At 36.0% G+C, this 57,671-nt stretch carries 44 protein-coding genes and 1 pseudogene (2 of these 45 only partly in view); 14 read left to right on the top strand and 31 right to left on the bottom strand.

Going from position 1 to position 57,671, the window contains the following annotated elements:
• From B0A67_RS08440 to B0A67_RS08380, 13 genes and pseudogenes are all read right to left on the bottom strand, one after another.
• Nucleotides 1-812: the 5' portion of a nicotinate phosphoribosyltransferase gene (locus B0A67_RS08440; protein WP_072956891.1), read on the bottom strand. The gene continues 658 nt to the left of window position 1, outside the view; the window shows 812 of its 1,470 coding nt (coding positions 1-812); the start codon lies at nt 810-812; the stop codon falls past the left edge of the window.
• 130 nt (nt 813-942) lie between these two features.
• The gene (locus B0A67_RS08435; protein ID WP_123887368.1) at nt 943-1,236 is read right to left on the bottom strand and encodes a hypothetical protein; all 294 of its coding nucleotides are present in this window, start codon (nt 1,234-1,236) and stop codon (nt 943-945) included.
• Between the two features lie 10 nt (nt 1,237-1,246).
• A complete protein-coding gene (locus B0A67_RS08430; RefSeq protein ID WP_072956897.1) occupies nt 1,247-1,978 on the bottom strand; it encodes a metallophosphoesterase family protein in 732 nt (243 codons plus the stop codon).
• Nucleotides 1,975-2,524 (bottom strand): annotated as a pseudogene (locus B0A67_RS08425) (RNA 2'-phosphotransferase). The gene B0A67_RS08430 and the pseudogene B0A67_RS08425 overlap by 4 nt, the downstream one beginning before the upstream one ends.
• The gene (locus B0A67_RS08420; RefSeq protein WP_072956900.1) at nt 2,521-2,700 is read right to left on the bottom strand and encodes a hypothetical protein; all 180 of its coding nucleotides are present in this window, start codon (nt 2,698-2,700) and stop codon (nt 2,521-2,523) included. Before B0A67_RS08420 ends, B0A67_RS08425 begins: the two are co-directional and overlap by 4 nt.
• A 114-nt stretch (nt 2,701-2,814) precedes the next feature.
• Nucleotides 2,815-3,333: an O-acetyl-ADP-ribose deacetylase gene (locus tag B0A67_RS08415; RefSeq protein ID WP_072956904.1), complete on the bottom strand. Its 519-nt coding sequence runs from the start codon at nt 3,331-3,333 to the stop codon at nt 2,815-2,817.
• Between the two features lie 8 nt (nt 3,334-3,341).
• Nucleotides 3,342-3,869 (bottom strand): NADAR family protein, encoded by a 528-nt coding sequence (locus B0A67_RS08410; RefSeq protein ID WP_072956908.1) that lies wholly within the window; start codon nt 3,867-3,869, stop codon nt 3,342-3,344.
• A 9-nt stretch (nt 3,870-3,878) separates the two neighbouring features.
• Entirely contained in the window at nt 3,879-4,961 is a 1,083-nt protein-coding gene (locus B0A67_RS08405) for an adenylosuccinate synthetase (protein ID WP_072956911.1), read from the bottom strand.
• A 142-nt stretch (nt 4,962-5,103) separates the two neighbouring features.
• Nucleotides 5,104-5,964, bottom strand: a complete 861-nt coding sequence (locus tag B0A67_RS08400) for a hypothetical protein (protein WP_072956914.1) — start codon at nt 5,962-5,964, stop codon at nt 5,104-5,106.
• A 2-nt stretch (nt 5,965-5,966) separates the two neighbouring features.
• Nucleotides 5,967-6,302 (bottom strand): hypothetical protein, encoded by a 336-nt coding sequence (locus tag B0A67_RS08395; protein WP_031455095.1) that lies wholly within the window; start codon nt 6,300-6,302, stop codon nt 5,967-5,969.
• A 178-nt stretch (nt 6,303-6,480) separates the two neighbouring features.
• Nucleotides 6,481-7,314 carry a ribose-phosphate diphosphokinase gene (prs, locus tag B0A67_RS08390; RefSeq protein WP_072956917.1) on the bottom strand — a complete coding sequence of 278 codons (834 nt, stop codon included), beginning with the start codon at nt 7,312-7,314 and terminating at the stop codon, nt 6,481-6,483.
• Nucleotides 7,315-7,388: 74 nt separating this feature from the next.
• On the bottom strand, nt 7,389-8,081 hold the full coding sequence (locus B0A67_RS08385; RefSeq protein ID WP_072956919.1) for an NUDIX hydrolase: 693 nt from the start codon (nt 8,079-8,081) through the stop codon (nt 7,389-7,391).
• 95 nt (nt 8,082-8,176) lie between these two features.
• Entirely contained in the window at nt 8,177-9,082 is a 906-nt protein-coding gene (locus B0A67_RS08380; protein ID WP_072957901.1) for a LysR family transcriptional regulator, read from the bottom strand.
• A gap of 85 nt (nt 9,083-9,167) precedes the next feature.
• On the opposite strand from B0A67_RS08380, the gene B0A67_RS08375 reads away from it, so the two are divergent.
• Both B0A67_RS08375 and B0A67_RS08370 read left to right on the top strand, forming a co-directional pair.
• Nucleotides 9,168-9,932, top strand: a complete 765-nt coding sequence (locus tag B0A67_RS08375; RefSeq protein ID WP_072956923.1) for a type 1 glutamine amidotransferase domain-containing protein — start codon at nt 9,168-9,170, stop codon at nt 9,930-9,932.
• Nucleotides 9,933-10,093: 161 nt separating this feature from the next.
• Nucleotides 10,094-11,251, top strand: coding sequence for an iron-containing alcohol dehydrogenase (locus B0A67_RS08370; RefSeq protein ID WP_072957904.1), 1,158 nt, complete (start codon nt 10,094-10,096; stop codon nt 11,249-11,251).
• 291 nt (nt 11,252-11,542) lie between these two features.
• Here B0A67_RS08370 and B0A67_RS08365 read toward each other — a convergent pair whose 3' ends face one another.
• On the bottom strand, nt 11,543-14,008 hold the full coding sequence (locus B0A67_RS08365; RefSeq protein ID WP_123887366.1) for a toxin-antitoxin system YwqK family antitoxin: 2,466 nt from the start codon (nt 14,006-14,008) through the stop codon (nt 11,543-11,545).
• A 199-nt stretch (nt 14,009-14,207) separates the two neighbouring features.
• Here B0A67_RS08365 and B0A67_RS08355 point away from each other — a divergent pair, with 199 nt between their 5' ends.
• The 5 genes from B0A67_RS08355 to B0A67_RS08335 all read left to right on the top strand — a co-directional run bounded on the left by B0A67_RS08355 (nt 14,208) and on the right by B0A67_RS08335 (nt 22,346).
• Nucleotides 14,208-15,203: an NAD(P)H-dependent glycerol-3-phosphate dehydrogenase gene (locus tag B0A67_RS08355; protein WP_072956930.1), complete on the top strand. Its 996-nt coding sequence runs from the start codon at nt 14,208-14,210 to the stop codon at nt 15,201-15,203.
• A gap of 398 nt (nt 15,204-15,601) precedes the next feature.
• Nucleotides 15,602-18,274 carry a TonB-dependent receptor gene (locus B0A67_RS08350; protein ID WP_072956933.1) on the top strand — a complete coding sequence of 891 codons (2,673 nt, stop codon included), beginning with the start codon at nt 15,602-15,604 and terminating at the stop codon, nt 18,272-18,274.
• Nucleotides 18,275-18,286: 12 nt separating this feature from the next.
• Entirely contained in the window at nt 18,287-19,594 is a 1,308-nt protein-coding gene (locus tag B0A67_RS08345) for a DUF4876 domain-containing protein (protein ID WP_072956936.1), read from the top strand.
• Nucleotides 19,595-19,605: 11 nt separating this feature from the next.
• Nucleotides 19,606-21,204 (top strand): DUF6850 family outer membrane beta-barrel protein, encoded by a 1,599-nt coding sequence (locus B0A67_RS08340; RefSeq protein WP_072956939.1) that lies wholly within the window; start codon nt 19,606-19,608, stop codon nt 21,202-21,204.
• A 2-nt stretch (nt 21,205-21,206) separates the two neighbouring features.
• The gene (locus tag B0A67_RS08335; protein ID WP_072956942.1) at nt 21,207-22,346 is read left to right on the top strand and encodes a cytochrome-c peroxidase; all 1,140 of its coding nucleotides are present in this window, start codon (nt 21,207-21,209) and stop codon (nt 22,344-22,346) included.
• Between the two features lie 183 nt (nt 22,347-22,529).
• Here B0A67_RS08335 and B0A67_RS08330 read toward each other — a convergent pair whose 3' ends face one another.
• The 4 genes from B0A67_RS08330 to B0A67_RS08315 all read right to left on the bottom strand — a co-directional run bounded on the left by B0A67_RS08330 (nt 22,530) and on the right by B0A67_RS08315 (nt 25,091).
• Nucleotides 22,530-22,937, bottom strand: a complete 408-nt coding sequence (locus B0A67_RS08330; protein WP_072956945.1) for a hypothetical protein — start codon at nt 22,935-22,937, stop codon at nt 22,530-22,532.
• Between the two features lie 80 nt (nt 22,938-23,017).
• Nucleotides 23,018-24,037 (bottom strand): phenylalanine--tRNA ligase subunit alpha, encoded by a 1,020-nt coding sequence (pheS, locus tag B0A67_RS08325; RefSeq protein WP_072956948.1) that lies wholly within the window; start codon nt 24,035-24,037, stop codon nt 23,018-23,020.
• 85 nt (nt 24,038-24,122) lie between these two features.
• Nucleotides 24,123-24,572, bottom strand: a complete 450-nt coding sequence (locus tag B0A67_RS08320) for a hypothetical protein (protein WP_207557317.1) — start codon at nt 24,570-24,572, stop codon at nt 24,123-24,125.
• Between the two features lie 162 nt (nt 24,573-24,734).
• On the bottom strand, nt 24,735-25,091 hold the full coding sequence (locus B0A67_RS08315; protein ID WP_072956955.1) for a hypothetical protein: 357 nt from the start codon (nt 25,089-25,091) through the stop codon (nt 24,735-24,737).
• 420 nt (nt 25,092-25,511) lie between these two features.
• Here B0A67_RS08315 and B0A67_RS08310 point away from each other — a divergent pair, with 420 nt between their 5' ends.
• Entirely contained in the window at nt 25,512-26,054 is a 543-nt protein-coding gene (locus B0A67_RS08310) for a CvpA family protein (protein ID WP_072956959.1), read from the top strand.
• 187 nt (nt 26,055-26,241) lie between these two features.
• On the opposite strand, the gene B0A67_RS08300 is transcribed toward B0A67_RS08310, so the two are convergent.
• The 11 genes from B0A67_RS08300 to B0A67_RS08250 all read right to left on the bottom strand — a co-directional run bounded on the left by B0A67_RS08300 (nt 26,242) and on the right by B0A67_RS08250 (nt 49,094).
• The gene (locus B0A67_RS08300; RefSeq protein ID WP_072956965.1) at nt 26,242-28,647 is read right to left on the bottom strand and encodes a glycoside hydrolase family 95 protein; all 2,406 of its coding nucleotides are present in this window, start codon (nt 28,645-28,647) and stop codon (nt 26,242-26,244) included.
• A gap of 334 nt (nt 28,648-28,981) precedes the next feature.
• The gene (locus B0A67_RS08295) at nt 28,982-30,931 is read right to left on the bottom strand and encodes a sialate O-acetylesterase (RefSeq protein ID WP_084074499.1); all 1,950 of its coding nucleotides are present in this window, start codon (nt 30,929-30,931) and stop codon (nt 28,982-28,984) included.
• A gap of 105 nt (nt 30,932-31,036) precedes the next feature.
• On the bottom strand, nt 31,037-32,548 hold the full coding sequence (locus B0A67_RS08290) for a cellulase family glycosylhydrolase (protein ID WP_072956970.1): 1,512 nt from the start codon (nt 32,546-32,548) through the stop codon (nt 31,037-31,039).
• Between the two features lie 319 nt (nt 32,549-32,867).
• The gene (locus tag B0A67_RS08285; RefSeq protein ID WP_072956973.1) at nt 32,868-35,105 is read right to left on the bottom strand and encodes a glycoside hydrolase family 3 C-terminal domain-containing protein; all 2,238 of its coding nucleotides are present in this window, start codon (nt 35,103-35,105) and stop codon (nt 32,868-32,870) included.
• A gap of 110 nt (nt 35,106-35,215) precedes the next feature.
• Nucleotides 35,216-37,222, bottom strand: a complete 2,007-nt coding sequence (locus B0A67_RS08280; RefSeq protein ID WP_072956977.1) for a glycoside hydrolase family 97 protein — start codon at nt 37,220-37,222, stop codon at nt 35,216-35,218.
• Nucleotides 37,223-37,575: 353 nt separating this feature from the next.
• Nucleotides 37,576-39,975 carry a glycoside hydrolase family 31 protein gene (locus B0A67_RS08275; protein ID WP_072956980.1) on the bottom strand — a complete coding sequence of 800 codons (2,400 nt, stop codon included), beginning with the start codon at nt 39,973-39,975 and terminating at the stop codon, nt 37,576-37,578.
• A gap of 231 nt (nt 39,976-40,206) precedes the next feature.
• Entirely contained in the window at nt 40,207-42,690 is a 2,484-nt protein-coding gene (locus B0A67_RS08270) for a glycoside hydrolase family 2 TIM barrel-domain containing protein (protein WP_072957908.1), read from the bottom strand.
• A gap of 76 nt (nt 42,691-42,766) precedes the next feature.
• Nucleotides 42,767-44,137 carry a hypothetical protein gene (locus B0A67_RS08265; protein ID WP_072957911.1) on the bottom strand — a complete coding sequence of 457 codons (1,371 nt, stop codon included), beginning with the start codon at nt 44,135-44,137 and terminating at the stop codon, nt 42,767-42,769.
• 22 nt (nt 44,138-44,159) lie between these two features.
• Complete coding sequence (locus B0A67_RS08260; protein WP_072956983.1) at nt 44,160-45,734, bottom strand: RagB/SusD family nutrient uptake outer membrane protein; 1,575 nt, start codon at nt 45,732-45,734, stop codon at nt 44,160-44,162.
• 11 nt (nt 45,735-45,745) lie between these two features.
• The gene (locus B0A67_RS08255) at nt 45,746-48,877 is read right to left on the bottom strand and encodes a SusC/RagA family TonB-linked outer membrane protein (protein WP_072956986.1); all 3,132 of its coding nucleotides are present in this window, start codon (nt 48,875-48,877) and stop codon (nt 45,746-45,748) included.
• Nucleotides 48,878-48,905: 28 nt separating this feature from the next.
• A complete protein-coding gene (locus tag B0A67_RS08250; protein ID WP_072956990.1) occupies nt 48,906-49,094 on the bottom strand; it encodes a hypothetical protein in 189 nt (62 codons plus the stop codon).
• A gap of 668 nt (nt 49,095-49,762) precedes the next feature.
• On the opposite strand from B0A67_RS08250, the gene B0A67_RS08245 reads away from it, so the two are divergent.
• The 5 genes from B0A67_RS08245 to B0A67_RS08225 all read left to right on the top strand — a co-directional run bounded on the left by B0A67_RS08245 (nt 49,763) and on the right by B0A67_RS08225 (nt 55,168).
• Nucleotides 49,763-50,479, top strand: coding sequence for an NUDIX hydrolase (locus B0A67_RS08245; RefSeq protein WP_072956994.1), 717 nt, complete (start codon nt 49,763-49,765; stop codon nt 50,477-50,479).
• A 22-nt stretch (nt 50,480-50,501) separates the two neighbouring features.
• Nucleotides 50,502-51,224: an NUDIX hydrolase gene (locus B0A67_RS08240; RefSeq protein WP_072956997.1), complete on the top strand. Its 723-nt coding sequence runs from the start codon at nt 50,502-50,504 to the stop codon at nt 51,222-51,224.
• 163 nt (nt 51,225-51,387) lie between these two features.
• Nucleotides 51,388-53,184 (top strand): translation elongation factor 4, encoded by a 1,797-nt coding sequence (gene lepA / locus B0A67_RS08235; protein WP_072957000.1) that lies wholly within the window; start codon nt 51,388-51,390, stop codon nt 53,182-53,184.
• 293 nt (nt 53,185-53,477) lie between these two features.
• Nucleotides 53,478-54,092 (top strand): outer membrane beta-barrel protein, encoded by a 615-nt coding sequence (locus tag B0A67_RS08230; protein ID WP_072957004.1) that lies wholly within the window; start codon nt 53,478-53,480, stop codon nt 54,090-54,092.
• A 116-nt stretch (nt 54,093-54,208) separates the two neighbouring features.
• Nucleotides 54,209-55,168, top strand: coding sequence for a helix-turn-helix transcriptional regulator (locus B0A67_RS08225; protein ID WP_072957007.1), 960 nt, complete (start codon nt 54,209-54,211; stop codon nt 55,166-55,168).
• 71 nt (nt 55,169-55,239) lie between these two features.
• Here B0A67_RS08225 and B0A67_RS08220 read toward each other — a convergent pair whose 3' ends face one another.
• Both B0A67_RS08220 and B0A67_RS08215 read right to left on the bottom strand, forming a co-directional pair.
• Complete coding sequence (locus B0A67_RS08220; protein WP_072957010.1) at nt 55,240-55,719, bottom strand: DinB family protein; 480 nt, start codon at nt 55,717-55,719, stop codon at nt 55,240-55,242.
• 209 nt (nt 55,720-55,928) lie between these two features.
• Nucleotides 55,929-56,861, bottom strand: a complete 933-nt coding sequence (locus B0A67_RS08215) for a 1-phosphofructokinase family hexose kinase (RefSeq protein ID WP_072957012.1) — start codon at nt 56,859-56,861, stop codon at nt 55,929-55,931.
• A gap of 385 nt (nt 56,862-57,246) precedes the next feature.
• Here B0A67_RS08215 and thiL point away from each other — a divergent pair, with 385 nt between their 5' ends.
• Nucleotides 57,247-57,671: the start of a thiamine-phosphate kinase gene (thiL, locus tag B0A67_RS08210; protein ID WP_072957015.1), read on the top strand. The gene runs 622 nt beyond the window's last position; only the first 425 of its 1,047 coding nucleotides appear in the window; its start codon is at nt 57,247-57,249; the stop codon falls past the right edge of the window.

Raw genomic sequence — 57,671 nt, 5'->3', positions numbered from 1 at the left:
ACAATAGAAACAATTCCTTTTGGATATACTTCAGTCACTAATCTTTTAAACGTCTCGCACTCGCCTTCGGTCGTTCCCATACACATTACAGAATGCTCTGTTGCGGCTACTGAACCTGCGATTAATTCCGTATCAGAATTCGCATTGTAATATTCTTCGAAGAAATCAATTACCGGAATTGTATCAGAACCTGTAAAGCTCAACAAATGTCCTGCTGCAGAAGTGATCGCCGCTTCGATTCCGCCCATTCCACGCATAGAGAAATCGTGCGCCTGCCAATCTACAAATTCAGGAACAGATGATGTTTCATCAGCATATTTGTCTAATACTTTTCTGTATTCTTTTGCAATTGTAGCAGAGTTACAAGGCAGCCAAACTACAGCAGAAAGTAAGGTTTCGAAATAATTGGTCAGCCAGAAAAACTCCGGAATCGTATTGTACATTGTAAACATTGGCACTCTCAACGGCACACTTGCTCCTTCCGGCAATGCTTTAAAAACCATCGGGATATAGCCTAAATCGTGTAAATCTTCGATATGTTTAGTACCAACCTGATTTTCACCTAAATAATTATTGATTCTTCGTGCGTATTTTTCAACTACTTCTTCCTTTGATTTTTTAAAGAAAAACTCTTCAAAATCATGAATAATATATTTTTTAATGAAATACTGCAATCCAAAAAACACCACTTCATCAAGACCTTCGATCCTTGATTTTCTTGGCGTCCAGTTAGAATATACCAATGTCGTTTTGTCTGGATATTGTCTTCTGTGATCAACTTTGTAACCGTCTGTTAATAATAATGGGTTCATATATTTTAGTTATTTAAATTCTTGTAATTTTTAGGTTTTACAGAGATTCACAAAGTTATCACAGAGACTCGCCAAGTTTTAATTTTCTTTGTGCTGTTTTGTGTTTTCTTCATCGTCCTGGTGTAATTATTTAAGCTTTCATCAACTGATAAACTTTTTCATAAATCGAATCAAATTCAGCTGCCAGTTTTAAATATTCCACACTCCATCCATTCTGTATCGAAATCTCCTGAAGAGTTCCGGTAGGAAAAAATAATAACTGAAAAAAATCTAATCCTTCTCTATTCTTTTCTTCAAGCAATATAGAATTTAAATTTATTTCGGCAATTAATTCTTCTGGCGAATTATAGTGCGTCCACATTAAATCTGTATCTATTGTGATTTTCGCTTTTAGAATTTCAATGATCTTTTTTATCTCAATCATATTTGACATCTTATTTATTTCTTCCTTTTTCGTTACGATAAAATGTCTGTACAGTATCGCTTTGCCAAAATACTTTAGTTGCAACATCAATACAACTTAATTTTCCGTAAAAACCCGCTCCGGTATCAATATTCCAGACATTACAGCCTTGCATTGGAATTTCAATATTATAATGAAGCGTTGGCGTATGGCCGATGTAAATTTCACTATAAAGTAACAATCGCTTCGGGTATAAAAGAGAATCTTTTTGAATTCTCTTATCCATTGTTAAGGCCATTTCCCAAAGTGTTCTGTCCCAGGAATAATTGCTGGCATAATGTTCTTTTTCCGGACCATGCATCGACGAAAATCCTGCGTGAATAAACAAATTATTCTCTTCATCTACAAAATAATCTTTCATATTGGCAAAAAAGTCAAGATGTTTTCCTTTTTTGAAAGAATCAATTACCTGATAACTTTCTATGGTTGATTTTCCTCCGTGCAGAAACCAAATATCGTTTACAACATCATTCTTCAACCATTCATGGCACCAAACATCATGATTGCCTCTTATAAAAATGCATTCTTGTTTTTGGGATAAATCAATCAGAAAGTCAATTACTTGTGCTGATTCACTCCAGCCATCCACATAATCTCCCAGAAAAACAAGCTTGTCATTTTCTTTAATCTCAACTTTTTCCAATAATTGAATTAATGCTTTTAATCCGCCGTGAATATCTCCAAAAACTAATGTACGTTTCATGATTTAAACTCTATGTATTTCGCCGGAACTTCATCTGTTAACCAAACATTATTTTCAGACAAATAAAATTTAAATCCATCTTTATGCATGGCACCACTTCTTACGGTTAGAATTTGAGGAAGTCCGCGTCTGCTTCCTACTTTTATGGCCGTTTCTTTATCTTTTGAAAGATGTACGTGCTGACGGCTCATTTTTTTCAAACCTTCTTTTTGAATGTTGTCCATAAACTTTCCAACGGTTCCGTGGTACAAATATTCTGAAGGTTCTGTTTCGGCTAAATTCAATTCAACCGAAATCGAATGTCCCTGACTTGCCCTGATTTTCGTTTTATCTTCATTAAAAGCAAAACGTTTTTTATCGTTGTTTTTCTACTACGTAATCTAAAAGAACAGCGTCTAGTTTATTTCCTTTTTGAGAACATTTCAATATTAGTTCTTCTACATCTGCCCAACCGTTTTCGTCTAATTTTAATCCTATTTTTTCCGGCGAATGCCTAAGTACTAAACTTAGAAATTTGCTCACTGTTTTTGCTGTTTTTTCATTCATGATTTCTCTGAAATTCTTAATTTTTTATTCAGTTCTTCATCCTCAAACACAAAAGGTCTTTCAGTAAGAACTATTAATTGATCTAATTGTTGGCTCTGAACAAAATGATATTGCTCTTTCACAAATTCCGAAATATCTTCGATTAGCAGAATGTCTTGTTTTGCAAAAGACTTCATAAAATCGACTCAAGATAAAAGACAATATCTCGCTCCGATGGAGCTTTTTCATAACAGGTCTATTTAGCTATAAATATTACGCCCCTCTGGAGCTTATCACGATCTAACTCTATTTTATAGTTTTTTTTCTAATAAACTTGTATAGATTTCAAAACTTTCTTCGTCAAAACAAACAAATATTATTTTGTCTATCTCCAAAATTTTATCGAAATCTTTAACTGATTCTATCGCAATTGCAGCTGCTTTATCCTTTGGAAATCTATAAATCCCGGTACTAATTCCAGGAAAAGCAATGGTTTTAATATTATTTTCTACCGCTAATTCCAAAACGCGTAAATAACAGCTTTGCAATAATTCTTCTTCATGACTTTTACCATTATTCCAAACCGGTCCAACTGTGTGAATTACATATTTTGAAGGTAAATTACCAGCTGTTGTAATTACAGCATCACCAACTTTACAGCCACCTTGCTTATTTCGAATTTGAACACATTCGTCCAGAATAGCCTTTCCTCCTTTTCTGTGAATAGCACCATCAACTCCTCCTCCGCCTAACAAAGAAGTATTGGCCGCATTGACAATTGCATCCACTTGAATTTCGGTAATATCGGTTTTAATGATTTCTATTTCCATAATTCAAATTATTTCAAGTCATCCCTAACTTCCATCAAAGCAAAACCCAACAAATTCAAGCCTTTCCACTTTACGGGATTGAGAACATCTTTGTGATCACCCGCCATCCCGATTCCCCAGATTGCATCGACGGGACTTGCTTCTACTATTACCCTATCTTTTGTATTAAGTAAAAAGGTTTTTAACTCCGGGTTTTGACTGAATTTATGATAATTTCCTTCTTTTACAATGTCATACCTGGCGGCCAGCCAAAGCGTTTCATTATAATTTTTTACTTCTCTGCCCAACTTTTTGGCTTCGACAGGAGATTTCGCCTGAAGGATTTTCTGCAAAATTGCATCATCTTTAAACAATTCGGCTTTCCTGGCCATCATCCAGTGTTCGGCAGTTTTATAAGTCACTTTATCTACCTCAAAAGAACTCAGCCACCATTGACTAAAACAGGTTTTAGAAATGCTTCCGTCTTTATTGGGCTGGTGTCCCCAGAAAAATAAAAATTTATTTTCCGGAGTTATATTTTCTATAGTATATTTCATTTTTTGTCTTTATTGAAACAAAGAAGTCAGCTGTTTGAAATCTTTAGAATCGGGTGAAAATGATCCGTAGATTTCTTTAAATTTTGTTGTTATTTTTTCAAATTCATAATCCACTTCAATCTGATCCATGCAGGTTACCACCAGATTTCTTTTGGCATTTAAACTATAAGCTGCATCCAACTTTAAACTGTAATTTAAAAGATCATAATCTAAATCACCCGTTCGCAATTCGCCTTGATATTCATTATACACACAGGTTTCTTCTTCATTATTTTTTAATTTTAATTCTCTTTCATTTGCCATCCAGCCGCTTCCATGTCGGGTCGAATAACTTCTGGTCACGTAATAAACCTCAACATCATCTATTTTTAATTTCTGGCAGATTTCAATTGCATTTTTCGAAGTTGTATTGGCGTAGGTTACATTCGGGAAAACACCGTGATCCATATCGAGTAAAATGCCCTGGCTTCCTTCAAAAATAAGATTCTGATACTTTTCCAAAAAGCTGTAATCGCTGATATTCCATTTTATTTGATCAATGATTTCAAGATAATGATCTACTTCTGCATCGATTTCACTTTCATTTAAAAAACCGTAATAATAAGCGATCTTTTCTAGTTTGGCTACAAGCATCTGCTTTGGTGCAATCAAATCTATCGCGAATAATTTGTACTGGCCTTCATTACGTTTCATTGTGGCTCCAACTCCTTTGCCACAAGTTCCGTGATCCAGATTTCTCACATTGTTTCGGTTTTGCCAAACATCAAACGGAGTTGTTATTTTCGCTAAAGGATGAATGTGAATTTCTGTATTTCCACCTTGTTCTTCGAGTTCTTTTCTTTCATTAAATAAAAAAACAGGATGAATCGTGCAATGTTCGCTATAATAAGAAGGCAAACCGCGAAGAGCGCCACTGGCAAAACTGGAATGAACATGTTTTTTATCGCCAATCATCACAGTATGCGCCGCCTGTTGCCCTCCTGAAAACCGAATAACTATAGCTTCAGGATTTTGCTTCGCCAGAAAATCTGTTGTAATTCCTTTTCCTTCATCACCAAATCCTAAACCTATAACTATTTGAGCTGTTTTCATTTTGTAAAATATTTTTTAAGTTCTTTCAACTTAAACTTTAGAAAAAAAACTTTGCGCCTTCGCGACTTTGCGAGCAAATTTCACGCTAGTATTAAAAAAACTTAAAATAATAATCTCGCAAAGACGCAGAGCCGCAAAGTTTTTAAAGCATTTCTATATTATCTAAACCGTCAAGCGGAATTGTTCCTAAACCTGATCCTGAATTTTTATGTTTATCGCAAATAATTTTCTTGATGACATTCGGGATTTCTTTGTGATCTTCGATAGACAAACAATTTTGCCCCAGTAATTCTTTCCAGGCTACATTTGCCCTTACCGCCTGATCAGAATGCAATACGCTAATATGATACACTTCGTAACGTTCTTGCGCTGCTTTTAGCAATTCAAGATGCGTATAGGTTTGTTGTCCCTGACCCATAATTTCTTTTATGGCAGATGCCGGAAGTGTTTCTAAATTAGGTTCGTCACCCACCGTAAACAACAATCCTTTCTGACCTCTTTTTTCGAAAGCATCGGTTTTGGTATGAAAAGCGGCAAAATACCAGGCTAATAAATAACTTTCTCCTGCATTTCCTCCGCCTCCGCCTTCGATATACGTTCTGGTTAGCCACATGTCTAATTCTTCATCACCAGATTCAAATTGTCCCACCTGAAGCGGGTATCTGTCGCATTCGTGATCTCCAATTCCTAAAAATAAAAGTGCCGGATCCGGAACTCCTCCCTGAATAATTCCGCCCATTAATTTAGGCAATCCGTCTTTGATCAATTCATGCGGAATATGCCCCATACTTCCCGTAACATCCAATCCTAAAATAATTGGAACTGTATTAGGATGCACCTCAGAATCTCTTGCTTCTCTAAACGTAATTCCGTTTGGATTCATAGATTCATGCGCCATTCGTAAAGAATTTTGCGTAAAAATCTCACCTGCAGATTTAGATCCGTAACCTGCTGCTGTTGCTCTGCTCAAACGAGCGCCTAAGTCATATCTTGTACCTCCCATAACTAAAATGTTTTACCAAATAAATATTCGAATCTCTTTTTTGTCACTTCAAACTGAATATTTAAATTTCTGATTGTTAATGATAATTCCATATCTTTTTGCACAAATGCCTCCGGTTGAAAGTCGGCAAAAGTTAAACTATTCTTGTCAAGCGGACTAATATCGATAAGGCCCTCCTGCTCTCTTTCGAGTCTTTTTATTTTTAGTTCGATATCTTCAACTCGACGTCTGTAAATTAATTCAGAATCTTCACCAATGGTTTTGGCTCTGTCTTCTCTAATCTGATCATTGTTTCTTTTTAAAGACTCAATAAATCTTGGTTTTAAATCATCGCTCATTGTTTTTGTGGTTTTGTTTCAGGTTTTCTTTGTTTCAGGTTTCAAGTTGCGCATTGAACTTGAAATTTTGAATCTTAAACTTGAAACGGTTAATAGCTTTTTGTTTTTTGTTTCAGGTTTGCTTTGTTTCAGGTTTCACGTTTATTCGGCAACTTGAAACCTGAAACTTGAAACTTATTTAGACTAATTGATCTAATTTGACTACCTCAACCTTTTCGTTGTCAAAATCTTTAAAAGAGTTCGTTGTAAATATTTTATCGAAACAATTTAAAACTTCAAAACCTTTGTTGAAAATTCCGTGGCTTACGGCCAAGTATAATTTTCCGGCATTTTTGTTTTTTAATTCTTCAGCTAAGCCAACGAAAGTTCCGCCGCCATCGCAAATATCATCAACAATCAAACAATCCATTCCGTTTAAATCGTCTTCATATACTTTGAAACCAGATAATCTTCCGGTTTTTACGTCACGGCTTTTGCTGCATTCTACTACATCAATTCCGCCTAAAAATTCAGAAACTTTGTAGATTTTTTTAAGAGCGCCACCATCAGGAGAAATTAATTTTACGTTTTCGCCAATTACTTTTAAAACTTGTTGGATAAAAGTATGATTCGGAATCACTTCGCAATTGTTTACCAATGCCGGAGTAACTTCAGAATGCGCATCAAAAACAAAAACTTTATTCAATTGAAGTCCGTTTATGATATCTGCATACACTTTTACAGATAAAGATTCTCCTTTGATCATCACACGATCTTGTCTTGCCGCCGGGAAATAAGGAATAAACAAATCGATTACTTTAACATCCATTCTGCGCAAAGCATCTACCGTGATACACAATAAACCCAAATCGTTGAAAGAATTTAGTCGGTGTGTTATTGTTACTTTTTGAGTCGTATCAAAATTAGGATCAATTTTAATATGTGGTTCTCCGCCAGAAAATGTGAAACTTTGAAATTTAATTTCTTCCTGATTAAGGATCGGAGCGAATTTTGGGTCTAGGTTAAGTATCATAGTTTTATAGTTTGCGTTAATTATACGCAAATGTAGAATTAAATTTTAAATAAACAATTTATTTTGTGTAAAAATTACGCAAACTTTATTTCGAAGTGAAAGCCTTTTTCAATCAAATCATTGTATTTCAATTGATTAAAGCGAAATAATTTTGCAGGCCTTCCGCTTTTTATCGGCGAAAAATGCTCTGTCTGATCTAAAAAACCATAACTCAGGATTTTTTTTCTAAAGTTGCGTCGGTCAATTTCCTTCTCTAAAATGGTACAATAGAGATTCTCTAAATCGGAGAACAGAAATTCTTCAGGCAGCAAATCGAAACCAATAGGTTCGTAAGTCAGTTTTGATTTTAACCTTGCGATTGCTTTTTTGATAATTAAATTATGGTCAAATGCCAAAGACGGAATCTCATCTATCTTACACCATTGTACTCTTTCAGCATCCGTATCTGCTTTGATTTCTAAATTCGACGCTTCTACTAAGGCGTAATAGGCAACTGATATAACACGGTTTCTGGAATCTCTGTGAATATCATCTCCAAAAGTGTACAATTGCTCCATAAAAGTCAACTGAACATTAGTTTCTTCATGCAATTCCCTAATTACAGCATTGCTCAAAGATTCATCGTTTTTTACTAATCCGCCTGGCAAAGCCCAATATTTATCTGCTGAACCAAACTTTTGTTCGATTAGAAGTACATACAAGTTGTTGTTCTTATAACCAAAAACAATGGCATCGACAGCAACTCTGATATTTTGTAAATTTTCCATAACTTAAAAAAGGATTTGGCACTAATTTTTACGAATTAATATTAAATGATTAGCAAAAAATTAGTGCTAATTCGTAGAATTCGTGGCTAAAAAAATTATAATCTATTCCCTAAAAACATTTTTAACTCTTTGGTAATAGTATCAAAAAAAGAACCTAAATTATTGTTTTTAGCGGTCAATAAATATACGTATTCCTCCGGCACGTGAAAACTATTCCAAAGCAATTGAAGCTTATTTTCTTTGATATATTTTCTCGCATTACAATTCCAGGTTATGGCTACTCCGGAATTTTTTGACATTATTTCGAGCATTTCTGATTCTGACGGAATAATATAATTCGGCACCATTGAAGGTCTTTTTTTATTGAAAGCATGCAGCCAGAATATTTTTATATGCGAAATTCTCGCATCATGACAGTACCATTTTTGTTCGTTCAGCCATTGTTCTGTTTCTGTAAAATGATCTGCTTTTAGTTTCTGACGGAATTCTGCTGCTTCTAAATTCATAGATGCTACCATTACCAATTTTATTTTTCCAACGATTTCCTGAATGGTATCGAACGTATCAAATCTTTTGGTCATGATTGCAAAATCCAGTTTTTTAGCATCTACTAACGCAAAAAGAGCATCGTCATCTGCAAAGCTGAAATCGATAAAGTCAAACTTAGAAATTAAAATGCTTCCCAGACTGTCAAACAAGTCTTTTGAAACACCAACAGACATTAACCTGTTAGAATCCTGCGCCTTAGCCCTAAAACCATTTTCTACATTTTCTAACCGATCGAGCGCATCTATGATTAAATTATTGAGTAACTTAGCATATTCAGTTGCTTCGACACCTTTCGACTTTCGATTAAATAACTTATAACCAACATGTGCTTCCAGCATTGATATCTGCTGGCTGACTGCTGGCTGACTCATAAACAACTCTTTGGCAGCGACCGAAAAATTGCCGTTTTTGTAAACAGATTTAAAGGTTCTGTACCATTCCAGATTTACCATGATATAAATATATTTATAACAAACATAGTTTATTTTATTTTTACAAATATCACTTATGCCGTAAATTTGATGAAAATTTAAAACTATGAAGAAAATAGCATTATTCGCGATTATAGCATTCGGAGCTTCGAACATTTCAGTTATGGCTCAAAAATCAAATAAAAAAAGTATGAAAAAAGTATTATTCGTTGTTACCAGTAACGATAAACTGGGCAATACAGGAGAAAAAACAGGATTTTGGTCAGAAGAGTTGGCTGCACCTTATTATGAGTTACTAGATCAGGGAGTCGAAATTACGATTGCAACTCCGCTTGGAGGTCAGCCACCAATTGACCCAAAAAGTGCTGATCCGGCATCTGCAACCGAAGACACAAAACGTTTTGATGCTGACAAAGTACTACAGGAAAAATTAAAACACACGCATAAACTTTCGACGATCAATCAAAAAGATTACGACGCTGTTTTTTATCCGGGAGGTCACGGACCACTTTGGGATTTAGTAGAGGATAAAAACTCAATTGCTTTGATTGAATCTTTTTATACCCACAAAAAACCGGTAGCTTTTGTTTGTCATGCTCCTGCTGTTTTGAAAAACGTGAAAGTAAACGGTGAATTTTTAGTGAAAGACAAAAAAGTAACCGGATTTACAAATGAAGAAGAAGAAGCGGTTGAATTAACTAAAGTAGTTCCGTTTTTATTGGAAGATGCTTTGACTCAAAATGGTGCTCAATTCTCTAAAGGACCAAACTGGGCGCCTTATGCGGTAGAAGACGGCCTTTTGATTACAGGACAAAACCCGGCATCCTCTAAATTGGTCGCAGGTAAATTATTGGAGAAATTGGGTAAATAAGGTTCTGAGGGTAAGTTACTAAGGCGCTAAGGTTCTAAGGTTAATACCTTTAAAAAAAACTTAGTGCCTTAGCATCTCAAAACCTTAAAAAAACTTAGCGATTTAGTTCCTTAGTGGCTCAAAAACTAAAAAAACTTAGAACCTTAAAAAAACAAAAAAATATGTTAAACTTTGAATTATACAATCCGACGAATTTAATCTTCGGAAAAGGACAAATAGAAAAACTTTCGACTCTGGTACCTAAAGACGCTAAAATCTTATTGGCTTACGGTGGTGGAAGTATCTTTAAAAACGGAATTCACGAACAGGTAATCAATAACCTGAAAGGTTTTGATATTGTAGAATTTGGCGGAATTGAACCAAACCCACATTTTGAAACTTTGATGAAAGCGGTTGAAGTGATCAAAACAGAAAAAATTGATTTTATTCTGGCTGTTGGCGGCGGATCTGTTATTGACGGTGTGAAATTTATTTCGGCAGCGGTTAATTTTGACGGAAACCCAATTGACATTTTGCAAAAACGTTTGTTGATAAAAGAAAATGCAATGCCTTTTGGAACTGTTTTGACTTTACCTGCAACCGGAAGTGAAATGAACTCAGGAGCCGTGGTTACGATTCAATCGACTCAGGAAAAACTGGCTTTTGGCGGAAGCGCAATGTTCCCTAAATTCTCTATTTGTGACCCCACTGTAATTGCTTCTTTACCAAAAAGACAATTGCAAAATGGTGTTGTTGATGCATACACCCACGTAATGGAGCAATACTTAACGTATCCGCACGAAGGGTATCTGCAAGACCGAATTGCTGAGGGAATTTTGCAGACTTTGATTGAAGTTGGTCCTAAAGTCGTAGAAAATCCAACAGATTATGCTTTGGCTTCTAACTTTATGTGGAGCTGCACGATGGCATTAAACGGACTGATTCAAAAAGGTGTTCCTTCTGACTGGGCAACTCACATGATTGGCCATGAGTTAACTGCTTTATACGGAATCGACCATGCGAGAACTTTAGCCATAATAGGCCCAAGTTTGTATAACGTAATGTTCGATACTAAAAAAGAGAAACTGGCACAATACGGAAGAAGGATTTTCAACTTAACGGGTTCTGATGAAGAAGTAGCAAAAGGCGCCATCAACAAAACAGTGGAGTTTTTCCATACTATGGGCATGGATACTAAACTTTCGCAATATGTAGACGATTACAGCAAAACAGCTGATTTTATTGTAAACCGTTTTGATGAAAGAGGCTGGAAAGGTCTAGGCGAAAAACAACTGATTACTTTAGAAAAGGTAAAATCAATTGTTGAGATGAGCTACTAAAAATATAATTCTAAAATTTTTTAAATTCCAAATTCAGATATAATTATTGGGATTTGGAATTAATTTTTTGGAATTAAAAAAAAAGGCGTTCTTGAATTTTTCAGGAACGCCTTTTTACAATACTAAAACAAAACTAACTAACTCAATTTTTGCTAAACTCATTAAATTCTAATTTACAAGTAGTTACAACGTAGCGGTTTTGTTTTTATTGTGTATAATTAAAAATAATTTTTTATTTTTTTTGAGATTCAGACAACAGCTTTCAGGAAAGCGCTTATTTAAAGTCTTCATTCATCTTTTTTCAAGAAGAGCATTCATTGTTTTAACCTCTTGCCTGATATTTTTTATGTCAATATTCTTCTTTTCCTCCACCACTTTTCCGTTGAAAAATGATTTTAGATTATAGGACGCATTGCTGTTTTTTAATAACAAAATTCCAATTTCCGGCTTTTTTGATTCATTAAATCTCAATCCTGTTAGCACATCGGCATTATCGCCTTTACCAAACATCGCTTCTATATTTTTGCTTGTCGAAAAATCCTCTGCTATCGAATTGAAGTTTTCTTCTATGGTTTTAGCACTATTAACTGTTGACGTAAATATTTCATAAAACATGTCTGATTCACGTCGGCCTTCATCATCAGTTTCTTTAACCTCTAAGATTTTAGCTTTGATTATCTGGTTCGATTCATAATACATAATACTTCCCGTTTGTTCCGGCGTTTCATTATTCAACTCGATTGATGCACTTGACATTACTACCTTACCATCAATAAGTAATTGACTCGTATATTTATTACCGGTTTTTTCTCTTGTAATTTTGCCTTTTTGCTTCTTATTAAATTCTGTTATTTCAATACTTTTATTTTTCAATTCAAAATGAAAACGATTAAAATAATGCATGGCAAAAAGATCTACATCAAAACTTTGTAAAACTCCCGTTTTCCAATATTTAGAAATAAACTGGCGGTCTAATTTTATGTATTCTACACCGTCAATTATTTTTCCGTCTTTATAAGTCGATCTGATATCATAATACGGATGCTGGTATTTCTCCAGGTTTTCCAGATAATTATTAGAATATTGATATTTTTTTATACCCTCTTCATAATAATTGACATAGTTAAACTCACGCAGTTCTGCAGAAAAATATCCTGAGTATGGCTGTTCGTTTTTATAAATTCCCTCATAAGAATCCTGAACTTTATCTGCAATCGTAAAAGAGCGATCGATTATTTTGGCCAGTTTTCCGCTGGTAAAACTTTTAGACTTTAGAATGTTATTTTCATCTGTTCGTTCATATTTATTTCTATAAAAAATTTCCTCGGCAATTGCACCTTTTTTATAGATAATCGCTTTTTGAGCTTCTACTAATTTCCCCTCATAAGGCAAATCGTTTTTATATTCAATTTTTCCGGTAATTACTCCGTTGTCATAAAAAACAGTTTCTCCATTTACTACATCATTTACACAAGTGTAGGTTTTAAGAATATTATCGATATGATAATTAAAAACTTTTTGCAGGCCATTTTTCTTAAAGTCGGTAACCTGAATTAACTCATGAGTATCTTCACCCGTTTTTACAACAAATGTTCCATTAAAGGGCTTGTTATTTTTATAGATCCCTTTGGCAACAATACTGTCTTCATCGGTTTTTACGATTGCTTCTCCCTCTTTTAAGCCTTTTATATAATTCGAATTAATGATCAGACTTCCGGAAAAATTTTCATTAAAATTCCCTTCAAATGGTTCTCCGTCTTTATAGGTTCGTTTTTTCATTACTGTACCATTTTTATCATAAACAATCTCATCGCCCACTATTTTACCATTGAGATATTTAGTGAATTTCTGAATTTTACCATTGGGATAATATTTAATTTCTTCTCCTGATTTCTGCCCGTCTTTATAAGTTGTTTTCGATTTGATGGCAACTGCAAATTGATTCTGAACATAATATTCATATACAATACCATTTGAAATGTTTCGACTATATTGCTCAAAATCAGTTTGCCCGATTGTTTGCAGCACTTTTCCCGCTACATCATAATTTATCTGTTTAAAACGATTCATGCGGTCATATTCAATATCGTACCAGGTTTCCTGCGCCAATTGTTTAGAGTTGATCCAGAATATCTTGCTCTTAATCAGTTTTTTTATCTCCCTTTTTGCAGTTCCGGACTGGTAATCCTCAACCATTACGGGTGTCGTCCCGACTAAACTTTCTTTTTCCTCATTTGCTTCTCTTTCTGAATCATTGCTTCTGTAATCTTGCCAGTTTCTCACTTCTTGAAAATCTCCTTCAACAGGTTTTCCCTGACTGTATTTTCCTTTTATTAAAATGGTACCGTCCTGATGATAGACGATGTGCTCTCCGTCTTTTTTACCCTTTTTATACTGAATCGTTTTAAGTTTTTTTCCATTTGGATAATAATACGTTAAAATAGCAGCAGACGAATTATTATAAAACTGATAAGCAGATAAATCAAAACCATTTTCATCGTACCAAACGATATCTCCAACATAACTATTTTCATCCTTTTGCAAAGAATAACCCTGAAACTGAGGCGTTTTATTGATGTAAAAATCTTCGATTAAAACCAGATTGCCCACTTTCTTCGAGGGTTTGATTCTATAAAAAGAAGCATTTTCTTTAGAAGTCTCTTTCCACTTTTTGTCAAAATAAGTTGGTTCTGCGTTTTGCGAGAAGGAAAGTCCGGTAGTGAATACTAAAATAAGGCTGAAAATTTTACTAGTCATATTTGAAAGAAATTTCACCAAAACTAATAATTTTTAATTCATTTCTCCTTTTTTATGCAAAAGATCGTCTTCATTTCTTAAAAATTAGTTTTTTTGTTTTAATGGCAGAAAAACTTAACGTTTGTTTTGGAATTTTCTTAAATCAGATTTTGTATTATTACTACATTATTAAGTACTTTTGTTTTAAATTATTAAAATAATGAGCGAAAATTTAAAATTTGCAGTAATTGGAGGAGGAAGCTGGGCAACAGCGATTGCAAAGATGTTATGTGTGAATCTTTCAGAAATTGCCTGGTACATGCGTAATGACGCTGCGATAGAACATATCCAGAAATACAAGCACAATCCAAATTATTTAAGTTCGGTAGAATTTGACACTAAAAAACTTAGGTTAACTAACAATATAAATGAAGCAATTGAATATGCCGATTATGTCATTTTTGCTATTCCTTCTGCTTTCTTAGATGGTGAGCTAAAAAACTTAACGGTTTCTCTGGCTGATAAAATCATCTTTTCAGCTATTAAGGGAATTGTTCCTGAAACGAGTTTAATCGTTGGGGAGCATTTTCATATTCAATACGACATTCCTTATTATAATATTGGTGTTATTACCGGTCCCTGCCATGCAGAAGAAGTGGCTTTAGAAAGACTTTCTTATTTGACCATTGCTTGCGGTGATCCTGATAAAGCGAGTATTGTAGCCAAATCATTGTCCGGAAATTACATCAAGGCAAAAATTTCTGATGACATTATTGGTACTGAATATGCCGCAATGTTAAAAAATATTTACGCCATTGCTGCCGGAATTGCACATGGTTTGGGTTATGGAGATAACTTTCAGTCGGTGATGATGAGTAATGGTATTCGCGAGATGAAAAAATTCATCAAAAAAGTGCATAAAATGAAACGTAACATCAATGACTCCGCTTACTTAGGCGATTTATTGGTTACGGGATATTCTGTATTCTCAAGAAACAGAATGTTCGGAAACATGATTGGTAAAGGCTACACCGTAAAAAGTGCCATGATGGAAATGAGTATGGTTGCAGAAGGTTATTATGCAACCAAAAGTGCTTATAAACTTAATCAGGGCTACGGGGCACATACTCCAATTATCGATGCGGTTTATGCCGTTTTATATGAAGGAAAAGATGCTAAAGCTGTCTTTAAAAAACTAACGGAATCTTTGGATTAAATTTTCGTTTCCTTTCACAGTTTTCAATTGCAGTCTTAAATCTTATATTATAAAAAGAGCCAGAAAAATTAATTTTCTGGCTCTTTTTATTTGTCCAATTGTTAAGAAACACGGAAATGCAACGAAAAAACCTCAATATTTAACAAGAAATATTCTTCTTCACAATACATCAAACCTACATCTTATTTCAAAAAAGAAAGCTTTTTAGCCTTACAAAACCACAAAAACAGTATCGGCCTATATATCAACGATATAGGGTTGTTTTTCTAAAACTCAACAATTGTGTTTTTCTCACAATTAAAAGCATTCACAATTTTACAATCCCTTATTTTTCATTGCTTCGCAAAGAATTATTGATACATTTGCGTTATTATTTTTATTGATTCTAATTAAAAACAATGCGTCTCATTTTACTATTTTTTCTAATTTCTACTACTGTTTTTTCTCAAAGAGTGATAACAGGTAAAATAATAGATAAGGAAACTTCTACCACATTATCGGGTGTTTTTATTCTTGATACAAAATCTGATAACTGGAGTATTTCTGATAAAGAGGGAAAATTTATAATTACCATTCCTTATTTTGAAGATATAGAACTTAATTTCTCATTGCTGGGAAAAATGGAAACCAATATCATTTTAAAAAATGATCAGAATTACATCACTGTTTCTTTAGAAGACAATACACTTCGTCTTAAAGAAGTTGTCGTTACGGCTAATACAGAAAGAAAATATTCTGAACTGACATTAGGTACAAATGCCATCAATAATGTGCAGGCTTTTTCGCTAGATGATGTTTTACAGCAGCTTCCGGGACAAAGTACTACAAAATTTAATCTTAACGAGTTTAAAAATATTGTATTCCGTACCGCATCAGAATCGTCACTTTCTTATGCAACCAAAGCTTTTGGAACTTCTTTTGTGATGGATGATATCCCGATTTCCAACAACGAGAACATGCAGGCCTTTAATCCCAATTCAGGTCTGGGCGATTCTTTTGGCACAAAAACGAACACTTTTACAAATACCAATAAAGGAGTCGATTTAAGAGAGATATCGACTAATAATATTGAGGAAATAAAAGTCATTCAGGGAATTGCTTCTGCCAAATATGGTGATATGACTTCGGGACTTGTTTTAATAACGACAAAGGTTGGGAACAGTCCGTATCGTGTTTCTGCGTCGATAAGGGATGCGACATCTCAGCTTAATTTAACCAAAGGAGTCAAATTCAATTCCAATAACTCAATGAATTTCGGTATTAACTATCTGGATGCTAAAGCTGACCCGAGAGATAATATTTTAAATTTTAAAAGGGTAAACGGGAATATATCCTGGCAGTATAAAAACAACGATGCTACTGTAAAAAATACGGTAAACACCTCTTTCAGAATGAATCTCGATGATGCAAAGAGTGATCCGGACGATCTTACGGCTGTTGTTGTAAAAAATGAAAAGCAAGGATTTTCTATTTCGAATAATTTAATGTGGAAACCTAAAAATTTATGGGTAGACGGAATTAATGTCAACGCGAGTTTGAGTTACGACCGCCAGTTTAGCCGTAGAGAAAGATGGCTTAACACCTACACTTCCGCTGCAACTGATAGCCGTGAGGAAGGCATACACGAAGCCATCATTGTTCCTTCGCAATACACGAGTATTAGTACTGTAGAAGGTATTCCTATTGCGACATTCGTAACACTGGAAACGACAAAAACGTTGACCAACAAAAGCCATTGGATTCATAGTCTGGTTTTTGGAATTTCAAACAGAATGAGTTCCAATAAAGGAGAAGGAAGAAAAAATGCTGCTACCGGATTATTTAATCTATACACACTCGGAACAGAAGGATCAGGCAAGCTCGCCTACAGAGATTATGACTTTGGTCTGACAAAAACAGAATATCAGACGTCTGCTTATCTGGAGGACAGAATATTTAAAAAATTTGAAAACGATCGACTTTTAAATGTTGACTTAGGTGTACGCTTTGACAATCAAATGGGAAGTATTTCTTTACAGCCCCGCATAAATTCATCGTATACACTTAATAAAATAGTCCGATTACGGGCCGGAGGAGGGATATCATCAAAAGCACCCTCCCTAAACCAATTGTACACAGGCGACCGTTATTTTGATAAATTAGTAGGAAGCGGTATTTATACCTATCCCGGAATTTATCAAAAAGCCTGGATACAGACCATTATAACTCCCGGAGATAATTTAAACTTAAAGCCCAGTAAATCTTATCGAACAGAAGTTGGATTAGATATTAAACTGCCATTTGCTTCTGTCAATTTCACCGGATATTACAACAAACTCTTTGATGGTTTTTCAGGTCAGCAGGTTCCGGTTTATAAAATAATTCCAAAAGCACAGGTTATCGTTACAGGAACTGAGATTCCAACTTATGAAATTAGCGGAACCGAGAAGTTTTATTATATGAGCAATGCAATAACAAACAACAGCACCTCAGAAGATAAAGGTTTGGAAACGACCATTAATTTCAAAAAAATAAAAGCACTTAATCTGGATATAAGTATGAATGCTTCTTATACCTCGACAAAAGATTTTTCAGACGTAAAAGAATATTATCCTTCATCTAGTCTTCTTTCACCTGAACTATACGGCGTATATGATAAAAAAAACTATTGGATGGATAATTTTACAACAAGCTTTAATTTTAACTATCATATTCCGGCTGTCGGTTTGCTTGTTTCTGTAAGAAGTGAACACATTTTATTACGAAATTCTAAATCTCCCACCGGTAATTTTTTAAACGGTTACTTAGACACTGAACTTGTGTATCATGAAATTTCGACTGAAGACAGAACAAACATTCAGAAATACGGACATCTGATAAGAGATCCTGGCCAAACGCAAAGTAAACTTCAAAATGTACTACATAATTTTCATCTAAGGGTTTCTAAAGATTTTTTAAATGGTTTCAGCGTTTCGCTTTATTCTACCAACTTTTTAAACCTCAAACCCTATTATTACGATACAAGCGGCCTGAAAGTATTATCTAATATTGCCCCGCTTACATTTGGAGCAAGTCTTAATTATCAATTTTAAACTATATATACCATGAAAAAAACATTCCTTATTACTATAACTTTCATGTTAGGATTACTGATACAATCCTGCAGCAATAACGACGACGAGGCGTTAAAACCTGTAAACCTTACCGTAACGCTTCAATACGATGAGACATTCAATAGTCTTGCAACAAAAAAATCAACTGTTCTTATTGTAAATAACGAAACTGGAAATAAATACACTGTGGAAAGTGACAATAATGGTACTGCACAATTCAATCAGATTTTGCCTGGTATCTATTCTGTTTCTGCAACTAAAGTGATGCAGTCTGACGAGTTTACAGCAACCTTTGGTTATACACCAACTGAAACGGAAGTTAACTTTAATGGTGCCGAAGCAAGCTTAGTGGTAAACACAGCAACTGCTCCAGTCAATATTACAATGAAAACATCAAAAGTAGGTGACTTTGTTATTAAACAAATTTACTATGGTGGTTCTGACACTAAAAAAGGGGCTGTTTTTAGAGATCAGTTTATTGAAATTTACAACAACTCAAATGCAATACAATATGCTGACGGATTGTATATCGCACAATTATACGGTACGAATGTTACAACAGTATTTGCTTATACACTTTCTACAGGTCAATTTGACTGGAGTAAATCTGAAGAAATGACACTGGGTGATGCTGCAAACAAAGAGTATGTATACGCTTCTAATGTTGTACAAATTCCAGGAAACGGTACCCAATACCCGATACAGCCAGGAAAAAGTATTGTAATTGCTCAAAATGCTATTAACCACCAATCGAACTATATCGACAATACAGGAAAATCAGTAAGCATATTAAATCCTGAATTAACGGTTGATTTAAGTACTGCAGATTTTGAAGCATTTTTAGGAACTTCTTCTGGTGATCTTTATCAATTTGACATTCAAAATCCGGCAGTACCTGATTTAGGAATTGCATATTGGGGAAATGGAAACAATGACCTGATTCTGGATCCAAGCGGAAGACAATCTTTTGCCATTTTTAATATGAATACTGCTGAGTTTGCAAGTCTAAAAAAATACAAAAATCCTAAAGGCGAGAAGAATTCGTATTTACAGATTCCAACTAAAGTACTTACAGACGGTGTTGAACTTACAAAAGATTTAGGATCTGGTCTTGTACCCAAAAAACTGCCTGCACACGTAGACGGAGGAAACACTTATTTGCCAAGTGGTTCTTATTCTTCAAAATCTGTAATGAGAAAGACAAAAACAACAATTGGAGGAAGAATTATTTTACAGGACACCAATAATTCGACTAATGATTTTGTAGAAACAAAAGCAAATCCAAGAGGATTCAACTAAAATTTTCATTAATGAAAATCACAACTCCTACACTTATTAATACCAAAAGTAATGCCCTGAAATATTGGGCATTACTTCTTTTTTTTATTGTTAATCATTTTACAGGACAAGCTCAGGACAGTATAATGGTGACCAATCATCTTATTGATGTCCAGCTTAAAAATCAAATATTCAGATATCCTGTCAATTATACCGGACAGCACATCAAAGATTTCACTTTTACAGAAGTATCATACGAATACCAAAAAAATGAATTCGCCAGAAAACAGATCGCGAATGAAATTAATTCTTATCAGTTTTTAGCTCAGGGCTATTATACGACGAGATCAAAATGGAATTTATTTGGCAATTTATCCCTTAAAAAAACAGACGAAAAAGATTTGGGATGGGTTCTTTCTGACGATCGTTCTGAAGAACAGGAAGTTATTCTTCCTCATTATTTTTATGTTCCCAGAAAAGCCAACTGGACTAATCAGGAATATAAAATTAGCGGAGGACTTTCTAAGGATATTACCAATCACATATCAATTGCTGCAAAACTTCATTACAATGCCGGAAAATACACTAGAAATCTGGATCCGAGGCCTGAAATTATTTCAAGGAAAATTGGAGGAGAATTACAACTGGGATATCAGTTAAAAGAAAACCATAAAATTTTTGCTCTGGCAGATTATGCCAGATCTGATAAAGATTTTTCATACAAATACAAGGATACACATTCTAATGTAGAGGGCAATTCGGATACTTATTTGCGATTTAATACAGGGTACGGAAGAATTATTAATTATTTCAAGTCTAATTATTACAACAGTACACGATTTCTTTATAAAGAAAATCAAAACAAAATGGGCTTAGGTTATAACTTTAGTACTAAGAACAGCAAGTTTACTGTTTTATATTATAACCAAAAATCAGATAACAATTTCTACAGCGACGTTTTTGACAATCCAGATAACCAAAGGCTGACTATTAAAACAACTACCAATCATGCTGAGCTATTTGCTTTGCATAAATGGGATAAAAAAGAAATAAAAACAACATTGAAATTTGACAAAAGCAAGGCTCAAAATTATGATTTAAAAAATAATGGCTATAATTATAAAAACAGTTTAAATGCAATTAGTTGGTTAAGTGCTGTTTCACAAAAAACAGGCTCGCATATTGATTATCTATTTGGATTGGATGTCCTTTACCAAAAAAACCAATACAATGATATTATGGCGACCAATGATACTGAAATAAACTCGCTTAATACAGGGATATTTGGAAGCAGGGATTTTTCATTTGGAAAAAGTAAATTAAACTCCACCGTAAGTTTTAATATGTATTTCCCGCTTCCGTCAAAATTAGAATATTACGATACTTCCGGGGGCACAGATGCTGCTTTTCTAAACGAAGTCATTATTTATGATTATGTCGTGAGTACCACAAATTATTTTGCTCCTGCGTTGCGATTAGAATACAGTTATCCGGTAAAAAACAATAAAACAGTGGTTTTCTTTACCAACTTTAAAGAAAAAATAGCACTAAAAAAACAAAATGACTACAATGCCATTATCAATACCAATACTACTTATTGGATTCAGTGTGGTGTACAATTAAATTATTAAAAATGAAAACAAAGTTTATTGCCATTGGGGTAATGGTACTATCACTTATTATCGTTTCTTATACTAAGATTAACCCAACGCTTTCTATTTCGGAATTAAAAAAATTATACAGCAGCGGCGATTATCAAAAATGGCCAAAGCCAGAAGTAGATTCGCTTGTTTATGCACAAGGTTTTGAAGACATAGGTGTTCTGGGTCAACCTGAATTTCCTGAAGACAACAAATACAGCGAGGAAAAAGCAGCCTTAGGGAAAGTCCTTTTTTTTGATCCTCGATTGTCCAAATCGGGACAGATTTCCTGTGCCAATTGTCATGATCCGGAGTTGAACTGGGGAGATGCCAGAAGGGTTTCTTACGGAGAAGGAAGATTGCAAGGCATCAGAAATTCTCCGAGTTTAATGAATATCGCTTATGCGAAAGTTTTCTTTTGGGATGGAAGGGCGGTAACGCTTGAAGATCAGGCAAGCTTTCCTATAAAAGATACCAAAGAAATGAATTTTCATATCGATTTAGCGACAAAAAGACTCAATAAGATAAAAGGCTACAAACCTTATTTTCAAAAAGCTTTTGGCAAAGAAAAACTCACGCAAACCGAGATTTTAAAAGCCATTGCCACTTTCGAAAGAACCTTAATAAGTCCGAAAAGCAGATTTGACAAGTTTGTCGCAGGAGATTCTACACAATTAACGAACAAAGAAGTTGAAGGTTTGCATTTATTCCGGACCAAAGCCCGTTGCATCAATTGCCACAATACGGCTAATTTCTCTGATAATAAATTCCACAATATAGGTTTGACTTATTACGGCAGAGAATACGAGGATTTAGGCAGGTACAATATTACCGGAAAAGCCGAAAATGTAGGCGAATTTAAAACGCAATCATTAAGAGGAGCTGCACAAAATGCCCCTTATATGCACAATGGTTTATTTCCGAATTTGCGTGGCGTTTTAAACATGTACAATGCAGGAATGCCGCAACCTAAAAGAAAAGAAAGTCAGGTAAATAATACTTTGTTCCCGACAACTTCAAGATTAATACAAAAATTACAATTGAAGCAATCAGAGGTTAATGCTTTAGAAGCTTTTATAAATAGTTTGTCAACCGGAGCTTATAAAATGAGACCGCCGGAGTTACCGCAATAGTTCTTCTTTTAGAAAATAGAGCAAAGAATAAAGAGAATAGATTTCTATATTTTGAGAATAAAAAAAGAGTCAAGACTAATTTTAATTGCGTCTTGACTCTTTTTGTTTTATTTATTCGCTTTCTTCCAGCTTCTTTATTCTATTTTCTTTATTCTATTCTCTTTATTCTATATTCTATTCTCTTTACTTCACCATCACACCCTCAACAAACAAAATCGGCACTTCTTCCGTATCGTTTTCGTTGATTAGATTTGATTTGAAAATGAATTTCTTGTCGTATAGCTTATTGTCGATAAAGAATGTTACCATGAATTCGTTGTTTAGAACCAACAAACTTTTTTCGACCATTTCGATTTTTACTACAGAAACGGCTGGAACTTCTACAAAAGCGTGACGTAAAACCGAAGTTTTTTTCATTTCGCCATCTATCGTTCCAAATGCTTTTGAAACAACCATTACGCTGTCTAAATTGAAGTCGCTGTCGTTTACAAGATAAGCGTACCACACTTTCTCCATAAAATCATCGCTCCATTCCTGAACAGCGGCCAGGAATACGTTTTCTACTTCGGGGATTGTTATATCTTTTTTCATTGTTTCGTGAACTGTAAAATGTAAAAAGTGATTAGGAAGCAGCAAACTTCTAACTAATCACTTTTTACTTATAACTTTTTTTAAATATTAGCCTTGAATTGCTCTAAGAAACGAACGTCGTTTTCGTAAAACATACGAATATCGCCAATTTGGTACAAAAGCATTGCAATACGCTCTACTCCCATTCCGAAAGCAAAACCGTTGTATTCGTCCGGATTGATATCGCAATTTTTAAGAACGTTAGGATCTACCATTCCGCAACCTCCAATTTCTAACCAACCGGTTCCTTTTGTGATACGGTAATCAGTTTCAGTTTTCAGACCCCAATAAATGTCAATTTCGGCACTTGGTTCTGTAAATGGAAAGTATGACGGACGTAAACGAATCTTAGATTTTCCGAACATTTCTTTGGTAAAATAAAGTAATGTTTGTTTCAAATCGGCAAACGATACATCTTTATCAATGTATAAACCTTCGACCTGGTGGAAAATACAGTGAGAACGTGACGAAATTGCTTCGTTACGAAAAACACGTCCCGGAGAAATAGTACGAATTGGCGGTTTGTGATTTTCCATATAACGCACCTGAACAGATGATGTATGCGTACGCAACAACACATCAGGATTAGTCTGAATGAAAAATGTATCCTGCATATCACGCGCCGGATGGTATTCCGGTAAGTTTAATGCGGTAAAATTATGCCAGTCGTCTTCGATTTCCGGACCTTCGGAAACGTTGAAACCAATGTTGGCAAAAATATCTATAATTTGGTTTTTAACGATCGAAATAGGGTGACGCGAACCAATAATTACCGGTTCTGCAGCACGCGTTAAATCGCCAAACATTCCTTTAGATTCTTCCTTACTTTCAAGCTCTTCCTGAATAGCTTTTACCTTTTCTTCTGCGGCAGTTTTTAAAGTATTCATTACTACTCCAAAATCTTTTTTCTGGTCGTTTGGAATATTTTTAAACTCATTAAAAAGTTCTCTTACTAAACCTTTACTCCCCAAATATTTAATACGGAATTGCTCTAAGGATTCTTTATTTTTATCATTAAAGGCTTTAGCTTCCTCTATATGTTGTTTTATCTTGTCTATCATCGATCTTACTTTGAAGGTGCAAATTTAAGGATTTTGTTCTAAGTATGAGGTCTAAAATTTAAAGTTTCCTTTCAAATTCATGAATCTATCTTATCAAACTAATTTTCTGTTCTATTTGATTGACTTTTTCCAGCCAAAAAGTTATTCCTTCGTCGTTTTTAATAATTTCTTTTTTATGTTTTGATGCCACTTTACCCAGTTCAGCCCAACTTTTATTCCATTCTTTATCTCGCTCGATATTATTCGTCGGTTCTATTCTGGAACGCCAAAACTCTATATTTTTAAAGTATTTTTCTTTTAAATCTTCAAAATACTCGATTAGTTTTTCTTTAGAATTAGGAATATAACCCGGCCCGCTGCAGCCACAAGAATGAAAAGCGATTCCAACAGAATAGAGACTTTTCATATGTTCCCATTTTTTGAGATCATCTTTTCTGGGCGATTCAAAATCAAGTCCCATACTCGCCATTAAGTCCCCACATTCCGGACATTTAGCTTCCTGAACTGATTTTTCACCTCTTTGTATGTCATTCATCAATCTTCTTTTAAATGTCTTTCGACAATTAAAACAAGCATAATGTGGTTTATAAGAACCCATTGCATATCTACACATTTCTTTCTGGTTTTCAGTCGCAGTTTTCAGTCGCAGTCGCAGTTTGGCACTGTAAACTGCGACTGTAAACTGAAAACTAAAAAACTATTCAATAAGTTCTCTTTCTAAAAAATAATTCACAATGGCTTCTTTCATCAAAACCGATTGTTCTCCCGCTCTTAGTGACGGCAATTCTTCTTTTACTTTGTAATGTGGCCATCCTTCTGCGTCAAAAAAATCGAATTCATAAAAACCGTAAGGTTCTAATAATCGGCAAATAGCGATGTGCATCAGGTTTAATTTTTCATCTTTTTTGAATTCACGGTGTACTTTTCCGAGTTCCTGAACTCCAATTAGGTAAATTATGGCATCTAAATCTAAATCTTCTCCTTGCGAGAACTGATTAGATAATATATCGACGAGCTTTTCCCATCGCTCTTTTAGTTGTGTATCTCTGGACATTTTATTTGTGGATTTTAGATTTTAGATTTCAGATTGAAGAACAATTTAAAGATTATTTAAACGTAATTTCTACTATCATAGCTCTAAAATTATTATCGCAAAGATAGGAAGTTCAAGTCCAAACACCTAAAATTAAAGATTTCTCATATATTATTAATAAATGGGCCGCGGATTTAATCGATTGAACGGACTTACGTTGTTTTTTGTTTGTCCATATGTTTTTTAAACACATAGAAACATAGACTTAACTTTATCAATAAGTCTGTATTAAAAAAACTAGTTTTTCTCACATAGCCAATTTCGAATAATAACAATCCTCAAAAGCTAAAACCTTTGCGCCATTGAACCTTTGCATCTTTGAACCTTCAAAAAGCAGATAATTCTTTTATATTTGCGCCTTAATTAAATGAAAACAGAAACATGAGTTTTTTTGATATTATTGTTGCGGCTCTTCTTGCTTTTAGTTTATACAAAGGCATAACAAACGGGCTCTTTGTAGAAATCGCTTCTTTTATTTCTTTATTGTTGGGAATCTACATTGCTATTAAATTCTCTTCTTTTATGAAGGAACTGATCATGAAACACGTTTCGTGGAATCCGAACACCATACAAATTACCGCTTTTATTCTAACGTTTATTCTGGTTGTAATTGGTGTTTATTTCTTAGCCAAAATCCTTACCGGAATTGCGGATTTTGCTTTTCTGGGATGGGCCAATAAATTGGGCGGCGGTTTTTTCAGGGTTTTAAAAACGATTCTGATTCTGAGTATATTTATTGCCTTATTTGAGAAAATGAACTTCAATGAAACTTTTGCAAAAAAAGAAACTCTCGATAAATACTTTTTTTATAATCCTGTAAAAAAAGTAGCCGCTTTCGTTTATCCTTCTATCGAAAAATGGTACGATACTTTTAAGGAAGAGCATGTTAAAAGTTCTGAAGAGAAATCAACTGAAAAAGAATAAATATTATTTCAAAAAGAAAGTCTCAGCGGGACAATATATTTATAAAATATGGAGCTCCGATGGAGCTTCATTGACCTATCTACAATTATTTGCTATAAACATACCGCTCCGATGGAGCTTAAAAACAATAAACCCTACAGGTTTTAAAAACCTGCAGGGTTTGGCAAAAATTACGTTTAGCACTATTTTACCAGTTTATTTCTAGTTTTTCACCTTTTTTCAAGGTGATATTTTGTTTTTTATCTCCACTTCTTAAAACGGTTTTCCCTCCTGTTTTTGAAAAAACTGTGACTTTCTTTAAGACTTTATTCTCCCAATTCATTTCGATTTCAAATCCGCCACGGGCACAAATTCCTTTTACAGAACCGGTTTCCCAGGCATCCGCTAAAGCGGGTAATAATCTGATTTCGTTTTCGTCTGATTGTACTAACATTTCGGCAACGGCTGCAGCTCCGCCAAAATTTCCGTCGATTTGAAATGGCGGATGTGCGTCGAATAAATTCGGGTAGGTTCCTCCTCCTCTCCTTGGTTTATCGGTTTTCTTTCCGTCGGGATCTACGTAACGCAATAATTCGCGGAACATTTTATAGGCGCGGTTTCCGTCCCAAAGTCTTGCCCAAAGATTGATTCTCCAGCCTTTTGACCAGCCTGTGGTTTCATCGCCTTTTATTTCTAATGTCTTTTTTGAAGCTGCCGCTAAATCAGGAGTTTTCTCCGGCGTGATATGATCACCGGGAAAAAGTCCGAATAGTTGTGATTGATGACGGTGTTTTGGATCTTCGTCATTCCAGTCAAAATACCATTCCTGAAGATTTCCTTTTTTACCTATTTGATACGGATGAAATTTAGAAAGTGCTGCTTCTAACTTTGCCCTGAAATCGGCATCCGTATTTAAGACTTTTGAGGCTTTTATCGTTTTATCGAAACATTCTCTGATCATGGCTAAATCTGCTGTTCCTCCGTACATTGTCGCACCAATAAAACCGTCTGGTGCCACGTATTTATTTTCCGGGGAAGTAGATGGTGATGTAATTAGATTTCCGTTTTTATCAGTAATCATCCAGCCTAAAAAGAATTGTGCTGCACCTTTCATAATCGGATAACCTTCATTTTTCAGGTAACTTTTATCCTGCGTAAAAACATAATGTTCCCAAATGTGGGTGCTTAACCAGGCGCCTGCCAATGGCCAGCACGCCCAACTTGGATCTTCTTTTCCAAATTGTCCCACGGGATTTGTCATTGCCCAAATATCTGAATTATGCGCTGCAGCCCAGCCTTCGTTTACGCCATAAAAAGTCTTTGCCGTCACTTTTCCGGTTACCGTAAGATTTTTGATAAAACTTAAAAGCGGCATATGCAATTCTGAAAGATTGGTGTTTTCTGCCAGCCAGTAATTCTCTTCGAGATTAATGTTCATGGTGTAATTACTGCTCCATGGCGGGTTCAAATGCGGATTCCAAATACCTTGTAAATTCGCAGGAACGCCCAAAGTTCTGGAACTGCTAATTAGCAGATAACGTCCGTAATTGAAATACAGGATTTCGAGGTTTTTATCTTCTTTTCCGTCCGCGTAACGCAATAAACGTTGGTCTGTTGGCACATCCGGAGCGGTTGTTTTGCCTAAATCTAACGTAACACGGTTGTAATATTTTTGATAATCGGCAACGTGTGCTTCTTTTAACTGATCGAATGTTTTTGCAACTGATTTATTGAGGTTTTGCAATGCAATGGACACATCATCTAATCCCTCAGTTGACGGATTTTTGTTAAAACCATTAAAACTTGTCGCCACTGATATATAAATATAAGCTTCAGTAGCATCTTTTAACGTTAAAGTAGCATTGGAACTTGTAATCTTCCCGTCTGTTTTTTTGATTTGAATTAAAGTTGTAAATCTTGTTCCTCTTTCATTTACTTCTTTATATTTTGGTAAAACCGAATATCCGGCATTTTCATGAATTGGAGCAGATCCTTTCATCACCAGAACATTATTTCGTACTTCGGCATTTGATTTCAGCAAACTCCTTAAATTAATATCAAAATTTAAAGCTCCTTTTTCACTGCTTGTCAATTTGATTACCATGATTTGATCGGGTGCCGAAACAAAATATTCACGGGTAAATTTTATACCGTTCATTTCATAACTCACTTTTGATACTGCATTCGAAATATCGAGTTCGCGATAATAATTGACTGCTTTTCCTTTCTCGGAATTATTGATTTCTACTGTTCCTAAAGGCGCATACGACTCTGAGTTTTTGCCTTGGATTTTTTTGTTTAATTCGTCGGCTAGTTTATAGTTTTCGTTTTTGAGTGCTTCGCGAATAGCCGGAATGTTTTTGTAGGCTTCGGGATTCATATTGGCATTTACGGGTTCACCTGACCAAAGCGTAATGTCGTTGAGATAAATTTTATCTGAATTTGCTCCGCCAAAAACAGTTGCACCCATTTTTCCGTTTCCTAAAACCAGGCTTTCTTCAAAAAATTCTGCTGGCTGATTGTACCATAAAACATGAGAAGATTGCGCATTCATATTGATGCACAAAGAGGTAAATAGTAAAGTGAGAAATGTTTTTATGAGGTTTGATTTCATGTATTCTTTTTTGATTTTGAATTTCGTTTAAATATATGCCGTTCCTATGGAACTCTCTTTACGTTCCTGGTTTTTTTTATCAACGGATTAACATCCGTTGCTACAAATATGTCGTTCCTCCGGAACTTTGATGACCTGTGTTTTTACTTGCATATCCTAACAGGTTGAAAAAACCTGTTAGGATATTGAAACCCAATGTGTGTGCGTGAGGGATAGAGCTAAGCTACCGCAGTAGCAGTGAAAGCCCGACCTTATTTGCGAAAGGCGCACATAAGCGGTTTGTTAAGTAGCGCCTTTTGTAAATACGGTCACGCCCAAATGTCACACAAAAATATTATTTACTAACCTTATAGATTTCATTTGCCGTAATCATTTCCCAATTATCGGTTCTGAAAGGCGATGCCGGAAACTTTTCTTTGTTGAAAAGATTGATTTCGGTATCATCGTCTGCCCAACCGTAATGAATGGCAACGGGATTTTTTACTTCGTCGCTTGAAACGATAACTTTATTGTTCTTGATTATCGCTTTCGCGGAATGAAAAACTTTGTCGGCTCCGGCAATTTCGAATCCTTTTACGTTTTCTGAATGATCAGAAGTGGATAATCCGCTTCCGAGATTGTCGAAAGTAAGGATTATTTCGTTTCCTTTTATTTCCTGAGATTTAAAAGTTGGTCCGCTACAGATTTGTTTTTTGCCGTAAACGTTATTTAGCGCAATTGCAGCCAAACGCAACCCTACGTCTTGTTTATTCGTTGGGTGAATGTCTTTTGCGTTACCAATATCAGTGGTGACAACCATTCCGGTATTTTTTAACTTTAAAGTTTCGAGCTGTGCTTCGCGAAGTTCTGCCCAACGGCTTCCTACTTTACTGTTTCCGTTGAACTCGTTGAAGGTTGATAATTGTACGAAGTAGAAAGGGAAATCGCCTTGATTCCATTTTGTACGCCAATCGTTGATCATTAACGGAAATGCTTTTTTGTATTGTTTTGCACGCCATACATTGGCTTCGCCCTGATACCATAAAACGCCCTGAAACACATACGGAATCAACGGATTTACCATCGCATTGTATAATAACGATGGATAACTGTTGGGTGAAACGGCTATTTTTACCTGTACAACATTGAATTTCCAAAGTCCTTCAAGCGGTAAATTGCTGTCTTTGAACTGAATTTTTAGATCGGCAGAATCGCCGTAAATTCCGCCACCGCCAGAGTAATCAGCAATTCTTAATGCGATTACGTTTTTACCTTCTTTAAGAACACCTGGTGGAATTTTATAAACTCGTAGTGTTTCCCAAATTTTATTTGTTCCAACTTCAACTCCGTTTACGTAGGTAATGTCTTCATCGTCTACTTTTGAGAGATGCAAAACGGCTTCACTTTTAGCTTGTTCAGCCGTTAAAGTAATTGTTTTACGCATCCAGACCACGCCATCGATATTGCCTATTTGTTGGTTTTCCCAAAGGGAAGGTACTTTTATTTCGGGCCAGTTTTTATCATTAAAATCAAATGTTTTAAACTGATCTTCATTTTTCATAGAAACATCAAAACCCTGAACTTTTTTTACATTATCCAGAACGGACTTTTTATACACTTCAAAAACAGCATCCATATCCACCTGAGGAACATCGGCAATCATGGTTTTGAATTCGCTGCTTTTTTCAAAAGCTTCACGGCTTGTCCAGGTTTCTACGTTTGTTCCGCCCCAGGAAGTATTGATGATTCCGATTGGGATTTTTAATTCGGTATATAGTTTCTTAGCGAAAAAGAATCCTGCTGCTGTAAAATCACGAATATTTTCTTTGTTGGCAACCAACCATTTTCCGGCTTTTAAATCTTCTTTCGGAGTCCCGCTGAGATCCTGTGCAACTCCAAAATGACGAATCATAGGATAATTTGAATCGGCCATTTCTTTTTCGGCATTCATGGTTTTATACATCTGGAATTCCATGTTCGATTGTCCGCTGCAAATCCAGACTTCGCCAACCAAAATATCTTTGATGGTGAGTTTGTTTTTTCCTGTAATGGATAACTCAAAAGGTCCACCGGCTTTTTCGGCAGACAGTTTTATCATCCATTTTCCGTCTTTATCAGCTTGCGTAGTTTTTATTTGTTTGTTGAAATGAACCTCAACTTTTTCATTTGGTTCTGCCCAACCCCAAACCGGAATTTCTTTGTTGCGCTGCAAAACCATTCCGTCAGAAAATAATAAAGGCATTCTAACATTGGCATTGGCCAAAATGCTGCACATTATAAAAAGAAAGATGATGCTTTTATTCATTGTCATTATTTTTTTAACCATATAAGTGATATAAGAAAATTTAAGTTTTAGATGCGGCTTGTGCTTGTGTTTTCTTATATCACTTATATGGTGAATTCATTATTTTTATTGTAATCCTTCAATCATTGCATTTAGCGCCTGAGTGTCAGAAACCGTATTGTTAGCTCTATTAATGATTCCGAAACTGTTATCGCCAAGACTTCCTTCGTCCCAATAGAATGGCAATAAACCATTTGCTTTAGCTGTTTTTACAACCGTTTTTAAATAATAAGCTCTTGATTTTAAATGTAAAGTTAAGGCATCGCCGGTTAAAGTAGTTCGGCGAATGGCGCCAAACTCTCCTAACAAAACAGGAATTCCTTTATCGACAAATTGTGTTTTCATTAATTTAAAGTATTTCTCTAAATCTGCTTCTTCACCCCAAGTTACATTTCGATCTGTATCTGTTGTCGAGTGATAACCTGTTCCCCAATAATAGAACATTTTTCCCCAGGATTCGTCTTTGGTTAATCCGGCGAAATTCCATGGTGTATAATAATGTACTTCGACCATCATGCGATTTGCTGCTGCATCTGTTGGCAAAGTCAACATTAGTTTATTTGTTTTTTCTATGTCTGTTGTTGGTCCCTGGACTACTAATGTACGGTATGCATTTTTACCTCCGGTGGAACGAACTGCATCGATAAAAGTTTGGTGATAAGATGTTAAAACTGCCATTTGTGCCGCATCTTCAACAGCCGGTTCATTGGCACTGGCAAAAAGCAAGTGTTCATCGAATCCGCGTAAGTGTGTTGCGATTTGTTCCCAGAAAGCTTTTTGCTTGGCATTATTTTCTTCTTTTTTGGCTTCGGTGATATTGTTTTCTAACCAGCCACCATCCCAGTGAATGTTTACTACCACATACATATTATTGTCTACACAATATTGCACGACTTCTTTTACTCGGTCTAACCATTCGGTTCTGATTTGAGCCGTTGCGGTATTGGCTAAATATTGATTCCATGAACATGGAATTCGAATAGCATTGAAACCGCTTGCTTTGACAGCATCGATTAACGCTTTTGTTACTTTTGGATTTCCCCAGGCGGTTTCTCCGTTAGTAGCTTCTAAAGTGTTGCCAATATTCCATCCTAACTTAATTTTTGCTGCTAATTGAACCGCTGTGCTGCTCATTCCCGAAGCATCAGCCGCAATAGGATTTGTGTTGTAACTTGGGTATAAACCGGCAACAGGATTTCCTGCTGCTTGCGAAACTGCGATCTGAACCGGTGCAGCTTCGCCTGAACTTACTGTAATAGTTGCTGTTCTTGCGTTAGTTGTTTGGTTTTCTAAGGCTGTTATTTTTACAATAACTGTCCCGGTAACTCCTGCCGACTGGCTCAGTTGTATCCAGTTGGTATCAGAACTTGCAATTGTCCAGGTCTGAACATTGGTGTTGATTTTAAAAATAGCATCGCTGCCTTTGCCAACAAAATCAATTTTATTGGTATCTACAGTCAGCGTTTTTTCTACAGGCGCCGGATTTACCGCATCTTTGTCTGAACTACACGCCCAGATAGTCAAAAATGACAAACATAAAATGGCACTAAACAGGTAACTCTTTACAGTATTTTTCATTTGGTTTGGTTGGTTTAATAGTTAGTTTTAAGTTTTATTCACGCAAAATCCTTTTTATTTATTAAAATAACCGTTGGTGTAATGCATAAAATTTAATTAAACACATAGAAACATAGATACTATGATTCTGAAAAAAAGAAATCAAAAAGAAACTAGTTTCTACACATAGTCCCGATAGCTATCGGGATGTGTTAATGCAAGTGAAACGCCTTTTTGAGTTCAATAAATTCTATGTTTCTATGTGTTAAAAATAATTACACTCCTACAGGTTAAAATAATGCTCTTTAATAAAAATTAAAGAGCATTACAGTTTCAAACTTTATTTGATTGTTACAACAACTTCTTTTTTGATATCTCTGGAAGAGTTTCCTAATTTCAACGTATATTTTCCAGGCTCAACAGTCCATTTTTTAGCGGTTACATCGTAATACGCCAATTCTTTTACCGGAACTTTAATGGTTACTGTAGCTGAGCTTCCTGCTTTTACCCATGTTTTCTGAAAACCTTTTAATTCCTGTGCTGCACGTGTTATTTTCGAATCTGATTTTGAAGTATATAACTGAACTACTTCTTTTCCATCTACTTTTCCTGTGTTTTTTACGTCTACAGAAACTGTGATTGTTTCGTTTTCTGCATACGAAGTTTTGTCTGTTTTTGCAGTATCGAAAGCAAAAGTGGTGTACGACAATCCAAATCCGAAAGGATATAATGGCGCGATATTTTTAGTATCAAACCAACGGTATCCTACTAAAATTCCTTCGGCATAGTTTACTGTTTTTCCTCCAGGGAAACTGTTTGTTGCGTGTGCCGGAGAATCCATAATTTGTTTCGGCATTGTCCATGGTAATTTTCCTGATGGATTTACTTTTCCTAAAATCACATCTGCCAATGCATTTCCGCCTTCTGAACCATTAAACCAACTCCAAACTAATGCTGATGTTTTTTTGCTTACGGCATCAATATTAAACGGAGCTCCCGCAATCATCACTACAATAGTTCTTGGATTTACGGCCAATACTTTCTGAATTAATTCTTCCTGACCAAATGGTAATTTTAAGTTTCTACGATCTGAAGCCTCTGTTTCGTAATCACGGTTTGAACCTGCAAATATGATGGCAACATCTGATTTTTTAGCAGTTTCTATCGCTTCCTGCAATTTAGCCGGATCTAACTGATCGATTGTTACCGGGCCGTTTGAGGTTATGTTTCCTAAATTTCCTTTGTTTTTCTCATCGTAACGCTCTAAATATCCTTCAGCATAATTGATTTTTATTGATGACGGCAATCTGTTTTTTAAACCTTCAAGCGGTGTAACTTCTCTTTTTGTTTTTACACCAGCGCCAAATCCTCCAAGGGCATTTTTCTTGGTTGCATTGTTTCCAATTACAGCAATAGATTTTACTCCGTCTAATTTTAATGGCAATGCGTTATTTTCATTTTTCAATAAAACGATGTCTTCCGCAGCAATTTTATAAGCATCCTGATAATGTGCTTCGGTGGCGATGCTTCCTTTTACACGGTCTTTTCCGCCCATCGCTTTTACCTGAAATAAAGTGCGCAGGATTCTTTTTACGTGAATATCAATTTCTGCTTCTGAAATTTCTTTGTTTTTAGCGGCAGCAATTAATTTATCGGCAAGGAAAAACTCATTGAAAGGTTTTGGAGTTCCCATTTCAATGTCTAATCCATTTTTTAAAGATTTTACAGTAGAATGTACTGCAGCCCAATCTGAAACTACAACGCCTTTGAATCCCCATTCGTCACGAAGGATTTTATTTAGCATATAATCATTCTCACACAAATATTCTCCTCTAAATTTATTATAAGCCCCCATCACACTATAGGCATGAGCTTCTTTTATCGAAGCTTCGAATGCCGGAAGGTAAATTTCACGAAGTGTACGTTCGTCAATTTGTACATCGACAAAATCACGATTGGTTTCCTGATTGTTGGCTGCAAAATGTTTTACACAAGCCATCACATCATTGTCCTGTAAACCAACAATTAATGGCACTGCAATTTTTTTATTCAAAAACGGATCTTCAGACATATATTCATACGTTCTTCCTCCAAGTGGTGTTCTCACAATATTTATGGCTGGCGACAGCAACATGTCTTTGTCTCTGGCGCGTAATTCCTGCCCGACACTGTTTCCAAAAGTATACGCCATTTCAGCATTCCATGTTGCGGCTAAACCTCCGCCTGCGGGATAATAAGTAGCAAAATCATCTTTTAATCCTGCCGGAGCCCAGTTGTCACGCGAAATTTCTTCACGAACTCCTAAAGGTCCATCGGCCATTTTAAGTTCAGGAATTCCCAAACGTTTTACGCCTCCGCTAGTAAACATGCTGTTACCGTGCAGCATTCCTATTTTTTCCTCAAGCGTCATTTGAGCAACCAACTTGTCGATTTCGGCATCAAATTGGGATCCTATTTCTTTGCCTTTGTACTCTTTTGCTTCGCCTGAATCAGAAACTGATTTTTGAGTTTCATTTTTACACGACGTAAATATTGCAAAAGCCAATGCCGCTGACAGGTATATGATTTTGTTTTTCATAAATTGTGGTTTTTTAGTTTTTGATAGTTTTTTTGAAATGTAACTCTAATCGTTATCTGAATAAACCCGACAGGTTTTAAAAACCTGTCGGGTCAATCTAAATCTATAAATTACAGTTTTTTAAATCGAATTGCTGTTCCTCCTGCTCCGCCTAAATGTAATTTTAATACATCTGAAGCTTTCACCGTTTTCTTAGAAATCGCTATTGCAGCCGGATTATGTGTTTCGTCTGTTCCTTCTGCATCAGCATAAATCTGCGCTTCGTAAGTTGCATTTGGATCTAAAAATGATAAAGCAACATTTACGTCTCTTGCCTTTTCGTTTGTGATTGTTCCTAAATACCAATCGGCACTTTTTCTGTCTTTACGAACTGTTGTGATGTATTCGCCAATTTTACCTTCTAAAACTTTTGTGTCTTCCCAATCTGTCGGAACATCTTTTAAGAATTGCAATGCCGGTTTTCCTTCGTAGTTTTCAGGAAGATCGGCCATCATCTGGATTGGGGCATAAATCGTTACATATAATGCCAATTGCTGCGCTGCTGTTCCATGAACTCTTTTTCCCGGATATCCTTGTTTTACCTCAACATCAAAAATTCCCGGTGTATAATCCATTGGTCCTGAAAGCAATCTGGTGAACGGAAGAATCGTCAAGTGATTTGGCGGATTTCCTTCGCTCCATGCGTTGTACTCTTGTCCACGAGCTGCTTCTCTTGAAACCATGTTCGGAAAAGTTCTGCGTTCTCCGGTATCTTTTATAGATTCGTGATATAAAACGGCTAAATCATATTGTGCTGCTTTTTCTAAAATATATCTGAAATAATTCACTCCAAATTGTCCGAAGTGCATTTCTTTCATATTTAATTTTGAACCTACGTGGCCAATTTTAACGGAATGAATTCCCAGTTTTTTGTACAATGCAAAACCTGCATCGACTTCTTTTAAATAATTAATCAGGTTTGAACCTGTTTCGTGATATCCGATTAATTCAACGTCTTTTTTCTTTCCGTATTCCACCACTTTTTCAAGGTCGAAATTATCTGCACTTTTAGTAAAACTGAACATGTGCATATGATTTTCATACCATTGTGGTGTCCAGCCTTTGTTCCATCCTTCGATCAGTAAATGATGAAATCCTTCTTTGGCAGTAAAATCGATATATTCTTCGGCATGTTTGGTTGTTGCGCCCTGAATATCACTTTCCCAAAAGGAATATTTCCCGATGTGCATTCCCCACCAAATTCCGAAATATTTATAGGGTTTGAAATAATTTGTGATGTTTTTTAATTTGTTGGGTTCGTTCAGGTTTAAAATCAAATAAGAAGTGATTAAATCGGCCGGAGTTTCGCCAATCTGAAGCGTTCTCCAAGAAGAGGTGAAAGTGTCTTTTACACGTACTTTTACACCATCAGCCCAAGGCACCAAATCAGATTTAAGCTGAGTTCCGTTTGTGTTGACCAAAGTCATACTCGCAAAATCAACCAGGTTGGCTTCATGAAAACTCAAGGCTAATCCGTTTTTGCTTTCGATGGTTAATGGAGTCAAAACGGTATCAAGTGTACTTACGGGAGCGTCTTTGAAAAGATATTCATCACGGTTTTCTCTATTTGCGGGAATCCACCATGCTTTTCCATCTTCTTTCAGGTTAAAAGTCGTTTTTTCATCCATAATGAAAATACTGTCTTTTACATTTTGTTTTGGATAGACGTATCTAAAAGCAATTCCGTCATCAAACGCGCGAAACTGAACTTCTAGCTTGCGTTTATTTCCGCTTTTTTGCTGTAATTGAACAGAAAGCTGATTGTAGTGATTTCTAATATTTTTCTTTTCTCCCCAAACTTGTTCCCAGGTTTCATCAAAAGTAGAGTTTTTCACACTTTTGATTTCAAAATCGGTACTTAAATTTTCATTTCCTTTTAACAAAAACCCCATATCTGATGCTGTAATCACTTCGGTTTTTCCGTGCGACACTGCATATTTTGGAGCGTTTTTTACTAATTCGAATTTAATTTTGTTTTGCCCGTTTGGCGATGCCAGTTCGTAAGCATTTTTATTTTTCTGACTGTATCCAATCGAAACTGAAAGGATTAAAGCGGGAAGAATGAGGTAATTTTTCATGATATTTTTTCTTAATTCATTTTTAATAAATCGGGTGTTGGCAAAGCTTTCACCCGATTTAAAAACTCAACAAAAACTTATTTTTATCCCTTGTTGGGATTTTTTTATTTTAAACACATAGAAACATAGGATTTTGTAGACTTAAAAAAGGCGTTTCACTTTGCATTAACACATCCCGATAGCTATCGGGACTATGTGTAAAGAAACTGGTTTCTTTTTCGTCTTCTTTTTTAAAGAATAAGAAACCTATGTTTCTATGTGTTTAATTTTTTTCACGCAGATTCGGCAGATTTTTAATTTTTAATTCTCAATTTTTAATTATTTTAATCTGTGCAATCTGTGGCAACCCTTTTTTATTTCACCCACTCTGTTTTCAGAGTCGTTTTTCCTTGAAATGGGTTTGACGTTACATCAAAATTATTTCCGTTTTTAGTTACTTTTATTTCTTGTACTGCATCACCGTCCGGTAAAAATACTTTGGCTGTCGCCGAAGTTGTTGTGTCGCTTGCGTATACTTTTAGGGTTAATTTACTCCAATCCATGTCTTTTGTAGATTGTGCTAAAGCGATGTGGGGCAAAGCTGTTCCGTCTTTTACTAAAACTATAATGGGCACTTCTCCGGCTGTGATTTTATGCCAGCCAGATTGGTATACTTTTTTAGTTTGATAATCAATCCAGGTTCCTTCCGGAAGATACACGTCTCTTTCCGTTACTTCTTCAAAAAGTGGTGCTACGAGCATACTTGAACCAAATAAATATTCGTTGTCTACTAACCATGCTCCCGGATCATTTGGATATTCTACAAATAAAGCGCGCATCATTGGCAATCCTTTTTGTGAACTTTCTTTGGCCTGAGCATAGATATATGGCATTAATTCGTAACGCATATTATCTGCTTTTCTAAATCCTTCCAGGAAATCTTTGCTGTACAACCAAGGTTCGCGTGGAGGTTCTCCGTGGCTTCTTACATGTGAGGTAAACATTCCGAAAGGCGCCCATCTTCTGTATAAATTCTCCGGTGATTTTGTTGCAAATCCACCCACATCATGACTCCAGAAACTGAATCCGCTTAGTCCTAATGAAAGTCCGCCACGTAATTCTGCCGACATTGCGCCGTTTGAGGTTTCAGAATCTCCACCCCAGTGTAACGGATAACGTTGAGATCCCGCCCAAGTACTTCTTGCCCAGATTAAAGTATATCCTTTTTCTTTCTGGGTAATTTCGGCTACAGCCTTATTATATCGTAACGGGTATAAATTGTGTTCGTAAAAACCTGTTCTTCCTGAATGGTAAATTCCGTCCGGCGGTGCTGCTTCTCCAAAATCTACTTTGAAAACCGAAACGCCCTGATCGAATAATTTTTTCAATTTTGCCTGATACCAGGTTACGGTTTCAGGGTTAGAGAAATCCAAAACGGCATCTTCATACGGAAGATTTCCTTTGCGGTCTCTTACGGCTAAGTTTTTTTCCATAATTTCAGGAAACAAGGTGTTTTTTGGTGTGAAATAAGGCAATTGCCATAAACAAACCTCAAAACCGTCCTTCTTTAAATCTGACATCATTTTTGTAGCATCCGGGAAACGAGATTTTGCAAACTCGTAATTGTTTCTCCAGTCTACGTCAAACCAACCGGTATCAAAATGAATAACGTCTGTTGGAATTTTATATTTGCGTAAATCTCTTGCAACGTCACGACCTTCTTTCTCAGAAAAATAAGTGATTCGGCTCATCCAGAAACCAAACGACCAAAGTGGTGGCATTGCTGCTTTTCCGGTCAGGTCTGTGTATTGATCTAAAATGTCTTTTGGTTCTCCGATAAAGAAAAACAAATCGGCTTCGTCATCACCAATATACATTTCGTTGGCACTTGAAAAATATTTTCCAAAGTCAACTGTAATAGGTGTTGAATGGTGCATGAAAACGCCGTAACCGCGACTGCTCATGTAAAACGGAATTGGTTTGTACATGGTTTCATTCTGGATTCCGTTGGCGTCATCCGTCCATAAAACTACTTTTTGCCCGCGTTTGTTGAATTGTGTAAAAGATTCTCCACAACCAAATATTTTCTCGTCTGGTTCTAAGCTAAAAGCCGCACCCATACTTCTGGAATAATCGCTGTTTCTGCGCACATACGAGAACGGAAGTGTTGGTGTATAGGTATTTTTAAAATCGGTATCGTGAAGCGTACTTGTCAGCAATTTTCCTTTTTCATCGTAGATTTTTACGTGCCAGGGTTTTGTCAGGATTTCAACTCTTCCGTGTTTACTTGTATAACTGTGACCACCTTCGATTTTAGAATATTTCCATAATTCAGGATGGTTTGGCGCAACGCCGTCAATCAGCATCAAAGATTCTTTTTGCGGATGAAATTGCGGTCCAGATGTTGTTTTGATACGAACTGTTCGATCTGAAACAAACTGAATTTCGAATGGCAAAACAGGAGATTCTTCGTATTCTGTTGTTGGAAATTCGTTTGCTTTTTCAACGTCTGGTTTCATCATCATATTGTTGAAAGCCTGACGCGTTTTATAGTTATATCTCAGATATTTAATCGTTCCTTTTCCTGTTGCAGGATCAAAAGCAGTCAATTCATCAGCAAAATAAAAGGTATTCAGATAATTCTGAAAATCCTTGCTGATATCTATCGGAGCATTCAGCACATCGGCGTTCTGGATTTGTGCGGACGCTTTTGGCGTTACAAGAAATCCAAACATGAAGGCAGAAAACAATGCGGTTAGTTTTGAGTTTTTCATTGGTTTAATTTATTGATGACTTTTATTCAAAATAATATTTTTAATACGTTGTGCCTGATTAGCAAAAAAATATTTAACACATAGAAACATAGTTTTTTTATCTGCAAAAAGGATACAAAAAGAAACACATTTCTTTCACATAGCTATGTATATTTAAATTAGTGAAACGCCTATTTACGAATTAACTACATCTATGTTTCTATGTGTTAAAACATTTGCCTCAATGATTATCTATTCTGCTGTAATTACAATTGTGGCCGGTTTTAGTCCATTTGCTTTAGCGGTTAATTCCAGTCTTCCCGTTTTAGTATCCGACTGAACAATGACCAAACATTTTCCTGCCAAAGCGGTATGTTTTGTTCCTTTATACGGTTCGTGACTTACCGGATCTCCGCTGCAAACTCCTACGATTTTTCCGTTTCCTTTTAATGAAAAGTTGATTTCGTTGTTTGCATTTGGTGCCAAAGTTCCTTTTGCATCGAGAATGTCTACGGTTACAAATGACAGATCATTTCCATCAGCTTTGATGGTACTTCTGTCTGCTGTTAGTTTTAGGTTTGATGGATTTCCGGCTGTTTTAATTTCGGTTTCCACAACTGTTTTTCCGTTTTTACGAGAGATTGCTTTTAGCGTTCCGGGCTGAAAAGGAATTCTCCACATTACATGCAGATCGTCTCCTTTTTTACTTCTGATGCCGACTGATTTTCCGTTAAGGAAAAGCTCCACCTCATCAGCCTTATTATAATAGGCCCAAACGTCAACGGTTTGTCCTGCTTTCCAGTTCCAATGCGGGAAAATGTGAAGGACGGTTTTGTCTGTCCATTCGCTTTGGTACATATAATAGACATCTTTTGGGAAACCGGCCAGATCTACAATTCCAAAATAGGAACTGATTGACGGCCATTCATAAGGAGTGGGTTCTCCGATATAATCGAAACCTGTCCAGATATACATTCCTGAAAGGAAATCGTGTTTTTTAATAACTTTCCAGGTCGCTTCGTGCGTAGAACCCCAAGGTGTCTGAACCTGATCGTAAGCAGAAACGGTGTTTCCTGCATTTCCTCCTTCAAATTTTTTATCCCAACTAACCGGCCATTTTTTTATGGTATCTGAAACAGCATCATAATAACCTCTTGTTTGCAAACCCGAAGTGGTTTCGGTTGCTATGAAAGGTGTATTTGGGAAGTTTTTTTGATGATGTTCATAAGTCTGATGCGCATAATTGTAACCAATTAAATCTAAAACTCCAGATGCTGCAAGTGGATTAATTTGGACGTTATTTTTTTCGAATTGTAAGGTTACGTCATCAATATTCATATTCACCGGCGGATTCATCGCTGCCGTCAAAGGACGTGTTTTATCGTACTGGCGCGTTATTGCGGCTAATTCTTTGGCAATTTCAACCCCTTTTTCATTCCATTGCTCCGGAATTTCATTACCAATACTCCAAACAAAAATACTTGGATGATTGCGGTCACGGAGCAATTGATCGATTAAATCTTTTTTGTGCCATTTGTCCCAATCGTTTCCGTAGTCGTATTTGGTTTTGGTTTGTTTCCACATATCGAAAGCTTCATCCATGACAATGAAACCCATTTTATCGCATAAATCTAAAAGTTCAGGAGCGGGAGGATTGTGAGAAGTCCTGATTCCGTTTACGCCCATTTCTTTCATGATCTCTAACTGACGTTCGATAGCGCGCGTATTAATCGCAGCTCCCAACGGACCTAAATCGTGATGCAGACAAACTCCTTTTATTTTCACCTGTTTTCCATTCAAAATAAAACCTTTGTTCAAATCAAATTTAAAATCCCTGATTCCTAAATTGGTTTTGTATTGGTCTACAATTTGATCGTCGACAGTAATTTCTGTTACGACTGTATACAATTCTGGTTTTTCAACCGACCATAAAACTGGCGTTTCGACCTCAGCGTTTTGTTTGATAATTTGATTGGCGTTGGCACCAATCGTTATATTTTGAGTAACCGATGTTACTTTGGTATCTTCTTTAAAAATAGTAGTGGTTACTGTTGCTTTTTTTGAAGCTGTATTTTGGTTTTGAATGGTCGTTTCAATGTTTACCAAAGCTTTTTCAGCAGTAACTTTTGGCGTTGTCACATAAGTTCCCCATTGTGCAACGTGTAATTTATCTGTGGTTTCGATCCAGACATTTCTAAAAATTCCTGATCCTGAATACCAGCGTGAATTGGGTTGTTTTGAATTGTCAACCTTTACAATAATTTCATTGTTTTTGTCTCCGTAATTTAAGTATGGAGATAGTTCATATTGAAAACCAATATATCCGTTTGGACGTTTTCCTAAATAATGTCCGTTGATCCAGACTTCGCTGTCTTTGTAAACGCCGTCGAAAGTAATTGAAGTTACTTTTGTACTGTCTTCAACGGCAACTTTAAATGTTTTTTTATACCAGCCTAAACCTCCGTTAAGCGCTCCGCCTCCGTATCCGGCAGGACTTTTTTCGTCAAATTTCCCTTCGATACTCCAATCGTGAGGCACGTTTAAGGTTCTCCATTTTGTGGATGCTCCAATAGTATCTTTGTCTATTATACTATCATTTAAATGAAAACTCCAATCTGAATTAAAAGAAACTTTCCGATCCTTAAATTTTTGATCGCCTGATGTTTTGCATGCTGTCATTAGAAGAAAACAAACAAAAAGCAATCCTATTTTTTTATATAAAGTAAGCTGAAGCATCATATTATAAATTTTAAAATAACCTGAAAGCAGTTCGATCGCTTCCAGGTTATTGTTAAACTAAAAACGGTATAAATTAAGGGATAATGTAATGGAAAACGAACCATTCATCTTTACCCGCATCGTAAGATGTTCCTAACCAAATACCTTTTTGAAGATAATCTTTATTGTATGCTTTTACTACTTTAATTGTATTCGTAGTTGGACTCATCCAGCTTTCTGAATTTTGAATTAATGTATCTGTTCCTAAATTAATCTCATTCGTTGCTGCATTTATGGTAAAAATTCCGGTAGTTACAACTCCATTTTGACTACGGGTATAATTTAATTTACCACCCCATTGGTCAAAACGTACCCATGAATTACCTGCTACAGCTGCCCAGCCAGGATTCCATCCCCAATCAGAAGAACTTGCAGCATTCACTGTCCAGCCTTTGCCTGCTGCAACCCAGTCAACTGGGTTTCCTGCTGCATCTAATTGCCATACTCTTCCTGCACCGGCCCCTCCGGTTAACATTGTTACCAATTCGCCGGGAGCAAAAACAGGATTATAGCCTTCGTCAAGAACGGGTTCTGTAACAGGCGGCACGTAGCTGTCTGCATAATCTTTCGAAACAAAATTCCAGATATACCACCAAGGTCCTTCGTTATTGGTTCTCAAAACAGCAATTCGCAGTTGATTTTCGGTAAGCGTTAATACTTTAATGTTTTCATTCCAGTTCGCTACGTTGGCAATATAATTATCCGGTCTTAGGATTGTTGTTCCGTTTGTACTTAAAGTATGCGCATTAATATCTAAGAAATAAGATCCGTTTTGAATCGTGGTTCCATCTTTTTCATGAACCGTCATAAAAGGTCCTCCTTCAAGGCTGAATGTCATATATCTTCCCCAATGCATATCAGCATCTGAACTTGAATTCGCATTTCCTTCAGGTTCCCAGTTTGGACTAAAATTACCCCATTCTACTACTTTGGAAGCATCTGCATACGACATGGCACCCGGAGCCAGGCCGTATTTACCAGTGTCCGCTACCCATGATTTCTTTTTGCCCACTCCGCCAGACAGCGCTGTCCAAAGAGGATCATTAACATAATTTAAGTTGTCCTGACTTACCACAATCGTTACGGGATCTAACTCTACAATACCACCGCCGGTTACAGCAGTAATTTTGATGGTATAACTGCCTTTAAAAGCATATTGTACACTTTGTACTGCTTTACTGGATTTTCCTGTAACATAATCCCAGTTTAATACCACTCCTGGAGTTGTATTTTTCAGTATTACGGTGTTTCCACCCGCATCGACTGTTAAATCCTGGGTAATTTCAAAATGTATATCCGATTTACTCATCGGGCCGTCCAAAGTATAGGTTTCCGGTGAACAAGATGATACTAGCATTAGTGCTGTCATCAAAAATGATGTAATTAATACTTTAATATTTTTCATTTCTTTCCTTTTTAAGTTAAAATTACCAACCTGCATTTTGCTTCAACACTCCGCCCGATAATGTGATCTGAGTATTCGGAATTTGCTGCAGTCCTTTTGTAGCCTGAATTTTAGCTGCTGAAATTGTTTTTGTTCCGGAAACGCCACCACTTAACAAGGATGTAGTTTCTGCGATTGTTCCGGAAGCTTTTCCGATACCCTGACGCAATAAATCCCAATATCTCACTCCTTCAAGGGCAAATTCTAAATGTCTTTCGTTCATGATATTATCATAATTCACCGGTAAAGACGTAAAGTTGTCTTTGTAGGCTCTTCTTCTAACATTGTCGAAATAAGTTTGCGCACTTCCGCTGCCTAATTCTGCTGCCATTAGTAAAACATCTGAGTATCTCAGGACAACATAATCCTGAAACTGACCTATATCCCAATACTGGCTTCCCATAACAAGAGACATATCTTTTCCGTCTTTGTCTACCATTGGCGAATATTTCTTGTTATAATAACCTGTGTATTCTCTTTGATTATTGATCTTATCAAATTTTATTTTTTCTTCATTAATGCCAATTACGGTTGCTACACGTCTTGTATCTGTTGCTGTATAAGCGTTCCATAATTTAGAATTTACCGTAATTCCCCATCCGCGACCATAAGGATAAGACGAGAATTCTCTCATCCCGAACATTACTAACCAATGGTTACCATCTGTGTTTCCGTCATAGTCACTTGTATAAGTATATTTAATAGAGAAAACCGTTTCTTTATTACCTTCCCCTGCATATTTATCTACCGAAGCTGCCGGCCATAAAGTAGAAAAATCATCTACTAAACCGTGACCACTTGATGCAATAACGTCTTCAAGATGTCCTAATGCCTGTGTTTTATTGACAACACCGGCTAAATCTGCTTTTCCGTAATATCCTGTGTAATACAAATAAACGCGTCCCAATAAAGATTTTGCCGCCCATTTTGTAATACGTCCGCTAGTTGTGGCAGCATATCCCGTACCCGGCAAATTGTTTGAGGCAAATACCAGATCTTCTGCGATTACTTTATAAATTTCCTCAGGCGCTGCCTGAGGTATGTTTTCAGATGAAGGTGCGGTCAACAACGGTACACTTCCCCATAAACGTGCCATCTCAAAATAAATATAAGCTCTAATAAATTTAGTTTCTGACTCGTAGGTGTTTTTTAATGTAGTATCTCCTTTCCAGTCGATCTGATCGATTTTTGACAAGAAGACATTACAACGATAAATGGCTTTGTAATAAGCAATCCAGTTTGCATTCAGCAAATCTACATCTGAAGGAGAACGGCTAATATCAAACTCATCTATAGCAGCGTAGTTGTAAGGATCTGAATTACCGGTTCCTCCAAAACAATCGTCAGACATTACTTCGCTTATCACGGGAATTCCCAGTCCGCTTGCTCCGGTAGCTACTTGCAAACCATCATAACAGCCTACTAATGCTGCATAAGCATCATCTGTTGTTTTATAAAAATTAGTATCTGTTTGCTGTACCAGAGGTTCTGTTTCTAAACTACAAGAACCCAAAGACAATAAACCCAAACAGAATATATATAGATATGTATTTTTCATCTTTTTATTTATTAAAGTTTAATATTTAATCCCAACATGAATGTTCTTGGTCTTGGGTAGTATCCTACGTCAACACCTGATGAAAACTTTTGGTCATCATTTGAAGAACCAAATCCAATTTCAGGATCCATACCATTATATTTTGTGAAAGTATAAAGGTTCAACACTGAGAAATAAACTCTGAACTGACTCGCAAAAAAAGGTTTAGATTGTCTCATTTTCGCTAAATCAAATCCTAATGTTACGGTACTGATTCTCAAGAAATCCCCATCCTGAACATACAGATCAGAAAATTGCGTAAAGTTTCTATTGTCTTCCGTAACTCTTGGCATTGTGTTCGAAGAGCCTTCTCCGTGCCAGCGGTCTAATATTGCTGAAGTATAATTTCCGTAAGCCCCTGCCTGATTTCTATACGATTGCACGATTTGATTTCCTGCTACACCATTTGCCATAACAGAGAAGTCAAAAGCTTTATAGCTGCCTGATAAAGAGAAACCATACGTAAAATCCGGATTTGGATTTCCGATATTGGTTTTGTCAGTTGCATCTATTTTATCATCACCATTAGTATTTACATAAATAAGGTCTCCGGGAGCTGCAGTAGGCTGTAATACTACACCACTTGCTGATTTATAATTGTCTATTTGTGCCTGATTCTGAAAAACACCACCTGTTTTATATCCCCAGAAATATCCTAACGGCTGTCCGTTTTCTGCTCTGTAAAATTCACCGGCATTGTCATAAAGTTCATTGTTTAATCCGTGAATAAGACCATCGATAGTTGGTATTTTACCTACCTCGTTTTTATTATAAGCTCCGTTTGCACTGATGCTGTAATTAAAATCGCCAATTTTATTTTGGTAATTAAGACTTAACTCCACTCCTTTATTAACAACATCTCCACCGTTGATAAATGGCGCATCTGCTCCTGCAGTCGCCAAAATAGGTGCCAGGACCAACCAGTTTTTATTCGTTTTTTGGTACACATCAAAAGTTACATTCAATGCATTGTTTAAAAATCTTGCATCTAAACCAAGGTCAATCTGCTCTGAAGTTTCCCATTTTACATTTGTGTTGGATATGTTTTGAGGATAAGATCCCGGTGTCTGAACTCCTTCTTCATTACCAAAATTATAGTTCGTATTATTTGATTTAATTAATGCTAAATACTGAAACGACCTGATACTCTGATTACCAACCTGCCCCCAACTTGCTCTTAATTTAAGGAAATTGAATACTTTTGAATCTCTTAAAAACTCTTCATTTGAAGCTACCCAACCTCCGGATACTGAAGGAAAATAACCCCATTGATTTCCCGGAGCAAATTTTGAGGAACCATCTGCTCTAAGCGTTGCATTAAATAAGTACGTTTCTTTATAGTTGTAGTTTAATCTTCCAAAATAAGACATCAGCTTATTTTCTTCTTTTTTGCCCTTAATTGCAATTTTAGCCCCGTCTTTGTTTGTCGTATTATCGATCCAGGCATGTTCTAAATCATTAAACACAGAATCTGCATTTGTCACTTCTATAGAGGTTCCATCATAGTTGATAAATGATGTCCCTAACATGGCTTCAAGATGATGATTCTCACCAGCATTAAATTTATAAGATACCAAGTTATCCCATGTAATACTCTTATTTTTGTTCATGTTTTGATTTACCTTATCAAAAGCTGTGTTGGCATAAATAGACAATTGGTATTTAGGAGTGTATCCATGTCCTTCTGACACATAATAATCAAGCCCTAAAGTAGTCTTGAATGTTAAGTTTTTTATAGGTTCAATTTGCAAATAAACATTCCCTAATAATTTCTGATTGTTGCTTTCATTTTGATTCGTGTACTCCATCACGGCATAAGGATTTGCTGTACCTGCTAACCACGGTTCTGTGCTGTTTGTGGTATCAAAATAATTTCCGTTTGCATCGTACATTGGTAATAATGGCGCAACCTGAAAAGCACTTCTTAAAGAGTTGTTGTACTGATTACCAATACCAATACCATTTTTGTCTACATAAGCAAAGCTTAAATTCTGACCTATTGTAACCACATCTTTATATAATTTATGTTCTGAATTGAATCTGAAATTATAACGTTGATAATTTGAAAGGTCTTTTCCTCCTACAACTCCTTCTTGTCCTAAGTAGGATAATGATGTAGAATAAACAGAAGTATCTGAACCTCCCGAAGCACCAAACGAGAAGTTTTTAGTAGCGGCATTATCCGTTAACATTTTATCCATCCAGTTTGTTCCTTTTCCTAAGCCGGCAATTTGGCCGTTAGTAAAATAAGGCGTTTTACCGGAGTTTACTGCTGCTTCATTCAATATAGTAGCGTATTCAGTTGCGTCTAATAAATCTACTTTTCTGGCTACTGATTGCACACCGTAATACTGATCGAAAGTAATTTTTCCGGGAGCACCGCGTTTTCCTTTTTTAGTAGTTACCAAAACAACTCCGTTTGCAGCCTGAGAACCATATATTGCTGCAGAAGCCGCATCTTTCAGAACCGAAATAGATTCGATATCTGAATTGCTCAAATACGAAATATCACCGGTAAGGATTCCGTCAACTACATACAGCGGACTACTTCCTGCTACAGATCCCACACCTCTGATCACCACTTTCATCGCTTCTCCGGGCTGTCCTGAAGTAGATGTAATCTGAAGTCCTGCTGCCTGGCCCTGAAGCGCCTGCAGTGCATTTGTAGTATTGGTTTTGGCCAGATTATCACCGCTCACCTGTGTAACAGCATTGGTAACCAATGTTTTCTTTTGTGAACCGTAACCAATAACAACCACCTCTTTAAGGTCTGCCGCCTCTGTTTGTAAAGTAACAGTAATGGCTTTTTGAGCGCCAATGGTTACACGCTGTGTTTTAAATCCCATAAAACTGATTACAATCACGTTGCCTGTTTTTGCTTCCAGTTTAAAGTTTCCGTCAAAATCCGTCGATGTTGCTGTTTTAGTTCCTTCGATTGCAATGGTTGCACCCGGAACTCCCATACCATCATCTGCTGATTTTACATTTCCGGTTATAAATTGGGATTGCTCCTGTGCAAAACCGGACTGCATCATAAATACACTAAGCAACAGCGCCATACAAAACGAGAGCGGTGTTGTTTTAATACAATGTTTGCTTTTCATAATAGTTAAGAATTGGTTTAAATTATAGTTAGTTATTTTTTACCTGCTTAATAGGCATTTGAAATGATCTGTTCGAATAGTTCTCTTTCGCTACTATTTTTCCTGCTACGTTGCGATTTTCATCATACCATTTAAATGCTAACGGGTTATCACTATCTCGTCCTTCGAATTTTATAGGATCTATATTTTTAAAGTAAGTTTGGTTGGTTGTACTCATTCTTATTGTTTAATTTGATTTTTCTATTCCTGATACAAATCCTGATATTGAGAAATCAGTTTCTTGTTTGGTTCAATTCTCTAAACATTGCAATTCCTGAAAAACCTGATCGGGAGAATTGCAATATTCAAAACCGTAAGCGGTGCTTTTTGCTGCACCTGAAGTATAATTCTAAAGTCGTGTGTGTAGTGTTGGCAAAAATTTCCCTGAAAACCGGACTCAAAAACAAGTTCGGATTTCCGGCACGAACTACTAAATCAATTCCTAAAAAAAACATTTGGTGGTATTTAAAGTTAGTTATAGATTTGTCCTTTTTAATCTTATAGTCAAACTGAACTTATCTTATGGTTATTTTGACTACAAGTGTAAAACATTTTTTCTATATTAACAAAATATTAGGGTTATTTTTTTCCGATTCTGATTATTAGAACTAAATTATTATTGATACCATAAAATTTTAATCTAAATGGAATAAAAAAATATTAAAAAAATAATGAATTAGCGATTTGACAATCAAGCATTTAAGAATAACCGTTTTAAAACATCATTTTTAGTCAAATTACAAATGATTGATTACCAGAAAATTGTTACGTTAAGAAAAATATAAAGCTTTTACGAAGTCAACTAAACATTTTATTTATTTAATTTGTCAAAATTTAAAATAACGCATGGTTAAAAATACAGAGGACGATTCAGCTTTAAAAAGCGAGCAAACCGCAATGAACGCGATCACGATTGACTGTGTGATATTTGGATTTGACAAAGGAAGTCTCGAAGTGCTTCTTGTTCAGCACGGAGAAGGAATCAGTAAAGGAAAATGGGGTCTTCCGGGAGGATGGATCTATAAAAAAGAAAGTACTGATGATGCGGCCCACCGTTTATTGAATGAACTTACCGGGCTTGACAATATTTATCTGGAACAATTGAAGGCTTTTGGTGATCCGGACCGCTTCCCGCTTCGACGCGTTATCACGATTGGATATTATGCTTTGGTAAAACGGGAAGATTATAACATTAAAGCTGGTTTTACGGCCTCTGATGCAAAATGGTACAAAATCAACAGCATTCCTGATTTGATTTACGATCATAACGAAATTTTAGAATATAGCTTAAAACATCTTCGAAACAGGGTACGTCAGGCTCCTATTGGATTCAATCTTTTACCGGAAAAATTCACTCTGTTGCAGTTAATGCATTTGTACGAAGAAATTTTAGGAATTGAGATGGATAAATCTAATTTCAGACGAAAAATCCTGCATATGAAATTATTAGTTGCTTTAGACGAGAAACAACAGGATGTTTCGCACAGAGCCGCTAAATTATTCAAATTTGATCCGGAAATTTATAATAAACTTACCGAAAAAGGATTCAATTTTGAATTTTAATACTCTTTTATAAATACATAAAATGAATCTTTTATCTTCTAAAAGCAATCCCGAAAATGATAGTCCGACTGCTCATGCAATTGACGGAATCACAATTGACTGCGTTATATTCGGGTTTAACAAAGAAAGTCTCGAAGTGCTTCTGGTACAGCATGCCGGCGGAGAAAGCATTGGAAAATGGGGACTTCTTGGCGGATATATGAAAAAAGAGGAAAGTGCTGATGACGCGGCACAACGAATTGTATCTGAACTTACCAGTCTTGACAACATTTATTTAGAGCAGCTAAAAGCGTTTACGAATCCGGATCGTGTACCGGAAAGACGAGTGGTCACCATTGGTTATTATACTTTGGTGAATCGCGAGGATTATAATATAAAAGCCAGTTTATCTGTAATTGAAGCAAAGTGGTATAAAATTAATACGATTCCTGATCTGATTTTTGATCATAACGAGATTCTGAAATTCAGTCTGATGCAACTGCGCAATCGCGTTCGTCAGGCTCCTATTGGTTTTAATCTTTTGCCTGATAAATTTACCTTGTTGCAATTGATGCATTTGTATGAAGAAATACTGGGAATCGAACTGGACAAATCTAATTTTCGCCGAAAAATACTGCACATGAAATTATTGGTAGCCTTAGACGAAAAACAGCAGGACGTCTCGCACAGGGCGGCAAAATTGTACAAATTTGATGCTGATACGTACAAAAAACTAACCGAAAAAGGGGTTAATTTCGAGTTTTAAAGCTTGTTTTAAATCTCAGATTCCAACTATATAACAACTACATTCCAGAATCCAAAACTTTGCGCTATCTTTGCGCCTTAATAACATGCTCTAAGGCAATCCCTACAGCGCAAATTATACCCTGAAATTACTTAAAACTCGTTTAGAGAATTGATATATTAAAATGAAGAAGATACGTAACTTTTGCATTATTGCACACATTGACCACGGTAAAAGTACATTGGCAGACCGCTTATTAGGCGCTACACAAACCGTTACAGCTCGTGAAGAAAAAGCTCAATTGCTTGACAACATGGACCTGGAGCGTGAGCGTGGAATCACTATTAAGAGCCACGCCATTCAGATGGAATATACCTATAAAGGAGAAGAATATATTTTAAATCTTATTGACACTCCCGGTCACGTTGACTTTTCATACGAAGTTTCACGATCTATTGCTGCCTGCGAAGGCGCACTTTTGATTGTGGATGCTGCGCAAAGTATTCAGGCACAAACGATTTCGAACTTGTATCTTGCTTTAGAAAATGACCTGGAAATTATTCCGGTTCTGAATAAAGTTGATTTACCAAGTGCTAATCCGGAAGAAGTTAGTGATGATATCATTGATTTATTAGGATGTAAACTGGAAGATATTATTCATGCTTCAGGAAAAACAGGTTTTGGTGTTGAGAATATCTTAGCTGCCATTATCGAAAAAATCCCGCCTCCGTCAGGAAATGTTGATGAGCCGTTACAGGCTTTGATTTTCGATTCGCATTACAATCCGTTCCGTGGAATTGAAGTTATTTTTCGCGTGAAAAACGGAGAGATCAAAAAAGGGCAAAAAATTAAATTCATGGCTACCGGCAATGAATATTTTGCTGACGAAATTGGAACTTTAAAATTAAACCAGGTTCCTAAAAATGTTATTTCTGCAGGTGATGTTGGTTATTTGATTTCTGGAATTAAAGAAGCCAAAGATGTAAAAGTTGGAGATACTCTGACAGATGCCAAAACGCCGACTACTAATATGATTACAGGTTTTGAGGATGTAAAACCAATGGTATTTGCCGGAATTTATCCTGTAGATACTGAAGATTATGAGGATTTGCGTTCTTCTATGGAAAAATTGCAACTAAATGATGCTTCGCTAGTTTTTACTCCTGAAAGTTCTGCAGCCTTAGGATTTGGTTTCCGTTGCGGATTCTTAGGAATGCTTCACATGGAAATTATCCAGGAACGTTTAGAGCGTGAGTTCGACATGACTGTAATTACTACAGTTCCTAACGTTTCGTACCTGGCGTATACCAAAAAAGATCCTGAAACTCCATTTGTTGTAAACAATCCTTCTGACTTGCCTGAACCTTCCCGTTTAGACCGAGTGGAAGAACCTTATATCAAAGCAACCATCATTACAAAAGCTGACTTTGTTGGAAACGTAATGAGTCTTTGTATCGAAAAACGTGGTGTAATTACCAACCAGACCTATTTGACTACTGAACGTGTTGAATTGAATTTTGACATGCCATTGGCAGAAATTGTATTCGATTTTTATGATCGTCTGAAAACAGTTTCTAAAGGTTATGCTTCTTTTGATTACTCTCCGATAGGAATGAGAACTTCGAAACTGGTAAAACTGGATGTTCTTTTGAATGCTCAAACGGTTGATGCACTTTCTGCATTGATTCACGAAGACAACGCGTATAACATTGGTAAAAAAATGACCGAGAAATTACGCGAGTTAATCCCAAGACAACAATTTGACATTCCGATTCAGGCTGCAATTGGTGCTAAGATTATTGCTCGTGAAACCATTAAAGCACTTCGTAAAGACGTTACCGCAAAATGTTACGGTGGTGATATCTCCCGTAAACGTAAACTGCTTGAAAAACAGAAAAAAGGTAAAAAACGTATGAGACAAGTAGGAAACGTAGAGATTCCTCAGGAAGCGTTTATGGCTGTTTTGAAATTGAACGATTAGTCTTTTTATTTTTAGAAGAAAGAATAAAGAGAATAGATTATAGAGAAACCCGATGACGAAAGTTATCGGGTTTTTTGTTTGGAAAAAGACAGATTTCATACCATTATCCTACGATTATCCATCATTAATAATAAAAATATCATAACAAATCTTCAAAAATAAACACGTAAACACCTACTAAAAAGTAGGATTATTAACTCAATAACTTCATTTTTAATCCTATTGATTGCTTTCATCAAATTTTTAAGAGTAAAAACATAATTTTAATCTTACAACATTTAAAAGCAATTATTATGAAAACTAAATTTTTTGTTATTTTATCGATGCTAACTTTTTCATTTGCCAATGCGCAACAGGGTGAGGTCGACTCTGAAATGAATTCAGCAAAAGGAATAACTTTTGAAAAAGGCGATATGTTCCTTGAGGGTTCTATCAAAATTAGCACAGGCGGCGACTCGGATTATTATGGATTTAGTCCAAAATTTGGGTATTTACTAAGTGATAAGTTTGCCGTTGGAGCAAAACTAAATTACTCTAGCGAAGAAGTTGAAGCTACCAGAGTAAAAACAAATGTATTTGGAGTGGGTGCTTTTGCCCGTTACTACTTTTTAGAACTGGATAAAAAACGTTTCAAAGCTTTTGCTGAGGCTGGTTTAGGATACGGACGTAATAAAATCGAAACTCCGCCAAACAGTGATACCAGTAACAGCGTTACGGCAGACATTACTGTTGGACTGAATTATTTTGTTACCAAAAATATCGCGGTAACTTTTACATTAGCGAATGTATTAGCCTACAACAGCGTTGCGCCTGAAAATGGTAAATCATCAGATACTTTTAATTTGAACATTAATTTATTTGAAAACATTTTCGACCAGCCTCAATTTGGACTTTTGTACAGATTCTAGATTCGTATCGAGCAAATACTAAAAAAGCTGTCTCAATTTGGGACAGCTTTTTTGCTTTCTTTAAATTTCATCCTTTGTATCTTTGAACCTTACTAACTCAGTAACTTCAAAAAAAAATGTTGGACGAAACCCCAAAACGATTTGACCGTATTGTCGCGATTCTTATTCAATTGCAATCTAAAAAAATTGTAAAAGCACAAGAATTAGCAGATCGTTTTGAAGTAAGCCTAAGAACTATTTACAGAGACATTAGAACTCTTGAAGCCTCCGGAGTTCCCATTTATAGTGAGGCGGGAGTGGGTTATGCTTTAATGGAAGGTTATCGCTTACCTCCCGTTATGTTTACGCGCGAAGAAGTCAGCAGTTTTATCGCGGCCGAAAAACTAATGCAGAAATTTACTGATCCATCCCTTGGGTCACACTATGCCGCAGCGATGTACAAACTGAAATCTGTTTTGAGAAGTACTGATAAAGACTGGCTTTCGACTATAGAATCAAAAGTGGTTATGCAGACTTCCGGACCGCAATTTCCTGATAAATCGCCCAATACCCTGACACTTTTATTTGAAAGCATTGCCGAGAAAAAACAAATAATCCTTTGTTATAAAACTTTAGAAGCCGAAGAAGCAAGCTATAGAAACATTGAACCTGTGGGGGTTTTTCATGACAATAACAACTGGTATTTTCTGGGTTATTGCCATCTGCGAAAGGATTACAGACAATTTAGAACAGACAGGATTCACGGCATTCAAAAAACCGAATGCCATTTTACCATAGAACATGATTCCCTGGAAACCTACCTGAATAAAACGGAAACCATCCCAACTACAAAAGTCCGGATTCTGGTTTCGAAAAAAATTGTCAATTACCTTCGCTACGAACAAAAATATCACGGTTATGTTTCTGAAATAGAAGTCGACGATCAGATCGAAATGACCTTTATGTCGCGTGATATCCAGGAAGGTTTTCCGCGTTGGTTTTTGATGTTTGGGGACTATGCCACTATTCTGGAACCGGAAAAACTTAAAATAAGAACGCTGGAACTTGTTGAGAGTTATATAAAAAGACTCTCATAAAAAAACTCCCAAAAGAAGAATTTCAAGTTCATCTCTCAGGAGTTTTTTTATTTAGCCAATCTTCAAAAATACTATCTTTCCCAGAAAAAAGGAGGCTCAATTCCTAACGCTCTCAGATATACATATCCTTGTCCACGGTGGTGCACTTCATTATCAACAAAATACAATACATTCTGGATCACCGGAAATTCGTACTGGCCAAAAAGATTAAAGTTTTCATTAAAATCTTCAATCGATAATTTCTCCCAATACGCATTGATCTCTGCTGTTGCTTCGTCCCATTTTTCAAGATATTGCGCTTTAAAAATCAGTTTTTCTGTCTCTTCAGTAAAAGGTTTCACTTCTTTATTCACAATTCCTTTTAGTCCGGGAACTGCAATAGCCAAAAGTTCATCTGTCATTTTAGAAAAAGTTCTCATTCCTCCTATCGAAAATTCAAAAAAGTCTTTTTCCGGAAACGCTTCAATCACGCGACGTGTAAGAGCGCGATGACCTTGCCAGTGTTTCAATAAATCTTCAGGAGTAATCACTTGTGCAGCTAATGTTTTCATAGTTTTAAAGTTTTATATTTTTAATACTTCAAAAGTATTTAGGGCCGGTGACAACAGTTTGTCAGCAGGAAAAAAAAAAAAAATTAAATACTTTTTCATTTCCTGCTATAGAGTCACACAGCAATACCTCTCACACAACGTAAACTCATTATTTACCATCAACCAAACCCTAAAGATTTTTAAAACCTGTCGGGTAACACGCAATGATTTTATTTATTCTTCAGCCATTCAAACAGGCGATTGGCATCTTCATACTTAAACAATTTTGTTCCTTCATTCATTGTTGCGGCAGATCCGCAGGCGACTCCCCAGCGAATTACTTCTTTCAGGCTTTTATTTTGAGACAATGCCCAAACCATTCCTCCTACCATGCTATCGCCTGCACCAACTGTACTTTTTTTGGCAACATTTGGTGCCGGAACATATTCATATTCATCCTTAGTTACTAAAACAGCTCCTTGCGGGCCAAGTGAAACTACCACAATTTCGGCTCCGCCTTTGGTAATTATTTTTTTTGCCGCTTCATTTACCTCTTCCATTTCAAGACGCTCAACACCCACTAATTTTGCCAGTTCACCTACATTGGGTTTTATCAGATAGGCTCCTGTTTCCAGAACTTTTTTTAAGGCTTCGCCGGAAGTATCAACGATTAGTTTTGAATTTGATTTCTTGGCTATTTCAGCTACTTTTTGGTAAAAATCGGTTGACAAACCTTCATTTAAACTTCCGCTTGCGACTAAAAATTTTGGTTTTAAATTCGAAATGGTTTCCAACACCTTTTTTACTTCTGAATTGGATAAAACATCTCCCGAAAACCCAAATCTGTATTGTGAATTCGTATGATCATCTACGGCTATAAAATTTTCTCTTGTCGCTGTTTTGGTTTCAATTGCCTCAAAATCAACTGTCTCCTCTTTTACTAAATCTTTCAGCATTTCGCCAACAGCTCCGCCCGAAGTAAAAACCGCCAGTGAACTTCCGTGTAAGCGTGCAATAGCTTTAGAAACATTTATTCCGCCACCGCCGGCATCAAATTGCGGTTCTCCGCATCTTATTTTCTGCTCCGCAATCAGGCCTGTAAAATGGGTGCTTTTATCTACTGAAGGGTTTACGGTTAGTGTAACTATATCAAATGATTTCATTTTTTATTGTTTTTAATTCTCTTAAAGATCCGAAAAAAATGTTGTTTAGAAAAACAGGTCATTTACAATAGTTTTCAAACAGGTATAAAGACGCATTCTCTACAAATATTGCAATTTTATTCTAACACATAGAAACATAGCTTTTCTTTGAGAATAAAGACGTTTCACTTTTCTAAAGAAAACATAGCTTTGTGTTGAAAATCTTGATTTTCTTCGAATATGTTTTTGATTTATGTTTTTATCTCTCTGTTGCTATGTGTTAAATACTTTTATCGATTATAACAAACGCTTTATTATGAGCAAGATTTACTGCTGTTCATCTCTACGATATTACGCCATTAAAATTTGTACCTTTGCGCCTTACAAACATTGGAACTTAAAAAAAATGATCGAAGATAAAAATCCGCAACGTACCAGTATAGCCCAATTAGGTGAATTTGGCTTAATTGAACATCTCACCAAAAATTTTGATGTTACTCAGGAATCTACTTTAAAAAGTATTGGTGACGATGCTGCTGTTCTTGATTTTAAGGATAAAAAAGTAGTGGTTTCAACTGATTTACTGATCGAAGGCGTACATTTTGATTTGGCTTATATGCCATTAAAACATTTAGGGTACAAAGCAGTTGTTGTAAACCTGTCTGACATTTGTGCCATGAATGCCAAACCAACGCAAATAACGGTTTCTGTAGCGGTTTCTAACCGTTTTCCACTAGAAGCCTTAGAAGAATTATTTGATGGGATTACACACGCTGCAAAAGAATATAAAGTTGATGTTATTGGCGGCGACACTACCTCATCGCAAAAAGG

Origin of the sequence: Flavobacterium aquidurense (assembly GCF_002217195.1) — a bacterium.
In the GTDB taxonomy this organism is placed as follows: Bacteria; Bacteroidota; Bacteroidia; order Flavobacteriales; family Flavobacteriaceae; genus Flavobacterium; species Flavobacterium frigidimaris.
Note: the sequence above shows the minus strand (reverse complement) of the source record. Positions and strands in the feature narration are given on the sequence as shown.

Excerpts from the sequence above, each read along its gene's own strand:
- B0A67_RS08315 (WP_072956955.1), bottom strand. The coding sequence starts at position 25,091 with ATGTCCAGAGATACACAACTAAAAGAGCGATGGGAAAAGCTCGTCGAT.
- B0A67_RS08250 (WP_072956990.1), bottom strand. The coding sequence starts at position 49,094 with ATGAGTACAACCAACCAAACTTACTTTAAAAATATAGATCCTATAAAA.
- B0A67_RS08395 (WP_031455095.1), bottom strand. The coding sequence starts at position 6,302 with ATGAGCGATGATTTAAAACCAAGATTTATTGAGTCTTTAAAAAGAAAC.
- B0A67_RS08240 (WP_072956997.1), top strand. The coding sequence starts at position 50,502 with ATGAATCTTTTATCTTCTAAAAGCAATCCCGAAAATGATAGTCCGACT.
- B0A67_RS08265 (WP_072957911.1), bottom strand. The coding sequence starts at position 44,137 with ATGAAAAATATTAAAGTATTAATTACATCATTTTTGATGACAGCACTA.
- B0A67_RS08300 (WP_072956965.1), bottom strand. The coding sequence starts at position 28,647 with ATGAAATCAAACCTCATAAAAACATTTCTCACTTTACTATTTACCTCT.
- B0A67_RS08435 (WP_123887368.1), bottom strand. The coding sequence starts at position 1,236 with ATGATTGAGATAAAAAAGATCATTGAAATTCTAAAAGCGAAAATCACA.
- B0A67_RS08410 (WP_072956908.1), bottom strand. The coding sequence starts at position 3,869 with ATGAAATATACTATAGAAAATATAACTCCGGAAAATAAATTTTTATTT.
- B0A67_RS08335 (WP_072956942.1), top strand. The coding sequence starts at position 21,207 with ATGAAAACAAAGTTTATTGCCATTGGGGTAATGGTACTATCACTTATT.
- B0A67_RS08280 (WP_072956977.1), bottom strand. The coding sequence starts at position 37,222 with ATGAAAAATTACCTCATTCTTCCCGCTTTAATCCTTTCAGTTTCGATT.
- B0A67_RS08385 (WP_072956919.1), bottom strand. The coding sequence starts at position 8,081 with ATGGAAAATTTACAAAATATCAGAGTTGCTGTCGATGCCATTGTTTTT.
- pheS (WP_072956948.1), bottom strand. The coding sequence starts at position 24,037 with ATGATAGACAAGATAAAACAACATATAGAGGAAGCTAAAGCCTTTAAT.
- B0A67_RS08400 (WP_072956914.1), bottom strand. The coding sequence starts at position 5,964 with ATGGGAGGTACAAGATATGACTTAGGCGCTCGTTTGAGCAGAGCAACA.
- B0A67_RS08310 (WP_072956959.1), top strand. The coding sequence starts at position 25,512 with ATGAGTTTTTTTGATATTATTGTTGCGGCTCTTCTTGCTTTTAGTTTA.
- prs (WP_072956917.1), bottom strand. The coding sequence starts at position 7,314 with ATGATACTTAACCTAGACCCAAAATTCGCTCCGATCCTTAATCAGGAA.
- B0A67_RS08375 (WP_072956923.1), top strand. The coding sequence starts at position 9,168 with ATGAAGAAAATAGCATTATTCGCGATTATAGCATTCGGAGCTTCGAAC.
- B0A67_RS08345 (WP_072956936.1), top strand. The coding sequence starts at position 18,287 with ATGAAAAAAACATTCCTTATTACTATAACTTTCATGTTAGGATTACTG.
- B0A67_RS08295 (WP_084074499.1), bottom strand. The coding sequence starts at position 30,931 with ATGAATAAAAGCATCATCTTTCTTTTTATAATGTGCAGCATTTTGGCC.
- B0A67_RS08430 (WP_072956897.1), bottom strand. The coding sequence starts at position 1,978 with ATGAAACGTACATTAGTTTTTGGAGATATTCACGGCGGATTAAAAGCA.
- B0A67_RS08260 (WP_072956983.1), bottom strand. The coding sequence starts at position 45,734 with ATGAAAAATACATATCTATATATATTCTGTTTGGGTTTATTGTCTTTG.
- B0A67_RS08245 (WP_072956994.1), top strand. The coding sequence starts at position 49,763 with ATGGTTAAAAATACAGAGGACGATTCAGCTTTAAAAAGCGAGCAAACC.
- B0A67_RS08330 (WP_072956945.1), bottom strand. The coding sequence starts at position 22,937 with ATGAAAAAAGATATAACAATCCCCGAAGTAGAAAACGTATTCCTGGCC.
- B0A67_RS08215 (WP_072957012.1), bottom strand. The coding sequence starts at position 56,861 with ATGAAATCATTTGATATAGTTACACTAACCGTAAACCCTTCAGTAGAT.
- B0A67_RS08255 (WP_072956986.1), bottom strand. The coding sequence starts at position 48,877 with ATGAAAAGCAAACATTGTATTAAAACAACACCGCTCTCGTTTTGTATG.
- B0A67_RS08290 (WP_072956970.1), bottom strand. The coding sequence starts at position 32,548 with ATGAAAAATACTGTAAAGAGTTACCTGTTTAGTGCCATTTTATGTTTG.
- B0A67_RS08415 (WP_072956904.1), bottom strand. The coding sequence starts at position 3,333 with ATGGAAATAGAAATCATTAAAACCGATATTACCGAAATTCAAGTGGAT.
- B0A67_RS08420 (WP_072956900.1), bottom strand. The coding sequence starts at position 2,700 with ATGAAGTCTTTTGCAAAACAAGACATTCTGCTAATCGAAGATATTTCG.
- lepA (WP_072957000.1), top strand. The coding sequence starts at position 51,388 with ATGAAGAAGATACGTAACTTTTGCATTATTGCACACATTGACCACGGT.
- B0A67_RS08220 (WP_072957010.1), bottom strand. The coding sequence starts at position 55,719 with ATGAAAACATTAGCTGCACAAGTGATTACTCCTGAAGATTTATTGAAA.
- B0A67_RS08355 (WP_072956930.1), top strand. The coding sequence starts at position 14,208 with ATGAGCGAAAATTTAAAATTTGCAGTAATTGGAGGAGGAAGCTGGGCA.
- B0A67_RS08230 (WP_072957004.1), top strand. The coding sequence starts at position 53,478 with ATGAAAACTAAATTTTTTGTTATTTTATCGATGCTAACTTTTTCATTT.
- B0A67_RS08225 (WP_072957007.1), top strand. The coding sequence starts at position 54,209 with ATGTTGGACGAAACCCCAAAACGATTTGACCGTATTGTCGCGATTCTT.
- B0A67_RS08380 (WP_072957901.1), bottom strand. The coding sequence starts at position 9,082 with ATGGTAAATCTGGAATGGTACAGAACCTTTAAATCTGTTTACAAAAAC.
- B0A67_RS08320 (WP_207557317.1), bottom strand. The coding sequence starts at position 24,572 with ATGAATGACATACAAAGAGGTGAAAAATCAGTTCAGGAAGCTAAATGT.
- B0A67_RS08370 (WP_072957904.1), top strand. The coding sequence starts at position 10,094 with ATGTTAAACTTTGAATTATACAATCCGACGAATTTAATCTTCGGAAAA.
- B0A67_RS08350 (WP_072956933.1), top strand. The coding sequence starts at position 15,602 with ATGCGTCTCATTTTACTATTTTTTCTAATTTCTACTACTGTTTTTTCT.
- B0A67_RS08285 (WP_072956973.1), bottom strand. The coding sequence starts at position 35,105 with ATGAAAAACAAAATCATATACCTGTCAGCGGCATTGGCTTTTGCAATA.
- B0A67_RS08365 (WP_123887366.1), bottom strand. The coding sequence starts at position 14,008 with ATGACTAGTAAAATTTTCAGCCTTATTTTAGTATTCACTACCGGACTT.
- B0A67_RS08270 (WP_072957908.1), bottom strand. The coding sequence starts at position 42,690 with ATGCTTCAGCTTACTTTATATAAAAAAATAGGATTGCTTTTTGTTTGT.
- B0A67_RS08340 (WP_072956939.1), top strand. The coding sequence starts at position 19,606 with ATGAAAATCACAACTCCTACACTTATTAATACCAAAAGTAATGCCCTG.
- B0A67_RS08275 (WP_072956980.1), bottom strand. The coding sequence starts at position 39,975 with ATGAAAAACTCAAAACTAACCGCATTGTTTTCTGCCTTCATGTTTGGA.
- B0A67_RS08405 (WP_072956911.1), bottom strand. The coding sequence starts at position 4,961 with ATGAAAACAGCTCAAATAGTTATAGGTTTAGGATTTGGTGATGAAGGA.